The following is a 57,671-nucleotide window of genomic DNA, read 5'->3' on the forward strand; positions in this document are numbered from 1 at the left end:
GCCAAGTCGTTTCGCTGTCTCCACTTCAGACGCGGCGAATTCATCCCGCACCCAACGAAACAGCATGCCACCGTTATTCACAGGTCCACCAATGACCCAAAGATTCTCTGTGAGGGCATAACAGAAGGTTCGACCTTTGGGATCGGTAACCGGACGGTCCACGACAGTGCGAATGGCCCCGCTGGTTCCGATGGTTGCTGCGACAACACCAGGTTCAATGGCGTTCACGCCGAGATTGGATAAAACCCCATCACTTGCGCCAATAACAAAGGGCGTGGAGGGGGAGAGAGCCATTTTTTCAGCCGATTCGTGATTCATTCCTTCTAATATATGTGTTGTAGGTACAAGCTTCGAGAGATGGTCGGGTGTAATGCCTGCAACCTCAAGGGCCTCTGCGTCCCAGTCCAGTTGTTCCAGATTGAGCAAACCTGTGCAGGAAGCGATGGAATGGTCGACGACATATTGTCCGAATAGACGGAAGAACAGATATTCTTTAATCGAAATAAATTTGGCGGTACTCTCAAAAAGTTCAGGTTCATCGTGGCGCAGCCACATTAATTTGGTCAGCGGTGACATGGGATGGATCGGTGTACCTGTGCGCAGATAGATGCGATGGCCCAATCCATTCTCTTGCAGCTTGGCAGACCAAGCTGCACTTCGATTATCCGCCCAGGTGATGCAACGGGTTAAGGGTTTATTATCCTGTCCCATGGCAATGACACTATGCATAGCCGAGCTGCAGGATACAAACAGGATCTGCTCGGCAGCAACACCACTCTGATCCATGACTCCTCGTACAGAGCGGAGGGCCGCCTGTACAATCTCTTCAGGGTCCTGCTCGGCAACATCGGGTGCCGGGGTATACAAAGGGTATTCCTGCGTTGAGGTACTGACGACAGAGCCCTGCTCGGTAAATAATACGGATTTGGTACTGGTGGTACCAATATCGATCCCAATCATATAGTTGTTCATGTATTTAATCCTTCTTTCTTCAGAAAGCGATAAGATTTTAATTTCTTTCTACTATAGATACTCCATTTATACCACTGTACTCAGGAGCAAAATAAAGATCAGTCCCACTACAGATAATAGTGTTTCCATAACGGTCCACGTTTTCAATGTCTGGGAAACGCTCATATTAAAGAATTCTTTGATCATCCAGAATCCCGCATCGTTTACATGAGACAAGATGAGTGACCCCGCACCTGTGGCGAGTACAACCAGCTCAATATTGGCCCCTGGTGTGAGTGCAAGCACTGGAGCGACAATACCGGCGGCTGTTGTCATGGCTACGGTTGCTGAACCGGTAGCTACACGAATGAGACCAGCGACAAGCCAGGCAAACAGGATCACGTTGATGTTGGCATGGGTAGCGACTTCAGCAATCGCGTTACCCACACCACTATTGATCAATACCTGTTTGAAGGCACCGCCTCCACCAATAATGAGAATGATGGTCGCCGTAGGCGCCAGACATTCACTGGTGAAACGGGAAATATCGTGTTTGGTGAATCCACGTGCAAAGCCGAGTGAAAAGAGGGCAAATACAACTGAAATGAGCAAAGCAATGATCTCATGACCGATAAATTCACTGAAAACGGTGAAACCGCTCGTGGCATTTGGGTCAATGATGCTTGCTATGGAACCAATCAGCATCAAAATAACCGGCAGCAATATGGTAAACAGGGTAATACCAAACCCAGGCATGTTGCTGTTTGTTTTGGTTGCGAATTGTTCAGCCAGTTCTGCTGGCGGTTCGGTGTGTATTCTTTTTCCAATAAATTTACCAAACAAGGGACCTGCAATAATCGCTGTAGGAATACCAACAATAAGAGAGTACAAAATGGTTTTACCCAGATCCGCGCTGAAGGCTTCAATTGCTATCATTGGCGCTGGATGGGGTGGAACCAAACCGTGTACAGTCGACAGACCTGCCAAAATGGGAATACCAATCTGCAGCAAAGACATGTTGGTTTTACGTGCAACGGTGAAAATGATAGGGATCATCAAAATCACGCCAACTTCGAAGAAAACGGGAATACCCACGATAAATCCAACAATCATCATGGCCCAGTGCACACGTTTCACACCGAACCGATCGACCAATGTAGTTGCAATGCGCTCGGCACCGCCAGATTCGGCCATCATCTTACCAAGCATTGTACCGAGAGCAATAACAATTGCGATGGTTCCAAGTGTGCCGCCAAGTCCCCCGGTAATGGAAGAGATCACATCGGCAGGTTTCATGCCTGTAAGCAAACCGAGCATTAATGCGGACAACAGCAGGGTGATAAAGGGATTCCATTTATACTTGGAGATCAAAACGATCAGAAAAACGATCGCAATTAACGTCCAAACCAATAATGTTGCGTTGTGGGATAGTCCAAAAAGAGTGCTCATGATGTTGTGTGCTCCTTTATTTCTGATATAGAACGCTTACAAGTGAAATTAGCGTCATCAATTAAAGTTGTACCAGTACCGCAGAAGGTGTTGGCGAAAAATGTAGTTTTATCATGCCCAAATTTGAAACAAAATCGCATTTTGTATACTTGTCGACAAGTTAAGTCGCAATCATTCACGACGGATATGATTGCAAACGCCTTGCATCGATTAGGAATCAAAGCTTTCGTGCAGGGTTTTGCCAGAATCTTGGAAATACGTGCGGACTCCAGCCTGAATGAGCATCTTGTCACCTGATTCAAGTGCTTCAACGAGCAAACGGTGTTTCTCAATTACAGCGCTTACTTTCTGCTCACCTTGAACAAATACTCTGCGCGTTGTAAGCAGCATAACGGTCATCACAACATATCGAATACTCTTCCATAGATGTGAAATACGGGAATGCTGAGCAGCTTCAATGATGGTCTCGTGGAAAACGAGATCCTGATAGGCGAATTCGACGGCGTCCTGATGCCGTCCAGCAAGTTGCATTTTGTCGATCACGTTACGCAACTGGGTGATTAATGATTCTGGGACATCACCAGCAAGTCGTTGCTGCACAAAACTTTCAATCAGGAAACGGACATCATACAATTCTTCGACATCCTTGATTCGTAGTCCAATGACAACGACACCCATACGTTCAAGTCGAATAAGTCCTTCATTGGACAATGTTCGTAACGCTTCACGGACAGGTGAACGACTGCTGTCAAAATCAGCCGCAATTCGGTTTTCCGACAAAATCTCTCCAGGTCGTAGGGTACCGCTGATGATCCGCAGCCTTAATTCGCAGGCAATGGCTTCACCGCGGGAAGCCCCTTGGAGCCAGGAAGAAGGAAATAACATATGGCTAACTCTCCTATTAATAAGTAATCAGTTCAATCTGATCAAGCATAACTATTTTGCAGACTGGACATTCAGTTCCATCCATAGTCTGTAGCTACAAGCTAACGGCTAATGTTTTTTTCAAAGGACTACTTGTATACAAGATGTGATTTTTATCCTACACCTTTCTCAAAAGCTTGTAAACCTTAATTGAAGCGGATACAACGGGATTAGAATATGACGATATTAATAGCCTATAATCATTATCCACATGTGAATAACTTTAATCAGGCTGTAATGAAGGAGATAACGGGTATTGGAGGGTGTGGATAACTATAAATGCTGAAATAGGGTGATCTGATCAGGGTATGGGGATAACTTTTAGGACTCTCTTCGGGGCTTGGTCATGGTATTGAAGTGAACGGACTGTGGTCATTACTATGGGTAGGATGGAGAGCATATATAAAAGAGGGAGAAGCCTTGCGCCTTGCAGTTGACTTTTCCAGGTGGTCATGGTTAAATATATAAAGGTGTTTTCTGTGAAGATGAAAGTGATTCATCACATAAGTATTTCCTTGTGAGGAGGTGCAATACATTGAGACCTACATTCAAACCGAACGTTAGCAAACGTAAAAAAGTTCATGGTTTCCGGAAAAGAATGAGCACGAGCAACGGCCGTAAAATTTTGGCCGCACGTCGCCTTAAAGGCCGTAAAAACCTGAGTGCTTAATGCATTGAAGACCACCGAGGTGGTCTTTTTTTTCTTAATTAGCTCAAATCAGACTGGATGCTGCTACAGATCAGGTCTGAATGGTCTGCGAAAAAGTGCTGAACACACACGAATGTATGTTGAGTGAGTTTTCCATTTTTCGAAAACTTACCTTATATAATGATGAATCGTTGATAGGTTTAAATGGCCAATCAACATTCATCCCGGATGAATGCGAATCAGTTCAAGTAGCTGATTAACAATCATCCCAAATGAAGTTGTCGCCAAGGCGGTTTACCGTCATTCAAGAAAGCCTATACTAAATCAGTAATGAGGCCTCCGTCAATAACATTGGTGGAGAAGAGCAAGGAGAAGCGCCGTGTATAAAAGACTGCGTCTACGAAACCGGGCGGACTTTAGCCGTGTATACCGGTATGGGAAATCGTTTGCCAATCATCAATTCGTGGTGTATGGCTGTCGCCGTAAAGATACGGAACAATTTCGGGTCGGCGTATCATGCAGCAAGAAAATCGGAAACGCTGTCGTACGCAACCGGATGAGACGCATGATCAAGGAAATTGTTCGTCATCATGAGCATGAGATCGTCACGCAGATGGATCTGATTTTTATCGTCAGAAAAGGTGCACTGGACATGCCCTATAAGGAAATGGAAAAAAGCCTGCTACATGCGATGCGAAAGGGCTCTCTTTTGAAGTCGAGCAAGCGGTAAGCTTCGGTTTATTTGTCCTCCTAATTATGGTATGATTTTACGATGGAATGGAATGGTTAAGAGAGGGGTTATGAAGTGTCGCGATTGAAGACATCAAAGGGGAAGTGGATTCTCCTCATTGCAGTCATTGCAATGGTCACTGTACTCGCCGGATGTACTCCACAAGGAGCCGGGGTTACTACGGAAGATCTAAAGAATAGTGATTCTTTTTGGCAAGCCAATGTTGTGTACTGGTTCTCACTGGCGCTGGATACATTCGCCAACTGGTTCAAAGGTGAATATGGACTGGCCGTCCTCGTGATGGTGCTTATTGTACGGACATTGATTTTACCACTAACAATGAAACAAGTCCGTAGCTCCAAAGCTATGCAGGCGATTCAGCCGCAGCTGAAGGAGATTCAAGCCAAGTTTAAAGATACACCTGAGAAAGTTCAGCAAGAAACAATGAAGTTGTTCCAGGAGAACAAAGTTAATCCGATGGCCGGTTGTCTGCCACTTATCATTCAGATGCCGATTTACATCGCACTTTATAACTCAATTTACGGAAACTCCAGTCTGAGAACGCATGATTTCTTGTGGCTCCAGCTCGGATCACCCGATCACCTGTTTATTTTGCCAGTGCTGGCTGCCATCACAACATTCATTCAAACTTGGATGATGATGCGTATGAACCCTGCACAGCAAATTGGTCCGATGCAGTTTATGCTGTGGGTGTACCCGATTTTGATCTTCGTGATGTCTTATCAGTTCCCGTCAGCACTTCCGCTGTACTGGTTCTACAGTAACATCTACACGATCGTGCAAAACTATTTCCTTTACCGGAATAATGATAAAATCGTAGCTGAGGTCAACGTGAAGCAGAATAGCTCTTCCAAAAATGGAGCTAAACGCAAAAACGGTGGCAAAGCGACCGTCTCTGGGAAAGGGTCGAAAGGGGCCAAAAAATCGAAATGACCAAAGTCATTACGTCAGGAAAAACCGTTGAAGATGCTGTAAACCAAGGATTGACCGAGCTTGGCGTAAGTCGGGACAAGGTCGAGATACAAGTGTTAGAGCAGCCGTCAAAAGGATTCCTGGGTTTGTTCGGGGTGAGGGCGGCCAAAGTTGAAGTGAAATTATTGCCTGTACCGGAAGTTGTTCCACAGCCGATCAAGCCAGCTGCATACAAGTCTGAAGTAGATGCATTACTCGAGGATGTCGTAGCTAAAAATCCCTATGAAGAAGCGGCTGCTTTCTTGAAAGAGGTCGCAGCAGGTATGGGACTGGATGTTGAAGTGCATATCAAAAAACAGCGGGATGGACATATCTTCAATATTGCCGGCGAAGATCTGGGCATGATTATTGGCAGACGTGGACAGACGCTGGATGCGCTTCAGTATCTAACGAACATTGTAGCGAACCGATATTCGGAAAGCTTCGTTCGAATTGTGCTCGACGCGGAGAATTTCCGTCAACGTCGGCGGAAGACGCTGGAGGATCTGGCTGAACGGTTGGCTGGACAAGCAATCCGTACCGGTAAGGAAGTTGTACTGGAACCAATGCCTCCGCTCGAACGAAAAGTCATCCATGCAAAACTGCAAAATCACCCGCAGATTAAGACGTTAAGTAAGGGCGAGGAGCCTAATCGGCGTGTGGTTATTACGACGAAATAACACGAAATTAAAGACGCAATGGCTTCCTGCCCGGTGCAGAAGCCATTGCTTTTTTCGTACAGAAGCAATTTGATAAGGTGCGTAGAACAAGTAAAGAGTGGACTTAATACGATAAACAACATGTCATATGATATATCATTAGTAGATTTGAAAATGGATATGGCGTCCCCAGAGGGACGGCAATTTAAAATAGAGCAAGGAGAGATAACTATGATCAGTGATACGATCACAGCGATATCAACGGCTGTCGGAGAGGCGGGTATCGCCGTGATCCGGGTCAGCGGCCCGGAAGCAGTGTCGGAGACGGAAAAGATTTTTCGCAGCAAAACCCCTTTAACTCAGGCAGCATCTCACACGGTTCATTATGGTCATATCATAGATCCCGTTAATGGGGAAAAGATTGAGGAAGTATTGGTTACGGTCATGCGAGCACCACGCTCGTTCACAACAGAAGATGTGGTGGAGATCAGTGCACATGGCGGTGTAGTGTCTGTTAAACGGGTCATGGACCTGTTGTTGCAGCTTGATATTCGTCTGGCTGAACCCGGTGAGTTCACGAAGCGTGCTTTCCTCAATGGGCGGATTGACCTGTCTCAGGCGGAAGGTGTCATGGATCTTATTCGTTCCAAGTCGGACCGAGCTTTCTCGGTTGCACTGAAACAGGTTGAAGGCAAGCTGTCCTCCAAATTGCGTGATCTACGATATACATTGGTGGAAACACTGGCTCATATTGAAGTGAATATCGATTATCCCGAGCATGATGTGGAGTCGTTAACGTCTGATTTTATTAAGGAAAAGTCCAGTCAGGTTATGACTGAAATTGATAAATTGCTGACTACAGCAGAGCAAGGAAAGATCCTGCGAGAGGGTATCACGACGGCTATCGTTGGACGACCTAACGTAGGTAAATCCTCATTGATGAATACACTTGCGCAAGACAATCGGGCCATCGTCACGGATATTCCAGGAACAACTCGTGATGTGATCGAGGAGTTCATTACAATCAATAATATCCCACTGAAGTTGCTGGATACGGCAGGAATCCGGGAAACAATGGATGTTGTAGAGAAGATCGGGGTAGAACGCTCTCGTTCTGCAGTAAGTGAAGCCGATCTGATCTTGATGGTTGTGAATGCTGCGGAGCCACTTCATCCCGATGAGATTGAATTATTGGAACAAATCCGCGGTAGACAATCGATAATCATTATGAATAAAATGGACTTAACGCCACAGGTAGAACGTGACGTGCTGCTTCGTTACATTCCGGAAGAACGGCTTGTACCGATGTCGGTGAAAGATGATCTGGGTGTGGATCGACTGGAAGATGCCATCTCTACGCTATTCTTCAGTGGTAAACTGGAGTCAGCAGACCTGACCTATGTCAGCAATGTGCGTCATATTGCTTTGCTCAAAAAAGCGAAGCAGTCTCTGGTTGATGCCTATGAAGCAGCAGAGCAGTTCATTCCGATCGATATGATACAGATTGATGTTCGTTTGGCGTGGGAGCATTTGGGCGAGATTGTTGGAGATACAGCACATGATGCATTAATTGATCAGATTTTCTCCCAGTTCTGTCTAGGAAAGTAAAAATAATATACTGCCGATTGAGTTAAATCGTAGTGTATGATGGAGAGGTACAATCTCTGCCTGTTGTCAAAGGATAGAATGATATTGTAGCCATTACGTGTTGGTTTCATATAGATAGGGATGCAAGTTCCGATGAACGGTTAGAAGTAGTTTCATTATTGTAGAACATGATCCGTCTGCGTGAGTTACACCAAATGCAGCGGAATAAGGAGGTAAACGGGAATGGCTTTTGATGGCGGCAGTTATGATGTAATCGTCGTTGGTGCAGGGCATGCTGGTGTGGAATCCGCGCTGGCCGCAGCTCGTATGGGGTCCAAAACACTAATGATTACGATCAATCTGGATATGGTGGCCTTTATGCCTTGTAACCCATCTATTGGGGGACCGGCTAAAGGACATGTTGTCCGTGAGATTGATGCACTTGGTGGAGAAATGGGACGGAATATCGATAAAACCTTTATTCAGATGCGGATGCTTAACACGGGTAAAGGGCCTGCTGTTCACGCGCTTCGTGCTCAGGCAGATAAATTCTCCTACCAGCATAAAATGAAGGAAACAATGGAGAATGAACGTAATCTGACGATGCGTCAGGGTATGGTTGATTCACTGATCGTTGAAGATGGAAAATGTGTAGGCGTTGTGACTCAGACCGGAACAGAGTATCGGGCTAAAGCGGTCGTTCTGACAACAGGCACATATTTGCGCGGTAAAGTAATTATGGGCGAGCTGATGTATGAGAGTGGACCGAACAATCAACAACCATCTCTTAAATTGTCAGAGAATCTGCGTGAACTGGGCTTTGATCTGGTTCGTTTCAAAACGGGTACACCACCACGTGTGCATAAGGATACGATTGATTTTAGCAAAACCGAAATTCAGCCTGGTGATGACAAGCCGAAGTTCTTTTCCTATGAAACAGAATCTTCCGATAATGAGCAGTTGCCTTGCTGGTTGACGTATACATCTGTGGATACACATCAGATTATTAATGATAATCTGCATCGTGCTCCGATGTTCTCGGGGCTTATTGAAGGAACCGGACCACGTTATTGCCCTTCCATTGAAGATAAAATTGTTCGTTTCAGCGACAAGCCGAAACATCAGATATTCCTTGAGCCGGAAGGCAAGAACACATCCGAGTATTACGTACAGGGGTTGTCTACGAGTATGCCAGAAGACGTTCAACTGGCTATGCTGCGTTCCATTCCAGGTATGGAAAAAGTGGAAATGATGCGTAATGGTTATGCGATTGAATACGATGCGATGGTGCCTACACAATTGTGGCCATCACTGGAAACTAAACGTCTACCAGGTCTGTTTACGGCGGGTCAGATTAATGGTACCTCTGGCTATGAAGAAGCAGCAGGACAAGGTGTTATGGCTGGAATCAACGCTGCACTCAAAGTACAGGGGAAAGAGCCGGTAATACTGGATCGTTCCCAAGGTTATATTGGCGTGCTGATTGATGATCTGGTGACAAAGGGTACAAATGAACCGTATCGTCTGTTGACTTCACGCGCTGAGTATCGTCTGTTGCTTCGCCATGATAATGCAGATATGCGTTTGACGGAAATCGGACATGACATTGGCCTGATCCCTGAAGAGCGTTATGCGAAATTCCTAGATAAAAAGGCGAAAGTCGAGCAGGAAGTTGCACGTCTGAAAGTGGCTAAAGCTCGCCCGGTTGAAGTGAATGCCAAGCTGGAAGAGTACGGATCTACACCTATTCAGGATGGCAGTACGTTGCTTACCTTGCTGCGTCGCCCGGAGCTGGGGTATGAACAACTGATTGAACAGCTCTCACCATCTGAGGTAGAACTGACAGCAGATATGAAAGAACAAGTGGAAATACAAATTAAATATGCGGGTTATATTGAGAAACAATTGATCCACGTGGAACGTTTGCAAAAGATGGAGAAAAAGAAAATTCCGGACACTATCGTATATGATGAGATTCATGGTCTTGCTATGGAAGCCAAACAGAAGCTCGCTACGATTCGTCCAATCTCGATTGGTCAGGCTTCTCGTATTGCTGGAGTTACTCCTGCCGACATCTCCATTCTGCTGGTCTACCTGGAGCATTATAACCGTGTAACCGCAGCAAGGGGACAATAATGGACGATATTCAACAGCAACTGCAGCGGCGCCTAAAGAAACATGGATTAGAGCTGGGCGAACTCCAGTTGGAGCAATTCGAATTGTATTATCAGGAACTGGTATCCTGGAATGAAAAGATGAATCTGACTGGAATTACGGATCGGGAGCAAGTGTATACAAAACATTTCTATGATTCGGTATCGCTGGCTTTTTATACTGACATGACCAAAGTGAATAAGCTTGCTGACATTGGATCAGGAGCGGGTTTTCCGGGATTGCCACTGAAGATCTGTTTCCCGCATATTAAGCTTACGATCATTGATTCATTAAATAAACGTATTGGCTTTCTACAGCATGTGGTAGATATCCTTGGTCTGACTGATGTGGAATTAGTCCATGGACGTGCTGAAGAGATTGGACGCAAAGAAGGGTATCGTGACAGCTACGATCTTGTTACGGCGCGTGCAGTAGCCAAGCTGGCTGTGCTGAATGAATTCTGCCTTCCGTTTGTTCGTAAAAGTGGAATATTCGCTGCCATGAAGGGCGGAGACCCGCGTGAAGAAATGAAGGAAGCGGAGTTCAGCTTCAATCAGCTGAAAGGACGGGTTAAGGCCGTTCATCCTTTCCAGCTGCCGGTTGAAGAATCAGAGCGTCACATCATTCTGATTCAGAAATTTGATAAGACACCATATAAGTATCCGCGTAAACCAGGTACTCCAATGAAGACTCCGCTGATATAGTTGCGTGATGGTTTTGAAGTAAGTCAAAACAAAATAGAATTTTAGACATGGATGAAGAGGATGTTTCACGTGAAACATTCTCTTTTTTTTGTTTTCTAAAATGGAGGACTGGATCAACATTACAGATACTTCGTATTACATATCTTTTAAAGAACCTGTATTGATGAATTTTACGCACAGTAACTCATGAACAATTTCATTAATTGAATGTGTGCAAGTCGTCATATTTCCAATATTCACAAAGAAAAAGCAGGATAATTAGTAGAGTTTAAAGAATAGGTAAGCATAGGATTATGATAGAAAAGATGATAGAATAGAAGTATCCGATCCTGGGTCACAGCGATCATAGATTATATGTATAGATAGATGGATATGCGTTCGATGTTGCATGACAGAAAGCGTTATGAAAGGCAAAACTTATTCCAAGAACGATGCATGTGAAAGGTCGCTTATTGAATAAGAAGCACCTGCAAAGACTGTAGGAGCTATTACGAAACTAGGTGGTAATCTGCGGAATGAAAGAACAATTTTCGAAGTTGTTTGGTTTGGCGGAGCGCAATAACGGAGATGAGATCAAACAGATTCCGGTTAATGAAATTGTGAGCAGCCCATATCAACCCCGTACTATTTTTGATGATGATAAAATTGATGAGTTGTTGCAGACGATCAAAACACATGGTGTAATTCAGCCTATTGTCGTTCGCGTGCGAAATGGATCATATGAGATTATTGCCGGGGAACGTCGCTGGCGTGCAGTTCGAAAATTGGGTTTGGATACGATTCCGGCTATTGTGCGTGAATTCAACGACTCTCAGGCCGCATCCATTGCACTGATTGAGAACTTGCAGCGTGAAGGATTGACTTCCATTGAGGAAGCTGTCGCTTATCAGAAGCTGATCGACTTGCATCAATTGACACAGGAAAGTCTGGCACAACGACTCGGTAAAAGCCAGTCAACCATCGCGAACAAAATTCGGTTGTTACAGCTTCCGGACGGCATTAAGGCCGCATTGATGGAACGCAAAATTTCTGAACGGCATGCAAGGGCATTACTTTCTCTGGATACGGAAGAACTGCAGATGAAGTTGCTCGGTGAGATTATCGAAAAAGAATTGAATGTGAAACAGACAGAGGCACGTGTTGCCTTCTACAAGGAATCTTCCAAGATTAAAAAATCTAGACGTGTTTCCTTTACCAAGGATGTAAGGCTTGCACTTAATACAATTCGCCAATCCATTGATATGGTAACTGGCTCTGGTCTGGACATCAAAACAAAAGAAGCAGACCATGAGGATCATTATGAGATCGTTATCCATATTCCAAAACGCAAATAATTGAAGCTTATGGCGGCAATGGGCCGCTTTTTATGTCTATAAAGCAAGTTAGGTCTGACATGTTTAAAGAACGGTCGGTATATTGATGGAACGGTAGTTGTTGTTTGTGTGGACGATAGCCGCCTGCTTTTTGTTAACAATATCTCACAACCTACAGAAAAGACTCCTATTTTATTTGAGGTGAAGTAATTGTCTAAGATTATGGCCGTAGCAAATCAAAAGGGCGGTGTGGGGAAAACGACGACATCTGTTAACTTGGGTGCAGGACTGGCTTCACTCGGGAAAAGAGTATTGCTTGTCGATATTGACCCTCAGGGGAATACAACCAGCGGAGTCGGAATCAATAAAGCAGATGTGGCTAATTGTATATATGATGTCATTATTAATGAGGTTCCTCCTCAAGAAGCAATTTTGGAGACTCAGATTGAAGGCCTTCATATCATACCTGCAACGATTCAGCTTGCCGGAGCCGAGATCGAATTGGTGTCCACGATATCACGGGAAGTTCGCCTGAAAAAATCACTCGCCATGGTGAAAAAAAACTATGATTACATACTGATCGATTGTCCACCATCTCTTGGTATGTTAACGATCAATTCGTTGACTGCTTCCGATTCGGTGATCATTCCGATTCAGTGTGAGTATTATGCACTTGAAGGATTAAGTCAGTTGCTCAATACAGTTCGTCTGGTACAGAAACATCTGAATACATCCCTGCAGATTGAAGGGGTATTGCTGACGATGTTTGATGCGCGGACCAATCTGGGGATTCAGGTTATTGAAGAAGTGAAAAAGTATTTTCAACAAAAAGTATATCAAACGATTATTCCGCGTAACGTACGGCTTAGTGAAGCACCATCTCATGGTCAATCCATTATTACGTATGACCCTCGTTCAAGAGGGGCGGAAGTGTATTTAGAGCTCGCAAAGGAAGTGATTTCTTATGAGTAAGCGGCTTGGAAAAGGTCTTGATGCCCTCATTCCTTCGCTTTCAATTAATGACGATGATAAAGTCGTAGAAATCCCGATTAGTCAACTGCGGGCTAACCCCTATCAACCACGTAAAGTATTTGATGAGGGCGCAATACATGAACTGGCTGAGTCCATTCGTCAGCACGGTGTCATACAACCCATTATTGTTCGTCCTGTATTACGAGGTTATGAGATTATTGCCGGAGAACGACGGTTCAGAGCTTCGCAATATTGTGGTAATGCCACGGTACCGGCTGTAGTCCGCAACTTCAGTGATCAGCAGGTAATGGAGATTGCGTTGATCGAGAACCTGCAACGGGAGAATCTGAACGCTATGGAAGTTGCAGTTGCTTATCAGGGGTTAATGGATCAATTCGCGTTGACTCAGGAAGAGTTGTCTGTAAAAGTAGGTAAATCACGTTCTCACATTGCTAACTTCTTGCGTCTGTTATCTTTGCCCGAAGAAGTAAAAGACCATGTTTCACGTGGAACATTATCTATGGGACATGCACGTGCGATCGTAGGTGTTAAAGACGAGGTTATAGTGAAGCAACTTGCGAAACAGACCATTGATCAGCAATGGAGTGTACGTGAGTTGGAGGAAGCTGTTCAACAACTGGATCGCTCCAAAACAGGTGAGGCTAAAGCCAAATCGAAGTTAAAAAAGAAAGATCCATTCATTGATACATTGGAAGAATCTCTTCGTGAACGTTTCAAAACTACAGTGAAAATCAAGCACAATAAAGATAAAGGTAAAATTGAGCTCAACTACTACAGTCAACAGGATCTGGAACGGCTATTGGAATTGTTACAATAACAGTCGGCTCTATGATTCATTAACAACATGCGGGGCTTACTCATGTCATGACATATCGCCTCTGTACCATGGAGAAACGATATGTCATTCTTTGTTTATAGGGTTATATGTGCAATATGTGCAGGCGAATTATTAATTTATAGGACAGAGGTGGTTGTGAGGTGGAGGGAGTTATCTATCTAGATCATGCAGCAACATCTTGGCCCAAACCACCTGCTGTCGGTGATGCGATGTTGAGTGCATTGGAGATTGCCGGAGCCAATCCTGGCAGAGGAAGTCACCGTATGGCTGTTCAGGCAAGTCGTGTATTGTTCGAGGCGAGAAGATCAATATCCAATATCTTTGGAATCAAAAATGCGAATGATATTGCATTCGGATCAAATACGACAGAAGCACTGAATTTGGCGATTCAAGGCTCGCTCAGAGAGGGCGACCATGTGATTGCCACCATGGCTGAACATAACTCAGTCAGACGACCACTAGAGTATATGCGCAGACTCCGAAATGTGGAGATTGATTATGTACCTGTTGATGCTGCTGGAGCCATTGATCTGATGCAAATGGAACGTATGTTTCGCTCCAATACCAGATTGGTGGTATGTACACATAGTTCGAATCTGCTTGGCAGTATTCTTCCTATTGGAGAAATTTCGCTCCTATGTCGTAAACATCAGGCGATCTTATTGGTAGATGCAGCTCAGAGTGCTGGGGTTATGCCTGTGAATGTACAACAATTGGGCATTGATATGTTGGCTTTTCCAGGGCATAAGGGACTGCTTGGTCCTCAGGGTACAGGGGGCTTGTACATTGCTCCAGAGCTCGATATAGAGCCTTTACTTCATGGAGGAACAGGAAGTCAGTCAGAAGCTGTAGAGCAGCCAAAGGTGCGTCCTGATCGGTATGAAGCGGGGACGCCGAATACAGTCGGGATCGCAGGGCTGAATGCGGGTGTGAAACATGTACTTGAGATGACACCCGCGTTCATCTACAAACATGAGTGGGAACTGATCCAACTTATGATGGATGGGTTGTCATCCGTTAAGGGCATTCGAATGCTTGGTCCAGAGATTGGACAGCCACGCACCGGATTAGTATCTTTTACTGTGGATGGGTATGATTCAGCACAACTCGCCTTCCGTTTAGATCGGAATTATGGGATTGCGGTTCGCTCCGGTTTTCATTGCACACCGCTTGCACACGAATCTGCTGGTACAACCGCTACCGGAGCAGTAAGGGCCAGTGTGGGATACAATTCAACTAGAGAACATGTGGAAGCACTCGTTAAGGCAGTGTTTGAATTGACTGGGGCAGACTAGATTAGAGTTGAAATGATGAACTCATTTGATACAGGGTTGCTTGATTAAGCTTATGGATATCGGGTTGATTTATAATGAATGATAATATTACAGGACAGACGTTAATCTGATCAAAAATATAGAGGGGTAGTTGCAATTACATGGCTGAATTAAACGAGCTGATTCTGGAACAGCTGTTATGGATTATTGGCGGAATGGCATTACTTACGGTGATCTTGCTGATTGTGAGTATTGTTCAAGGGGCAAAGTTACGAAAGTTTAAACGTAAATATGAAGCCATGATGGCTGGCAGTGGAGTAGAGGACCTGGAATCATTGCTGATTAATCTGAAACTTCAGATGGACAGCATTGAGGATGAACACAAACTGCAAACGAATCAGCTGCAAGTTGTCATGCAAAAGCTGACCCGCATTCAAGGTAAAGTTGGTTTGAAAAGGTACAATGCATATGGAGAGCGTGGCAGTGATCTGAGCTTCTCAATGGCCATGATTAACGATAGCCAGGATGGCATGATCCTTACGGGGATATATAACCGTGACGGTTCTTACGTATATGCCAAACCTCTTAAAGGGGGAGAGTCCACGTATACTCTGTCCCCAGAGGAAAAGGAAGCTATTACTCTGGCACAGCAAGCAGAGTAGAACGTGTATGCCATTCCCGAATGGCCGAGTATAGACTGCTGGAAATAATCTCGGACATGCGCATAACAAGACTGAGCCGTGTGTTCTGTAGAACAAAGTATTCCATAAAGCCGCCGACGTTAACGATACCTGTCAGATGGATATCGCCGACCGGCGGTAATTCTTTATTTACCCCCGCACCCGGCTTGAGTGGACCATTCACAACTTGAATGCATCCCACACTGGATGATTGACCGAGACAGGCGTCAATGCCAATCACATAAGGGTTATGGTGTGTTTTCTGTATGTTGTGGAGTGTATCTTGCAGGTTCATCGCATGGACTGGTTCATCCAAGGTACCATATAGATGGAATAAAGGGCTGTCCCACTTGGAAAGGGCTGATCCGACCAGAGGACCAAGGCAGTCGCCTGTTGAGCGATCTGTGCCGATGCAGACAATCACTACATTTTGCAGAGAATGGGCTTTATAGAGATGGAACATTAAACGATGGGTAATGGCTGAGTGAATACCTGGATCGGTATGGGGGATTTTCAAACTGGTCATGTCTTGTGATGAAAAGGAACGCGAAGTAGGATTCATAGGATCTATCCTTTCCCTTGGAATAGTAGTAACAGTATATGGAAAGGTAGAGCGTTTTATACTTCACGAGGACAAGCTTTTTCTCTAGGGTTGGACGTATGGCGAAAGGAGCCGAACATGGACGAATGGATTAACGATTGGATGCTGATTGCGTTTGATTCAACCCAGCAGGCACTGCGTGCTGAAATGCTGCTGGAGTTTGCTGAGATAGAGATTGATTTGTTCCCTACACCAAAAGAAATTACAGCAGGGTGTGCGCTATGTATTCAGTTTCCAAAAGAGGATCTGGAGCGAGTGCAGAAGATCATTCGTAACGAGTTCGTAGAGATCCGAGGCCTCTATTTCAAAACAGAAGACAGCTATGATAACATACCGATGTAGAGGAGGGATGATGAATGTTGTCATTTCAGTTTGCTCAAGGGACTACAGCTAGCGGTCCGGTAGCCGCCGTGGATGAAGCCCTTCGTTGGACGGATAAAGTCTGGAACAAAATTGCAGATCCAGAAATGTGGCTTAACATTATGTTCAGCTCAATCCGGATCATCATTATTTTTATCATCACCCGTATTGTCATTAAGGTAGTCTATCGGATTATAGATCGTTCCATGGAACGCAAGCAGGAAGGCAAGATTCGCGTGAATCCGCGCAGGTTCGTAACCGTAGGGGAACTGTTGAAAAATGCGACCTCCATAACATGTAATTTTATTATGATTCTGCTACTGTTATCTGAGATCAATATCCAAGTTGGACCTCTACTCGCGAGTGCCGGTGTGCTCGGGCTTGCCATTGGTTTTGGTGCACAGGGTCTGGTCAAGGATGTTATTACCGGTTTCTTCATTATATTGGAGGACCAGTTCGCTGTGGGGGATGTTATTCAGACGGGAACCTACAAGGGAACGGTTGAAGTGATCGGACTTAGAACAACGAAACTGGTCAGCTGGCAAGGTGAAGTGCACATTATCCCAAACGGGGCGATTGCAAGTGTAACGAACTACTCCATGTCGAATTCGCTGGCTGTAGTGGATATTCCGATGAAGGCGGACTTAAGTCTCGATGAGTCGGTACATCTGGTGAAAAAGTCTTTGGTTGGGATTGAAGAGCGTGACCTAAATATTGTGAAGGTGCCGGATGTGCTCGGTATACAGTCGATGTCTACATCTGAGTATGTGGTGCGAATCGTGGCTGAATGTATGCCTAACTCTCGTGCTTCGGTGGAACGTCAGATTCAGGGTGATGTGAAAAAAACGCTGGAGTATCATGAGATGAGCAATCAAGCCGTATTGGAACAGGCAGTAGCTTTGGAGAAAGATGAGGGGGATGGCACAGGTGGAGCGTAAAAGTTTCCAGCTTGGGGATATTGTGCAGATGAAGAAGCAGCATCCCTGTGGTAGCAATGAGATGGAGATCATTCGTATGGGTATGGATATTCGGATTAAGTGTGTCGGATGTAAACACAGCGTGTTGATTCCAAGAGCGAAATTCGAGAAAAACATGAAGAAGGTACTGCGTTCAGCCGAAGATTCCACTGAATCCTGATCTTGCAATAATTCGGTATGCAGTATGCGTAATAACGTTTACATGCAGGCTCCGCAGGAGTGTTGCGTTCTGTAAATGATCATGCTATAATCAATATTGCTGCGGAAAGGTACCCAAGAGGCCCAAGGGGGCTGACTCGAAATCAGTTAGGCGTGTCACAGCGTGCGTGGGTTCGAATCCCACCCTTTCCGCCACTTCAATTGTAACTTACTCAATACACATTGAGTTTAATAAAAAGATCGATAAGAAGACTTTCCATTAGGAAAGTCTTTTTTGGTATAACGTTTTATTGAATATGTATTGAACATGTATCCATATCAGATGCATCATTAATGGCTCGAACGAAAAACAAAGAGCCCCGAAGGGCTCTTTATCCGGCGGTGCATTTGTTTGTTAGGAAACAATCGGTCGTAACAATCAGACATTTGGTGTACTGCACGTAGCAATACGCGTGCTTCAGACGAAGGGCCTTACTACACATAACCACTTGCTTCTTAAATTACGTGATGAATCTCCAACAGCGAATGATCGGCTTCGTTGTCCAACGGAACCACACCTCTCTCGTGCACCGCCTGATTGTATTATGTGCTTTATTCCGTTTTATATACATGGATCGTAAAAAAGTATTGCGATTAATGGACGCGGGCTTTGGTCAGCTTCTTCCACTTACGATTATGATTGCTTGTTTCGGGAAAAGCTTCACCTTTTTGCAGCGTTACCCGCTTAGGGTTCTGAATTTCCGTGACAAAGCTTTTTTCCCCAACTTCCGTATACTCTCCATCGTTTGGGGCTTTGTCTCCTGGTTCAAACTCGGTTTTTTCACCCATGATAAAACCTCCTCTGCAGATTATGTTACTTTGTTGCTTCTGTAGTGTGCTCCATAGCTGGGCTGATCATGTGCCAATATGTACAGGGAACGTTTGCTTGCACTTTGACTCGGTATTTGTTATATTAATATAGTTCGAGTTTGTGCTCGTTCCTTGCTCTCAACCTAGATTGAGGGCCAGAGTCCATAAGGAGGTGAAAATTATGCGCAAATATGAAGTGATGTACATTATTCGTCCTGACATTGAGCAAGAAGTTGTTCAAGCTACAGTCGATAAATTCCAAGGCATCATCTCCAACGGCGGTGGTGAAGTTACAGCTCACGACGTTATGGGTAAACGCCGTCTTGCGTATGAGATCAAGAAATTCCGTGATGGTTTTTATGTTCTGGTACATTTCACTGCTGAACCAGCAGTTGTAACTGAACTTGAGCGTCTCATGAAGATTTCTGACGAAGTAATTCGTTATCTCATTACCAACGACGTTAAGTCTGCTTAAGACAACTCGTGATTAACGCACCAATACGCTCTGAAGGAGGGGATTACATTGTTGAACCGTGTCATTCTGATCGGACGGTTAACCCGGGATCCTGAGTTGCGTTACACTCCAGCAGGAGTGGCAGTTACGCAATTTACTTTGGCAGTGGACAGACCGTTTACAAGCCAAGGGGGAGAAAAGGAAGCCGATTTCATTCCGGTCGTAACCTGGAGACAGCTTGCCGAGACCTGTGCGAACTACTTGCGCAAAGGACGCCTGGCTGCAGTCGAAGGACGCATTCAAGTACGGAACTACGAGAATAACGAAGGAAAACGTGTATACGTGACCGAAGTCATTGCCGATAATGTCCGTTTCTTGGAGTCAGCTAACCGTGATAATAGCGGTGGCGGCGGTGGGCAACCAATGCGTGAAGAGCCTTCTTATGGAGGCGGCGGACGCGCGAACAATAACAATAATTCGCGTAGCAACAATCAGGATCCTTTTTCCGATGACGGAAAACCGATTGATATATCGGATGATGATTTGCCATTTTAACATGAGCTGATACTCTTAGGAGATATGGGTTACATGATAGGAAAGGACTGAAAAGCATGGGCTTCAAGCAAAGAGAAGGCGGAGACAACGATAAAAGACCGGCACGTCGTGGCGGCCGTAATAAACGTCGTAAAGTGTGCTTCTTCACAGCTAACAAAATTACTCACATCGATTATAAAGATACGGACTTGCTTCGTAAATTTATCAGCGAACGTGGAAAAATTTTGCCACGCCGTGTAACAGGTACTAGCGCTAAATATCAACGCATGCTGACGATTGCAATCAAACGCTCCCGTCAAATCGCATTATTGCCATACACAACTGAGTAGTTTTTACTCAGCTTGCATACGAAGCAGTCGGCTTATAGCCGGCTGCTTTTTTGTATATATCAATAGAATTATTAGAAATAACAGATCCACTCTAACCAATGGAAGAATTCAATACTGTGGTGATAGAAGCATTCAAGGCTCAAATGAATTATAATAGAGTCTAATCTACTGAAAAGGTTCAGGCAGCAGGAATAGCTGTTTATTTCAGAATAAACACCAGGAGTGGATATGAATACATCAAAACGTAAAGGCAAACAGAGAAAAAAAAGTCTGAAAACCTGGATTATAGCTACTCTTTTACTTTCCATTATATATGTATGGTTACAGCAAAAAGATGATATAGATAATATGTGGCCTGGGACAACAATCCAAGAAGCTCTGCCAATCACCGGCCTACATCCTGTGGTAGCAGAGAATGAGAAATTATTGGTACGTAAGGCAGCGAGACGTGGAATAGAGATTGTTATCACCCACGGTTACCGAAGTTCCGAGGAGCAAGATGCACTATTCAACCAAGGACGCTCAAGCGCAGGCAATATCGTTACTAATGCACGTGGTGGTGAGTCATATCATAACTACGGATTAGCAATTGATTTTGCATTGAGGACGCCTGAGGGTGATGTGGTGTGGGATATGGAACGGGATGATAACGGCAATGGCAAGACAGACTGGATGGAAGTTGTGGATCTCGCCAAAGAGTTAGGTTTCACTTGGGGTGGAGATTGGGCAAACTTTCCGGACTATCCTCACTTGCAGATGGATTTTGGACTGAGTATTAATGAGTTAAAACGTGGTAAAAGACCCCCTGACTCTCAGTAAAAGGTGTTATATATACACTTAAATGAATAATTATTAGATAAGCTCTGCATTTTGCAGGGCTTTTTTCTTTCTTTTGTAAAATAAATGATAAAAGATGACAATTTGGTCTTTACATTAGCAAATAAATAAAACTATACTAGATTAACTAGATTTTTTACTTTGATCGCACATATTATTTCAATTGTAAGCATAACGGCTCCGGGTTCAATAAAATTCAGCTATAGATCGAGATATAATCATCACTCATATATGTAACATTTACCTCACGCAAAATTAAGAATGTCTACTTAAATCAAAGCATACACATACACTAAATGTAACTATTATGTTATGTATATGTTATATCGTCTAATTGCCTATGTTCACCTCACAGCTAAAAACAAGATAATACCTCTCAAAATCCTGCTATATGCCTTTATAGTATTACTAATATCCAAATCTGTAGTATAAAAAACATTTATACCAAAAATCTCAAAATAAGCATTGACGTTAGCTAAAATTACACGTATGATTACATTAATTATTTTGATATATAATTCCGCTAGGAATTATCAACATTAATTGACCAATGGTCTAAATATAAGTCTCTTAAACTTGTTTCTCCTAACAATTTGGTATTTTGTATAAGCTATTGTTCGTTATCTTCAAGAACTTGGAAATATACAGTGGATGCATTTCTCTACACACGAATACAATCTACGGAAATTATGGGGTTAGGGTGATTGATTTGAATACAGAGCTATTGGAAGTCAGAAATCTAACAACATCATTCAGAATTGAAGATGACTATTATGCAGCAGTGGATCACGTTAACCTTACGGTGAAGAAAAATGAAGTGTTGGCAATTGTAGGTGAATCCGGGTCAGGTAAAAGTGCTTTTGCATTCTCTCTTATGGGTTTGCATAACAAAGCAAAGATCGAAGGCCAGATTCTCTATAAAGGACAAGATATTGCCAACATCTCCCCAAGCAAGTTAAACAAGCTACGCGGCAAAGAAATGGGCATGATTTTTCAGGACCCATTGTCCGCACTAAATCCTCTAATGATTATTGGTGAACAGATTGAAGAGATTCTCACACTTCATCAGTCCAAGCTGTCTTCTAGAGAGAAGAGAGAAAAGGTCATTCACTTATTGAATCAGGTAGGGATTCCACGTCCCGAACAAATATACAAGCAGTATCCCCACGAACTATCTGGTGGTATGAGACAGAGAATTGTTATTGCCATTGCGATTGCCAACAAACCGGAACTACTCATAGCCGATGAACCAACGACGGCGCTTGACGTTACGATTCAACTACAGATTCTGGAGCTGATCCGTGATCTGAAGAATGAAATTAACGCAGGCATTATTCTGATTACACATGATCTGGGTGTCGTAGCTGAGATGGCTGATCGCGTTGCAGTTATGTATGCAGGCGAAATTGTTGAAATCGCAGATATCTTCACATTGATGAACGATGCGAAGCATCCATATACCCGCTCATTGTTGAACTCTATTCCCACCCTGTCTGAAGAAAGATCCAAATTACATGTCATCCAAGGCATCGTACCATCACTCAAAAATCTTCCTCGCAAAGGGTGCAGATTCAAAACCCGAATTCCATGGATTAGTGAATCGGCTCATGAAGAGAACCCACAGATGCATGAAATTGCACCAGGTCACTTTGTACGGTGTACCTGTTACCAGCACTTTCATTTCCCTGACCAAAGCTGAGGAGGAATAACATAATGGCATTACTCGAAGTAGAAGGGCTCAAGATACACTTTCCGATTCGCGGTGGATTGCTTAAACGGGAAATTGGCAGTGTAAAGGCTGTTGATGATGTTAGCTTCTCCATTGAAGAAGGACAGACCTATGGTCTGGTTGGCGAATCAGGTTCAGGTAAGACAACAACAGGCAGAGCCATTATTGGGCTAAACCATGTCACTGACGGAAAGATTCTGTTTAACGGCAAAAATCTGGCTACAGAGCGACGTAAGAACAGGCAACTCCAGCGGGATGTTCAAATGATTTTTCAAGACCCATATTCATCACTGAATCCAAAGAAGCGGGTTATCGATATTATCGCTGAGCCGTTTCGTAACTATGAGCGTCTGACAGCTACCGAGGAGAAAAGACAAGTAAGAGAATTACTTGAAAAGGTTGGCCTGAGTCCGGAATCAATCTACAAATATCCGCATGAATTCTCCGGCGGACAGCGTCAACGGATTGGCATTGCACGGGCTATTGCACTGAAGCCGAAACTAATTATCGCGGATGAACCTGTATCTGCACTCGATGTATCGGTACAAGCTCAGGTACTCAACTTCATGCAGGAAATTCAAAAAGAATTAAATCTGACCTATCTGTTCATCAGTCACGATCTGGGCATCATCCGTCATATGTGTGATCAGATTGGGATTATGTATAAAGGTCGATATGTGGAACAGGGCACAACAAATGATATTTTTGAGAATCCGCAACACATCTATACCAAACGTCTCATTGCAGCCATTCCGGATATGGACCCAACCAAACGAGAGGAAATGGTAGCCTTCCGTCAACAGGTCAAATCCGAGTATGAACATTCATACCGAAATTTCTTTGATGAGGAAGGGCTTGCATACTCGCTCAAATCCATTTCCGATACTCACCGAGTAGCTCTACCTCAGAAAGGTTGAAGGCCATATGTGGAAAACGATAGTACGCAGAATTATCATAATGATCCCTCAGATCTTTTTACTTAGTCTTTTGGTCTTTCTGATGGCCAAAGCCATGCCGGGCGATGCACTAACGGGATTGCTTGATCCAAGCGTTGATCCCAAAGCATTGGAAGCGCAGCGAGAGAGACTAGGATTGAATAATCCCTGGTACGTGCAATATTGGGACTGGATCAAAAACGCCATCCAAGGTGATTTTGGGCAATCCTTCCGTTTCAAAATGCCGGTTACCGACTTGATCGGTCAGCGTGTAGCAAATACATTCTGGCTCGCACTGGCGACACTTGTACTGACTTACCTGATCGCTATTCCACTGGGTATCATCAGTGGTCGTTACAACGATACCTGGTCTGATCGGTTGATCACGGGATACACTTACCTGGGGTTTGCCGCACCATTGTTCATCTTCGCACTGGTGATGGTATGGATCTTCGGATTCCACTTCGGCTGGTTCCCGACAGGAGGTAGCGTTGCGCCGGGTCTTACACCAGGCACATTCAGCTACGTAATGAGTAAGTTCTATCATCTATTATTGCCGGCATTATCCATGGCACTAATTACAACGGTATCTACGGTTCAATATTTACGTAGTGAAATCATTGATATCAAGCATAAGGAATTCGTTATTACTGCCAGAGCCAAAGGCGCCTCGGAATCCCGGATCTACAACAGGCATATCTTGAGGAACTCACTATTACCTATCGCCGCGTTCTTCGGATATGAGATTACAGGGCTTATCGGAGGTACGGTATTTATTGAAAGTATATTCAGTTATCCAGGTATGGGGCAGTTGTTCCTGAGTTCCATCTCATTGCGTGACTTCAGCGTTGTGACTGCACTCGTATTGTTGTATGGCGTAGCTTCCATTCTCGGGGCATTGCTGTCTGACATAATTCTAGGAATTGTAGATCCACGTATACGGATCAAGTAAGAACTTGAAGATTTCGGGGTGAAAACAAGATGAGCAAGGCCAACGAGGTAGTTGTAACTTCACAAAAGGTTGATAAAAGCCCCTCCAGCTTGAGTATTTTATGGAGGGAGCTTGTCAGAGATAAGGTGGCACTAATCTCGCTCATTTTCTTGGGCTTGGTCATGTTGCTGGTATATGGCACGTCTCTCATTCTGAATCAGGATGATATCGTACGCGTGGATCTGTTTGCCTTATATGAACCTCCATCCGCGAAATATTGGCTTGGAACGGACTATGGAGGTCGTGATGTATTTGGCCAACTGGTCATCGGTACACGTAACTCCCTGACCATTGGAATTATCGTAACGTTAATGACTGGCTTCATAGGTATCTTAATTGGCCTTTTATCCGGTTATTTCGGTGGAATGATAGACAACCTGTTTATGCGTGTTGTTGATTTCTTCATGATCCTTCCGATGTTGATGATTGTTATCGCGTTTGTTACGGCAGTACCGAAATACAATATCATCTCGTTCTCTCTAATCATGACGGCATTTCTCTGGATGGGTATCGCCAGGTTGATTCGCTCCAAAGCATTACAGGAACGGGAACTGGATTATGTAAAAGCTTCAAAAACATTGGGCTCATCTCATCTGAAGATTATGCTCTCACAGGTTCTTCCGAATCTGAGTTCCATTATCATCGTAACGATGACATTGAATCTCGCTGCCAACATTGGCCTCGAATCCGGGCTGTCTTTCCTAGGGTTTGGTTTTCCCGAAAGTACGCCTAGTCTTGGAACACTCGTAAGTTATGCACGTAATCCGCAAACCCTGGAGTCCAGATGGTGGATATGGCTACCCGCATCGGTACTGATTCTGGTATTGATGTTGAGTATAAATAATGTCGGTCAAGCCCTAAAGCGTGCGACTGATGCAAGACAAAGAAGAGGTTAAAAAAAGGGAGGAAAGGTTCATGAAAAAGGGATTATTTTCACGGGGACTATTTTTCACGATGATGTTGGTCTTTGTATTGGTGCTCGCAGCGTGCTCTGAGAAAGAAGCAGCTACTCCAGCTCCAGCTTCCAACACAGAAGAGGGAAAAACGGAGGAAAAACCTGCTAATGAAGAGGGCGTTTACTCCATTGAAGACTTCAACAATGTCAAAACGAATGAAGGTACTGCGATCGAGGGTGGATCGATTACATTCGGACTTGTATCGGATACTGCTTTTGAAGGTACACTGAACTATAACTTCTATTCCGGTAACCCGGATGTTCAGGTACTGCAATGGTTCGATGAGCCATTACTTACATGGGACAAAGACTATGTGTACACCAATGATGGTGCAGCAACATATGAGACATCTGAAGATGGCAAAACGTTCACACTGACCATTCGTGACAACGTAAACTGGCATGATGGCAAGCCGGTAACGGCTGAAGATCTGCAATTTGCTTATGAAGTTATTGGTAACAAAGCGTATGATGGTCCACGTTATGACTCCAACTTTACTAGCATAGTAGGTATGGAAGAATTCCATGCTGGAAAAGCAAAAACAATCTCTGGTATTAAAGTGCTGAGCGACAAACAAATCAGCATTACGTATAAAGAATCCACTCCGTCCCTGCTGACAGGTGGCGTATGGACGTATCCACTGGCTAAACATATCTTCGGCGATATGGATGTAGCAAAAATGTCTTCTTCCAAAGAAGTACGTGAAAAACCAATTGGTTTTGGTCCATTTAAAGTGGATGTAATCACTCCGGGTGAGTCTGTAACTTATGTTAAGAACGAAGACTACTGGCGTGGGGCTCCGAAACTGGACAAAGTGACTCTGAAAGTTATCAACCCGACAACGGTTGTTCAAGAACTGAAATCTGGCGGGGTAGACCTCGTGGATGCATTCCCGACAGATCAATACAAAGATAATGCTAACCTGTCCAACGTAGAATTCCTGGGCGCAATCGATCGTGCTTATACGTACATCGGTTTCAAACTGGGTACGTGGGATGAAGAGAACGGAAAAGTTGTAAGCAATGCCGAAGCAAAAATGGGCGACAAAAACTTGCGTAAAGCAATGTGGATGGCTGTAGATAACGATCAAGTAGGTAAACGTTTCTATAATGGCCTGCGTTGGAATGCAACAACCTTGATTCCACCATCTCACCCAGAATTCCATGATTCCAACAATCCGGGTGTAGCATATGATCCAGAAGCAGCGAAAGCATTGCTCGACGAAGCTGGTTACAAACTGGATGGTGAATTCCGTACGAATCCGGATGGAACACCACTCGAAATCAACTTTGTATCCATGACTGGTGGCGACACAGCTGAACCATTGGCTCGTTATTATGTTCAATCATGGGCAGCTATTGGTTTGAAAGTAAACCTGGAAATGGTTGAGTTCAACAGCTTCTATGACCGTGTAGGTAACACAGGTAAAGATGATCCGAAAATTGATGTGTATCAAGCAGCATGGGGCGTTGGTATTGACGTAGATCCATCTGGTCTGTATGGCCGCGATGCACTCTACAACTTCTCCAGATTCTCCAGCGAAGAGAATGACAAATTGCTGGCACAAGGTATCTCTGCTGAAGCATTTGATGTAGACAAGCGTAAAGAGATCTACAATCAATGGCAGCAATACATGGTAGATGAAGTTCCTGTATTCCCTACACTGTATCGTGCAGTTGTAGCACCCGTTAACAAACGTGTAATGAACTATGCGATTGGTGATGGAACAGGCGTTTACCTGAGCGACCTGCAAGTTAATGCAGACAAAGCAGTTGTAGCTCAGTAACACATTCTTAAATTAGCAGCTGTAAGGATTGGGGTCCTTTAAGAAGCCGGTTGCTAGATTATTAATGAAGAATTCTCCTGGGAAAATGAATAAAAAGTGTCTTTAAAAACATGGATTCTGTACACTCTGGCATGGGTGTATGGGGTTCATGTTTTTTTTGTAACCAAAAAATAAAAAAAATTTAACTTTTTTTCAAAAAAGTGCAGACAAAATGCCTCTTTACTTCGTCTATATAGGTAAGAGGTGATCATCTTATGAAAAAATGGTGGAAACGGGCAGGTATGCTGCTAGCTCTCTTGCTTATTATATATTTGGGTGTGAAACCGGACATGCTGGTAGGCAAACCGGGAATTAAAGCTGAATCTGCGGTACTAATGGATATGAACTCTGAACAGATCTTAATGGATTTTAACGGCTCCGAAGAGATTGCTCCGGCAGGCGTCAGTAAGTTGATGACAGAACTGTTAGTAATGGAGGCCGTGATCAATGGTGATATAGGCTGGAATGATCTTGTTAATGTGAGTCTGTATGCCAGCTCCGTGGGGGGCAGTCAACTGACCCTGAAACAAGGAGAGCAATTCACCGTTCAGGAGTTGTTCGAGATCATAGCTGTCTATTCAGCCAATGATGCAGCGGTTGCTCTGGCTGAACATATCAGTGGTACAGAGCAGAAGTTTGTGCAACAGATGAATCAGAAAGCAACTCAGATTGGGCTGTCTGAGGATACACAATTCACGAATTCAACGGGCCTCAGTGAAAAGCTGCTTGGTCCTAACCGTCCGATGGATATACAAGGGCAGACCTTAATGACGGCTATAGATGCATGCAAGCTTGCGCGATATCTGCTGAATAACCATCCCGAGATTTTAAGAATCTCCAGTCAAATGCAAGTATCAATGCACCAAAAAGGGATGTACATGAGTAACACGAACTGGATGTTGTCCTCTATTGGTGGACCGTATGCTTATGATGGGAATGACGGATTAAAGACCGGGTATGATGAAGATTCCGGATATCATTTTGTGGGGACAGCTGAACGTGATGGCAAAAGACTGATATCAGTTGTATTTGGAACAGATACTCGTGAAGGGCGTTTTGTGGAGACTCGGAAGTTATTCAACTATGGGTTTTCGGGCTCAAAATGAAAGGGTGAACAAGGACATCGTATAGGAGACTCTTCTCGCTGTTATATAGTGGTTAATCATGGTAAAATAACTTACGTATAATTCCATATTATTCTGTAATTCACTTTAAAGGGGGAAATCGTTTGAACGCGATTAGCAAAAAGGTATACGCTCTCACGCTTACCATGGCCATGTCCATTGCATTGATTCAACCAGCTGTACAGGCGGCAGAAGCCGTAAAACCTACAGCGGCAGTCTCGGAGGCTATTGCCTCCAAGGCGACACAAACACTACAGCAACTGGGATACATAGATGAAATCACAGAGTTAACAACTCCGATCACTCGTGCCGAAGCAGCGATCATTCTGCAACGTGTACTTAAAATGGATGCGCCTGCATCACTTACAGGTTTCGCAGATGTTTTGCCGGAAAATGAAGCTGCGCCTGCCATCTACGCTCTGAAGCAAGGCGGGCTCATTCAAGGGAAGGCAAAGGGCTTTGCCCCGGATGTGCCACTTACACGTGCACAAATGGCATCGTTGTTTACGCGTGCATTTGAACTGAAGGACAACGGAATTCAGGTAGTATACAGCGATGCCGATCAGATTCCAGTTGTGCATGCGAATGACGCTGCACGGGTTAAGCAACATTTTATTATCGAAGGTAGTGCATTTAATGCCAAACAATCGGTGACTCATGGCGAATTCGCAGATGCGCTGTATTTTGCGCTCGGACTCGATGTAAAGTCAGAGGGGCTTACACCTCTGGAAGACTTCTTCAAACAGCCTGCTCAGGCAGGGTTCCAGATGTCACCTGACGGTAAACATCTCGCTTACCTGGAGCCATGGAACAACCGTATGAATATCGTAGTTACCGCAAACGGCGAGGATAAGCCTGTACGCATTACGAGCGAAACAGAACGTAATATCGCAGCATTTGCATGGGCGACCAATGACAAGCTGCTCTATGTGCAAGATAAAGCAGGCGATGAGAACTATCATTTATATATTACGGATATTGATGGTAAAAATAGCAAGGATCTGACACCGTATCCTAACACAAGAGCCATCCTGGTAGATCCGCTTGAGAATATCCCGGATGAGATTCTGGTAGGCATGAACAAGCGTGATCCACGCATCTTCGATGTATACCGTATTAACATCAAGACAGGAGAGTCTGTGCTTGCGGCAGAGAATCCAGGCAATATTACGGGCTGGCTGACGGATCACGAAGGCAAAATTCGTGTGGCCGTATCCAGTGATGGTAATGTGTCATCGTTACTGTATCGGGAATCAGAGGATCAGCCGTTCGAGCCGCTACTGACAACGAAGCTGGGAGAGACTTTTGCTCCAGTCATGTTCACGTATGACAATAAAAACATCTATGCCGTATCTAATTTGGAGCGGGACAAAACAGCAATTGTAGAGTACAGTCCAAGCAGCAAGAAGGTAACCAAAACTATTTATGAAAATAAAGATGTGGATGTAAGCAGCTTCATCCCTTCCAAAGAAAAAGGAACTATTCTTGCTGCTGTGTATGAGACAGATAAAGTGAACTATGAATTCTTTGATCAAGAGTTCAAAACGTTAATGCAGGATATCAAAGCGAAAGTGCCGGGTAAGGAAGTTAGTCTCAGCAGCATAAGCGAGGAAGGCCAGGTACTGTTTGTAGCCTATAACGACAAAACGATGGGCACGTATTATTTCTACGATTCCAAAACAGGCAAACTCGATAAATTAGCTGATGCCGCACCTTGGATTGATGAGAGCCAAATGTCGGACATGAAGCCCATTACGTATAAGTCACGTGACGGGCTAACCCTTCATGGTTATCTGACACTGCCTCAAGGATCGGAGGCTTCCGACTTGCCACTGGTGGTTGTTCCACATGGTGGTCCTTGGGCACGCGATTCATGGGGCTTCAATCCTGAAATTCAATTCCTGGCAAGCCGTGGCTATGCCGTTCTACAGGTGAACTTCCGTGGCTCTACGGGGTACGGTAAGGAATTCCTGGATGCAGGTAATAAAGAGTGGGGTAAAGCCATGCAGAACGACCTCACAGACGGCGTGAATTGGCTAGTTGCAGAGGGAACGGTTGATGCGAAGCGCGTAGCGATCTATGGTGGATCTTACGGCGGATATGCGGCTCTGGCAGGATTGGCATTCACACCGGACGTCTATGCTGCAGGCATTAGCTATGTCGGACCTTCCAACATCTTCACCCTTCTTGATTCACTGCCACCTTACTGGGAATCGGAGCGCAGCATGTTCTATGAACGTGTAGGAGATCCCGAGCAGGACAAGGAACTGTTAACAGCCATTTCACCACTCTTCCACATCGATCAGATGAAGGCTCCATTATTCGTGGTTCAGGGCGCTAATGATCCACGTGTCAAACAAGCCGAGTCAGACCAGATCGTTGAAGCATTACGCAAGCGTGGAGTTGATGTACCGTATATGTTAAAGAATAATGAAGGTCATGGCTTCGCAAACGTGGAGAATCAGCTTGATCTGTACCGTGCGATTGAGAAATTTCTGAATCGTCACCTGATGCAGCAATAGTACGTTAGACATTGAAGACTGGCCCGCAGGTTCGACCGAATCTGTGGGCAACTTTATTTTATCGAATCAGAGGTAAATTGATCCATATAGCCATATTATTAAATTGACATATGGTTTTCTTTTGTTTTAAAATGACCAGTGAGTCATTATTATTCAACTCGGTTTAATATATATGTACCAAACCAACTGTACGATACTGAATTTACGATCTGATCGGGAGGTAACTTGTGATGCAAAAACAAATGAAATGGCCGCTAGTCCTGTTTGCCATAGGGGTATTTATGGCTGCGCTGGATAACGGGATCATCACCTCTTCACTGACCACCTTAAATGCATCATTTGGTGTGTCGCCAACATGGGGAGCATGGACGATTACGCTTTACACGCTTGGGCTTGCGGTGAGTGTACCTATTGCGGGCAAACTGTCGGACCGTTATGGTCGCAAGAAACTATTTTTGATTGAAGTGGCGTTGTTTGGGATCGGGTCCCTGCTTGTCGCGTTGAGCACATCGTTTACCTTTTTCCTGATTGCTCGTGTCATTCAAGCTTTGGGCGGTGGTGGGATTTTTATCATTGCCAGCTCATACGTATTAAGCAAGTTCCCGGCGGAGCGACAAGGTACAGCCTTGGGTCTGCTTGGAGGGATGAATGGTGTTGCCGCTATCTTGGGACCCAATGTCGGTGCTTTTATACTGGATCTGACTGGCAACTGGCATTGGTTATTCCTGATTAACGTGCCTATCGCCATTCTGCTATTCATAGCAGGTATTCGATTTATTCAGGAAGAGCAGGAACTGAATCGTGCAGCAGTGGACTGGAGCGGCATTGCTGTCCTAACGTTGGGTGTACTCAGTTTAATGTATAGCTTCAGCAATCTGGACGGTGTGAACATGCTTCAAAGCCTGGGATCACCGATGTTCTACGGTTTCTTCTTGGCAGGTGTAATCATTCTGGTGCTCTTTTACTTCATGGAAAAAAGGCTGGAAGGATCTGAACGTGAACCTGTTGTATCGACACAGCTTCTGGGCATTGCGTCCTTTCGCTGGACGCTGTTGATTGCCTTTTTCTCCGGAGCCATTCTGGCCTCGGTGATCTTTATTCCCGGATTTGTTGAGCAATATCTCGGCGTATCCAATACGGCTTCCGGGTACTGGTTTACTCCGCTTGCGCTGGCATCTGGCATCGGGGCAGGTGGAGGTGGATACCTCGTTGACCGCAAAGGGCCAATCTGGACGTTATCGGTTGCGGGGCTGCTATCTGCCATTGGATTCCTGCTATTCCCGCTATGGGTGGAGCATATCTGGCAATTTGTCATCGCGAGTACACTCGTAGGTATCGGTTTCGGCATGATGCTTGGTGCGCCAGTTAACGTACTTGTCACGGAACAGGCGGGGGAGAACAACAAAGGCATCGCGGTAGCGACCAGTTCGTTATTCCGCCAGATGGCGATGGCTATTGCACCTACGATTTTCGCTGGATTCCTGGCACGTTCTTTCATTAATCTGGGGTCCAACATTCAGGCAGGATTCGCTGACAAAGGAATTCAGGTGCCTCCGGAGATGCTGGAGCAATATGCATCGGGTGGAGCAGCAGGGAGTGATGTCTCCAGTCTGACAGAGGGCCTGTCCCAGATTCCTGATGAAGGCATCCGTGATGTGTTGCTCCAGGCAGTGCATCAAACGACAGGGCAGGGTTATAATGGCCTTTTCTGGTCTGCGGTGGTATTCAGTGTACTTACGCTGGTAGCTGCGCTTATAACGGGACGTCTGCGTCAAAAAGAGAAGAGTCAACATGTGGAAAGTATATCCACAAACTGATTCGATAACGTTAGAAATGAAGAGAACAGTGTACCTTTTGTAGCTAAAAAGGAGTCGCTGTTCTTTTCAATTTAACCGGATTGTAACTTTTCTTGCTCTCGCAATGATTACAATAGAACGAGCGTAAGCGGTGTCTTGATTCAAGAGAGAGAAAACTTCAGTGAACACCGAGTCACAAGACATCTCAGACGTTTAATTGGTATTATGGATTATCATTTCGATAGTGAAGAAGGAATCGATGGATGAAAAGCAGAACTAAGGATAAGAAGAAGAAAAGAAGAAAAGGCCTATATATAACGCTCGTTTCACTTGTTGTTTTGTTAATCGGAGGGTATTTGTTCCGTCAGCAACTGGCTGTAGCGGCATTTGATCTGTTTCTCGCCGGTTCAGTAGAAGATCAGTTATCCCGCTCTTATGTACCGCAGGAAGGCAACAACACGCCTGATCCGACGGTATACCGTAAGGAACCTTTCTCCGTATTACTGCTCGGTTCGGATAAACGCGCCTATGAGAAAACGCGTGGACGTTCCGATACCGTCATCTATGCTGTAGTACGTCCGAAGGAATCCCGTGTGCTGTTGGTATCCATTCCACGTGATACGTATGTGCAGATTGTAGGACGGGATGCCAACAAGGACGGCGAAGATGATTATGATAAGCTGGCGCATGCCTATGCTTTTGGTGGGGAGAATATGTCCATCAATACCGTGGAGAAATTTCTTGATGCTGATGTGGGTTATTATGCAACGATCAACTTCGACGGAATCAAAAAAGTGGTTGATGCGCTTGGTGGTGTAAAACTGCCAATTGATGAGGACATTGTGAACAAGAATCCGGATCATGTGCAATTCACGATTGAAGGCGGTAAGCCGATCTATGACGGGCAGGAAGCACTGTATTATGTAAGATACCGTGAGGATAGCGATTTTAATCGTACCAAGCGGCAGCAGATTTTCCTGAACGCGATGGCGAATGAGATGCTGAATTTGAATCAAATCGCCAAAATTCCAGAATTGATTCAGATCATGGGAGACAGCTTCCAGACGGATATGCGAGCTTCTTTCATTATTGATCTGGCTAAACAAGTGCTTACTCAGGAGAAACCACAGATTTCGAGCTTCACCATCCTGGGTGAGGGGATGAAAAAAGACGGTATCTATTATGGTCAGGCTGACGAGAAAGATGTCCAATATGCCAAAGAGCTGATTAACAACTGGATGGATCAATCGACCCCAGCCGGTGAAGTAATGATCCCTGACCGGCAAAAGATTGAATAACCAATTCCATACCAATGATGTGTTGTAGACCACAATCAGCAGTACGTTTATTCGCGGGCTGCTGTTTTTTTTCTTTGTATTGAGAACTATTATCCTTTTGGAACATCCTGCGTTCTGATCCGTATAATATAAGTTGAGTGAGATAAGTTGAACGAAGAAATTCACAAGGAGGATACTCAAGGGTATGAACATCGCATTTTTTTTGCTACCCAAACAAGAGGTTACGTGCGTGACGTCGGATTCTACGCTGCGGCAAACGTTGGAACGGATGGAATATCATCGTTTTACGGCGGTACCCATTTTGAATAAAGAGGGCAAATATATTGGTACGGTTACCGAAGGCGACTTACTGTGGTATATGAAGAATGCCGAGGGAAAGATTTCATTTGAAAACGCTTCAAAGTTCTTGCTCAAGGATGTTCCCCTTCGCTTGGATATTAAACCTGTATCCATTAACGCCAACATGGAGGACCTGATTAATCTGGCTAAAGTTCAGAACTTTGTTCCTGTGGTCGATGATATGGATCGGTTCATTGGTATTGTCAGACGGAGTCAGATTATTGAGTACTGCGAGGGCATTGTAGCCAAAGAATCGATCAAGGCTAAGTAAGGCTGTTACGAATTTAAACATTATTGTTTCATTAGGGATAATCACAGCCGTCCGGTATCATGTTAAACTTAAGAAGTCCTGAATCAGGGGCGCATTCGAAGTTTTTTACAAATATATAGTCGATAGGATGTACGGAGGACTCCGCATAAGTACCTGACATCAGTTTCGGAGAACTTCTCCGTTTTTTGGGGTAATTTTGCGGGCCCTCTTTTTATGCTATAATCGAGAATAAAGCTTTTTCGGGGGAGAGTGACTTTCGCCAATATGCCTAAAGAACTGGATGTAGCCAAACGCGCTAAAGTGATTGAATGGCTGAAAACCGAAGTGCTTGATCAGGTATCCCGATTATTCAAGGCGTTATGGGAAGGCAGTACAACTCGAATCGGGGACAGTCTTGCCAGTTTGATTATGAGTAGTTACATATTGGGCCGCAGGCTCGGTATTCCTTTCAAGGATCTGGATGCACTGCTAGTTGAGAAGTTGAAAAAGCATAAACAGGAAGGTCACCAGCTTGAAGACTGGTACCAGGATATTTCCGCGCTAGAAGATCATATGCGTAAGAGGTGAATTTGTTGAAATTTAGCTTTAAATCAGCTGTTTGGAGCGCAGTTTATCTGCTCTTGCTACTTTCGCTGTTAACTCCTTTATCGGTACTTGCCATATTTTTTATGATGATTCCGGGAGTTATTTTGTATGCTTCATTATCTTTAAAATCATTTATATGGCATCTCGTGCCCGTAGCTGTTATTTTGGTCGTATTCCACCCCATCTATCTGTTACTATTGCTCATCTTCACCCTGCCTGCGATCGTTATGGGTCACGCGTATAAAACACGTAAATCAGCCCTGTTCGCCCTGATGGCGGGAAGTGGCATGATGTTGGCAGAATACTTGTTGTTGCTCTTGGTCGGCAGTGTCATTTTCCAATTCGACCTGTCCAGTTATATTGAAGATGTGGTCAAATTGACCATTGAACCGTTAACCAATACATCGAATCAGATGATCAACGGTTTTGCATGGACACCTGAGATGACCGAGGATGTTGCCAAACAAACACAGCTTATGATTCCGTTTGCTCTCGTTGTCACATCGATGGTAATGGCCTTTATTACACACGCCATAGCTCGTCCAATTCTGAACGTGATGGGTGTGGTGGTATCGAAGCTTCCACCAGCGAGAGAATGGCGTATGCCGCGTGCATTGATCTGGTATTATTTCCTTGCTCTCTTGATCGAAGTGATCTCCAGACAAAGTGATGGAACATACTGGACCATGATTGCCATGAATCTGTCCCCGTTAATTAATCTGGGCTTCATGATTCAAGCGATCGGTTTCTTCTTCTTTCTCTCACATACAAAGAAATGGAATCCGGTTATACCATATTTCCTGGCGGCTGCTGTCTTCTTCATTGGTCCGCTTCGGATTATCGGAATTATCGATCTGGCGTTCCCGCTTCGTGAGGCAATATCGAAATCAAAACGATAGGGTGATGAGTCATGCCTAAATTTCTGAAGAAACGCTGGCACGGCTACTATACCGTATGGGCGTTCATACTGCTGCTGTTGCTCGTTATGTTCGTTACCATTTATAACTGGACGCTTGGTTTGATTAGTCTGATACTGGCTTCGGCGCTGGGAATCGTCATGATTAAGGCGGAGCTCGCGTTCCGCCGTGAGCTTAACGACTACATTAATGGCCTATCTATTCGGATCAAACGGATGGAGGGGGAAGCGGTCAGCATGCTTCCATTCGGAATTGTGCTGTACAGCGAAGATCGTACGGTAGAGTGGCATAACCGCTTTGTCGCGGAGATGTTCCAGGAGAAGACAATGGTGGGTAATCCGCTACTTAATATGTTTCCCAAACTTCCTCAGCCTAAAGAGAAGAAGGATGGGACGAAGGAACATTCATCCAAGGAGTTGCATGACGAATTCCAGTTGGATGATCGGCATTATGGAGTTATTCATAACCCGCAGGAGCGGTATGTATATGTATACGAGATTACGGAGCTAGCCATTCTTCGTGATAAATATGAAAATGAACGCCTTGCATTGGGAATTCTCGTTCTGGATAATCTGGACGAGGCTGCCCAAGGCATGGACGATCAACAGCGTACAGCGCTGATTGCCCGTGTGACTAGCGAGATTACGTCATGGGCCAAGCGGTACGAAGTGTACCTGCGCCGTCTGTCTTCTGATCGTTATCTGTTGATGCTGAATCATAAGTCTTTGCAGGAACTGGAGCAGAGCCGATTTGTCATTTTGGATGAAGTTCGGGAGATGACTGCTGACCTCAAAGTGCCAATGACACTCAGTGTTGGACTGGCGTTTGGATCGGATAGCATCAGTGAGATGGGAGAACTGGCACAGTCCAGTCTGGACATGGCACTTGGACGTGGTGGTGATCAGGCTGCCGTGAAGTCCGGACAACGCCTGTCTTTCTATGGCGGCAAGTCTAACGCAGTGGAGAAACGGACACGGGTAAGAGCCCGCGTTATTGCGCACGCGCTGCGTGATCTGATGCAGGAGAGCGACCGGGTGCTCATCATGGGGCACAAAATTCCGGATATGGACGCGATCGGCGCATCCATCGGAGTGTGGAAAGCGGCCAGTCTGTACAATGTGGAAGCACGAATTGTTCTGGATGGAATTAATCCATCGATTGAACGCATGATGGAGCAAGTGAACAAGGACGAGAAGTTGTCCAAAGCATTTGTATCACCGGAACAGGCAACCCAGATGATGACCGAGCACACGTTACTGGTGGTGGTGGATACTCATAAGGCCTCCATGACCATGGAGCCGAAACTGGTACAGTCTGCTACCCGTGTCGTCGTTGTGGATCACCATCGCCGGGGTGAAGAGTTCATCAATGACGCAGTGTTGATCTATCTGGAACCTTATGCGTCCTCTGCTGCCGAATTGGTAACCGAACTCTTGCAATACATTCATGATAAGGTACAATTCACTCCGCTAGAAGCTACGGCTCTACTTGCCGGGATTACGGTGGATACGAAGCATTTTGCACTGCACACGGGGTCCAGAACGTTCGAAGCGGCAGGTTTCCTGCGCCGTAGCGGTGCGGACACCATTATGATCCAGCGGTTGATGAAAGAGGATCTGTCAGAATATATTGCTAAGGCAGAAATCATAAAGCATGCTAAAATGGTATATGGAAACATTGCGCTGGCGGTCACCGACCCTGGCAGCAAGATTTCACAGATGATGATCGCCCAGGTGGCGGACACATTGCTGAATATGACTGACGTGGTCGCTTCATTTGTGATTAGTGAGCGTCCGGATGGACTGATTGGCATCAGCGCGAGATCGCTGGGGCGCATGAATGTTCAGGTTGTCATGGAACGACTGGGCGGTGGCGGACATTTGACGAATGCTGCCGTGCAGCTTGAAGGAACGCTTGGAGAGGCGGAAAAACGGCTGACGAACGTACTGGCTGAAATCGAAAAGGAAGAGGGGCTGTTCGAATGAAAGTCATTTTTATAAAAGATATGAAGGGTCAAGGCAAGAAAGGGCAAGTGAAAGAAGTATCTGAGGGTTACGCACAGAACTTCTTATTGCCACGGGGAATCGCACGTCTGGCAACGGACGGCAACATGAAGACACTGGACAACCAGAAGGCGGCTGAGGAAAGACTCAAACAGGAAGAGAAAGCGGAAGCGGAAGCACTTGCGAAGAAGCTAGAAGCAGAAGTGACTGAACTGAAAGCCAAGTCCGGCGAAGGCGGTCGTCTGTTTGGCGCCATTACTAGCAAACAGATCGCAGAAGCTTTGTCTAAAAAGGGTCTGAAAGTAGACAAACGTAAAATTGAGCTGGACGAGCCTATTCGTACACTCGGCGTAACACAAGTAACTGTCAAGGTTCACCCTGAAGTGAAGGCAACCTTGAAGGTACAGGTAACGGAAGAGTAAGATGGGCGGAGAAATGTTATTCGACCGGATTCCCCCGCAGAACCTGGAAGCCGAACAGGCCGTGCTGGGTGCAATCCTGTTGCAGGGCGAGGCCCTGATTACAGCGATGGAACGGGTGCAAACCGAGGATTTCTATGATAAACCCCATCAATTAATCTTTGAAGCGATGATCCAGCTTGGTGAGGGAAATCAACCAATTGACCTCGTGACACTGACTTCGCTTCTGAAGGATAAAGGTGAGTTGGAGGACATCGGGGGCGTTAGTTATCTGGCTAAGCTAGCCCATGGTGTACCTACAGCCGCGAACGTAGACTATTACGCTCAGATTATCGAAGAGAAATCGATGCTGCGTCGCCTGATTCGTACGGCAACACAGATCGTGAGCGAAGGATATACAGGCGGAGAAGATGTTGCAGCGATGCTCGGAGAAGCTGAACGTCGCATTCTGGAGATCTCCAACCGTCGCTCCAGTAGTGGTTTTATAGCCATACAGGACGTACTGATGGAAGTATTCGATCGTGTGGAAACACTTCATCAGAATAAGGGTACAACAACAGGTATTCCGTCCGGGTTTATCGATCTGGACAAGATGACTGCCGGATTCCAGCGCAGTGACTTGATCATTGTAGCGGCCCGTCCTTCCGTAGGTAAGACGGCCTTCGCCCTGAATATCGCTCAGAACGTAGCCATTCGGGCCCAGGAGACGGTAGCCATCTTCAGTCTGGAGATGTCAGCTGCCCAGCTGGTGCAACGTATGATCTGTGCGGAAGCCAACCTGGATGCCAGCGTAATGCGTATGGGTGACTTCAAGGGTGATGAAGACTGGCAGAAGCTGACGATGGGTATTGCAGCTTTGTCAGAAGCCAACATCTTCATAGATGATACGCCAGGGATTACCGTAGCGGATATTCGTGCCAAATGCCGTCGCCTGAAGAAAGAGAAAGGCCTCGGTATGATCCTAATTGACTATCTTCAACTGATTAGTGGTCGTGGTAAAGCAGGGGAGAACCGTCAACAAGAGGTATCCGAGATTTCACGTACACTGAAACAGATTGGCCGGGAACTGGAAGTTCCGGTTATTGCCTTGTCCCAGCTGAGCCGGGGTGTAGAGCAACGTCAGGACAAACGTCCGATGATGAGTGACTTGCGGGAATCGGGTTCGATCGAGCAAGATGCCGACATCGTAGCGTTCCTGTACCGGGATGACTACTATAACCAGGAGACCGAGAAGAAAAATATTATCGAGATCATTATCGCTAAACAGCGTAACGGACCGGTAGGTACGGTGGAACTGGTCTTCCTGAAAAACTTTAATAAATTCGTCAATTACGAGAGGGCGCACAATGACGCCTTCGCGATGTAACGGGCAGGTGCTGACGACTTCGATCAAGAAGCGAGAATCGTCTGTCCCGAAGATCAACCATTAGAGCAACTGAACGCAAACATGTGTTATAAATACCAGATATAGATTCACATTGAAATGGGTATCCTTGAACCGGTGATAGCAGTCAAGTAAGCTTGGACTGAAGTCTCCGGTTTTTTGTGTTGAAATAATGGGTAAATCCCGAACATTACGGTTGTACTATATCTAATTGTTCGCCATTTGATTTGACTTTGAAAAAGGGTACTGGTACACTAATACTGCTGCGTTAAAGCAGCGCAAACCTTCCCTTGAATGTAACGGAAGGACATTTTTACTGTCCGTTAGCACGCTTCTCAGTCGGTTTATTGCGTAACACGCCTGCCGGGATAGAGGACGGACAGACCAATACAAAGGTGCGCAAGGCACCCACGGAGGAATGTTAACTATGTCAACGGTAGTTGTAGTGGGAACGCAATGGGGAGACGAAGGAAAAGGTAAAATCACGGATTATTTGGCGGAGAGCGCTGATGTGGTGGCTCGTTATCAAGGTGGTAACAATGCGGGTCATACAATTCTGATTGATAACAAAAAATATAAACTGACGATGATTCCATCAGGGATTTTCTACACGGATAAAGCGTGTGTTATTGGTAACGGAATGGTTATCAACCCGAAGGCACTCATCGAAGAAATTAACTATATTCATGACAATGATTTTACAACGAAGAACCTGTCCATCAGTGAGCGCGCACATATCATCCTGCCATATCACATGGTACTGGATGCACTCGAAGAAGAGAGCAAAGGCCCGAACAAAATCGGTACGACTGGCAAAGGAATTGGCCCATGTTACATGGACAAATCAGCTCGTATTGGTATTCGGATGGTTGACCTGCTGGATGCTGAAGATTTCGAACTGAAACTGCGTCATCTGGTCAAAGAAAAGAACCGTGTCATCGAGCAAGTCTACGGCGGCCAGCCTGTTGATGTGGAAGAGATTCTGCAAGATTACCTGGGATATGCTGAAATTCTGCGTCCTTACGTACGTGATACATCCGTTGTTCTGAACGAATATATTGATGAGGACAAAAAAGTATTGTTTGAAGGCGCACAAGGCGTTATGTTGGACCTTGATCAAGGAACTTATCCTTTTGTTACATCATCCAATCCGTCCGCAGGTGGCGTATGTATCGGTTCTGGCGTAGGCCCGGCTCGTATTCAGCAAGTCATTGGGGTAGCGAAAGCTTACACAACCCGTGTAGGAGATGGCCCATTCCCTACGGAATTGCATGATGCAATCGGTGACCAAATCCGTGAGACTGGACATGAGTACGGTACGGTAACTGGACGTCCACGTCGTGTAGGTTGGTTCGATAGTGTTGTTGTTCGCCACGCGCGTCGTGTCAGTGGAATTACAGGTCTGTCCCTGAACTCTCTGGACGTAATGACAGGTCTGGAAACCGTAAAAATCTGCACAGGATACAAATTCCGCGGCGAGGTCATCACACACTATCCGGCAAGCCTCAAAATGCTGGCAGAATGTGAAGCGGTATACGAAGAGATGCCAGGCTGGAGCGAAGATATCACTGGAGCGAAGAAACTTGAAGACCTGCCAGTGAACACACAGAATTATGTAAAACGTGTTTCCGAACTGACAGGTATTCCAATTGCCATCTTCTCTGTTGGTCGTAACCGTGAGCAAACAAATCAAGTTCTTCCAATCTACGAGTAATCGAAGAAATAGAGAGATTGTTTCTTGAATTATAAAATAGAATCCGTTGCCGACTTAGGCATGTTAAGCCTCCAGTTGTTGCTTTTATAGCGATGACTGGAGGTTTTTTGTATGTTTATCGGATATAATCCCAAGATTTCCGTCAATACTGGTTAACAGTAGAGTCACAGACCCCAGCATGCGCATGCTAGACGGGTGGGATAATCGGAGGGAGAGAACGGAATGAAGTTGCTTGTGTGGTTTGTTAAAATCGTGCTAACCGTGTTGCTGGTCAGTTCACTGACACTGCTCACGACCGGATTAATTGTACAGTCATATGCGAAGTCGCTACTCGCGAGTTTCAATATTCAGTGGGAAGGTCAACCCATGGGGTTAACCGCCATGTTCCAAGGTGCTTTGGGCGGAAAAACCAGCGAGGGGAACAAACCAGGAAATGGGACAACAGATCAGCCGACAGGAGCGGACGAAGAGCAGGTTCCGGAAGATGCTGTTTCAGTTATGGGGAATGGAACGGAGAGCGGTCAATCTGGCGTAGATGCAGGCAATAATGCGTCCCAAGGGAGCGGCTCAGGCGAGGGCGCAGGTGTAGGCTCAGGTACAGATACGACTGGCGGATCAAATTCAGGCAAAAGTGCAGGCAATGGGACGGATACGGGCACGGGTAATGACTCAGGAACAGATCAGGGTAGTGGTTCGGCTTCAGGCAATGGAACCGGAGCGGCCAGCGGCGGTGCTTCTTCAGGCAATGATGCCATTGTTGTATCACCGGATGACATTACAGGAGCGAAGGACAAGCTGCCAGCAGAGGAGAAAGAAAAAATCTTCAGCCTGCTCATGAATAAGCTTCCACAGAAAGAAATGCAACAGATCTCAGGTGCCATGGAAGGTGGCCTAACGGAACAGGAATTACGTGAGATTGAACAGGTGATCTCGAAGTACCTGACCAGTGAAGAGTACGACAACCTAATGGAAGTACTGCAAACAGAATAGGATGATAGGCAGGCAGGGAAGACAGGCGTGCTCATAGACGTATCGCCTGATTCATAATGTAATGGACTTGTCGAGGATGATTGAATATAATTTATTTAAATAAATTCTGGAAATGCCTGTAGGAGGGAAAAGTGTATGAAATATAAAGGGAAAGAACACGACATATAAAAACGTTCAGGCAACAATGCAGAAACCTCCAGTCCAATTCGTGGACCTCCGTTCATAGGTGCATTCAAGAGATCCGATGGACTTGTATTTACGAATACACTAATTGGAGGTTGTATTGACCATGAACTTATATCATTCTAATTCAGAACCATCAGTAAAAGAGTTTGCCGAGGCGACGAAAGAGCGATACGAGCAAGGGTTGCAAGAGGCGGACCAGCCGTTTAGTGGCTGGGATTTTAGCTATGTAACAGGGAGTGGGCGACTTCAGAGCGGAATGTTGCCCTGGTCCTATGGAACGATGGCGCGCCGATTGTTGAATCAGACGGAACGAATGCTCGACATGGGGACCGGTGGAGGAGAAATGCTGTCCAGACTTCGCCCCCTTCCTCCATACACATGTGCGACTGAAGGTTATCTCCCCAATATACCGATTGCAGAGGAACGTTTGCAGCCGCTCGGTGTGAAGGTGTTTCCGGTGACTGATGATTCGCATCTTCCTTTCGCAGAAGGGGAATTTGATCTGATTCTTAATCGGCATGAGTCGTATAATGAGTGGGAAGTTAGGCGGATTCTATCGGTAGGGGGACTGTTTCTAACTCAACAGGTAGGTTGGTCAGATTGCAGGGAGATCAATGATCGGCTCGGCATTCCTATGCCAGCGGATTACGCTGGTTGGGAACTGGATCGTGCTGTTCTTCAGCTGGAGCAGTGTGGATTCCGTATTCTGGAGCAACGTGAAGCAACCCCTGCACAACGTTTCTATGATATAGGCGCACTGGTATATTATCTAAAGACCATCCCGTGGCAAGTACCTGATTTCAAAGTGGAACATTTCCGTGAGCCGTTAATGGATATTCATATGGAGATGGAGCACAATGGATTCTGGGAAGTACAGCAGAAGCGATTTGTAATTCTTGCAGTCAAAGAATAGAGACATAAAAGTTAGTTTCTATTGTGGCATGAGATGAAATCCAGTTTAAGATAAACCACAATCAGGTTGTTTACGTAATCCCTTATCAGAGTTGATCTGGTGAGGGATTTTATATGTATTTTTATGAAAAATAAAGCATATTTCACTGGGTCTTAGAACCTAGTCTTAATTTGCGAACAAAAGTACATAGTACAGCGGGTGTTGAGGCATAATGGGTGATGGAACAGCCATACTATCTTATGGATAATTCAGGGAAACCAAGCGGGGCGTGGCTTTGCGGTGCGACGTGTAGAGTTGAAATGAGTGTAAAACCTGTGTTAAAGTATACGGGTGTGATAAAAGGTTAAAATTTTGACACTTTTGAGAGCGCAGCTAAAGTCCGATTTTGCGGACAACCAATACAAGTATCAACGAGCATGGGACAGACACGATGGGTGATGTCTTGACAGAAATGCGAACTGAGAAGTGCTGAAAAGGAGAGAATCATGAAAGGTTTCAGAGGCATACGCCAACCGGGCAAAGACCGGGTACACGAACAATCCGGGGAACACCGGACGGCCGAAGACAAAAACAACATGAGCATGTCCACCTTCAGTGTGAATAAGAAACGCGTTCTGGCCTCGCGCAAATGGATCATTACAGCAGCATGTGGTGTATTCATCGCAGCATCGCTTGGGTTCGCAGGCAAACAATATGTTACTGCAAACACCGTACCGTACTATAAAGTAATGGTTAAAGGTAGCCAGATTGGTACCATTGCAGATGAGGCACAATTACAACAACTATTTACAGACAAAACTGAGGAATATCAACATAAATATCCGGATGCAGAGATGGTGCTGAACACAGATGGCATCACAACCGAAACGGTAAGAGCGTACAAACCTGAAGTGAACAGTGACGAGACGCTGGACAAACTGGGTGACATGCTGACAGCCTACGCCAAAGGTGTGGAGCTCAAGGTAGACGGTGAAGTCATTGGTATCGTGAAGGATCAGGCAACAGCTGATGCAATCCTGGAACAAGTGCAGAGCAAATACATATCGGCATCGGCTGTGCGAAGTTCGCTTAAGACGAAGTCGGTATCGGCTAACTCCTCGAAGAAAGAGGAGGGACCAAGCACAACCCTGAAGTCGGTAGGCATCAAGGAAGATGTAGCGACAGATGTGGTGAAGGCTGATCCAAATAAAATATGGGATGTGTCCGAGGCGGTTAAAGCTTTAACCGTTGGTAAAGACGCGCCTGTAACTTATGTGGTTCGTGAAGGAGATACAATCTCTTCGATCGCTGCCAAGTATGAAATTACACAAAGCGAGATTCGTAAGCATAATCCGGGCATCAAGGAAACGTCGCTTCAAATCGGAGACGAACTGACCTTGACCGTTCCGAAACCGGCGGTAACCGTTAAATCAGTTGAGCAGGTTGTTGAACAAATTGAGATCAAACCGCAAGTGGAAGTGCGCAAAAGTGACGAGTTGAAAGCAGGTACAACAAAAGTCGTGCGCCCAGGACAAAGCGGCTTGAAAAGCATGCAGTATCGTATAACCAAAGAAAATGGTGAAGTGGTTCAGGAAGAGTGGCTTGGTCAGGAAGTGATTAAAGCAGCTGTAACTGAAGTAGTCCTTAGCGGAACAAAAGTTGTTGGTGAGGGCACAGGTGAATTTGCTTGGCCGGTATCAAATGCAACGATGAGTAGCAGCTTTGGACAACGTTGGGGTCGCCAGCACAAAGGTGTCGATCTGGTAGGTAACCGCGATGTGAAAGCGTCTGATGAGGGTGTAATTACTTTTGCAGGACAGAAAAGCGGTTATGGTAATGTCATCATTATTAACCACCGTAACGGATACGAAACACTGTATGGACATTTGAACAGCATTGGCGTTAAGGTTGGACAAGTGGTTGAAAAAGGCGAGAGTATCGGCGTTATGGGCAACACGGGTCGTTCGACTGGAACACATCTGCATTTTGAGATTATTAAGAATGGAACGGTAGAAAATCCGTTAACGTATCTGAACTAATATAGAGCTTAAGTAGAGCAAGGTTGGCTATAATGCTGGCCTTGTTTTTTGCTGCTGTAAAAAATTTTCAGATGAAAGACCTTCCAAGCCCCTGATCGGGATGTGACGGTGCTTCAGGTATGTTAAACTAGAGAGTATAAACAACAAACTAGAGAAACAAATCAAGTAGGCTTGGTACAAGCTAAACATAGAAGAGAGATATAAACGCTAACGCGGATTAAGCAGGATATAGGGGTGAACTTAGCCGATGCAGGGGAAGATTTTGGTGGTGGACGATGAACAGCCCATCGCGGACATTCTGAAGTTTAATTTGGAAAAAGAGGGTTACGAGGTCATCTGTGCATTTGATGGCATTCGTGCGGTTGAATTGGCGTTATCCGAGAAACCGGACCTGATGCTGCTGGATCTGATGCTCCCGGGCAAGGACGGTATGGATGTCTGTCGCGAGGTGCGCGCTCATCTAGAGATGCCAATCATTATGCTTACCGCCAAAGATGGCGAGATCGACAAGGTGCTCGGACTAGAATTGGGTGCGGATGATTACGTGACGAAGCCATTCAGTACGCGTGAGTTGCTTGCACGGGTGAAGGCACAGATGCGCAGACGGCAAAAGCTTGCGATTACGGCAGAAGCGCACGAAGACGAAGAGAAGCAGGTCATGCGGCTATTTGATCTGGCGTTTGATATGGACATGTATACGGCTTATAAAGGCGGAGAACCGCTTGATCTGACCCACCGTGAATACGAACTTCTCTATTATATGGCGAAGCATTCCGGCAAGGTTATGACACGGGAACATCTGCTGCAAGCGGTATGGGGATATGAATATTTCGGTGATGTACGTACCGTGGATGTCACGATCCGTCGTCTGCGTGAGAAGATTGAGGAGAACCCAAGCAAACCGGAAACGATTCTGACACGCCGCGGGCTCGGTTATCTCGTGCGCAGTGCCAAAAGCGTGGGGATATAATGGGCCGATTCGCGCGATTCTCGTTCTTCCGAACGATTCAGGCGAAATTGATCATTATCTATGTACTGCTGATTCTGATTGCGATGCAATTGATCGGCGTTTATTTTGTGAGCGCGATGAAGAACTCACTAACGAGCAACTTTACGGAAGACTTGCAGGCGCGTGCGGAGATGCTATCGGTTCTCGTGGGGGAGACGATGGCGGGTGGAGAAGCAGAGGCTGGCGAGGACAAAACGGAAAATCTGCGTGTGCTGGTGAACAACCTGTTCAACATTAACGGTGCCGAGATTCAGGTGCTGGATGCCAGCGGCAAAGTACTGACGACTTCGCTAAGTTCACATTCGGACTATGTCGGGCGCAAAAATACCCAGACTGTCGTCAGTCGTGCGCTGCAAGGTATTCGGGACAACGAGGAATATATCGTGGACGAGGATAATGTTCGCAAAAAGGTCGTCGCCAAGCCGGTGCTGTCCGGCGGCAAGATCATTGGTGCGGTCTACATCGCGGCATCCATGAACGAGCTGTATTCCACGATGGAGGGAATCAACAAAATCTTTATCTCCGGCATTCTGATTGCCTTGGTCTTAACGGCGGTGCTTGGCGTGATCTTGTCCCACACGATTACACAGCCGATTAAGGAAGTGACTCGGAGAGCGACAGCGGTCGCAGAAGGTAACTTCGATCAGCAGACACCTGTATTTGGCACGGATGAGATTGGTCAGCTCAGTCGGGCTTTTAACTATATGACCAGCAGGCTTCGGGATGCACTTTCACTGAATGAAGAGGAGAAGGAGAAGTTGACCTCCATTCTGACCAATATGAGTGATGGCGTGGTGGCTACGGATGAGTACGGTAAAGTCATTCTCGTAAACCGTCGTGCCAGCAGCATTCTGGGTATGCATCCTGCTGATATTGAAGGAAGACACTTCGCTATATTACTCGGCATTGATCCGGAGGATGCGGAAGCCCTCGCGAGTGGTTTCACAGGTTCAACTTTGCTGCAGATTGCACCCGCAGGACAGGAAGAACCTGTGGTCATTCGGATGACGTTCACACCTGTTCATCGGCGTGAACGGGGGATCACGGGAACGATTGCCGTGCTTCAGGACGTTACCGAGCAGGAAGAACTTGAAGCATCCCGGCGTGAATTCGTAGCCAATGTATCCCATGAACTGCGTACACCACTGACTACAATTAAGAGTTACGCGGAAGCACTGGATGACGGCGCATTGGAAGATCCGCAGCTTGCCGGTCGTTTTGTTGGTGTTATTCAGAACGAGACGGAGCGAATGATACGACTGGTTACGGATCTGCTGCATTTATCGCGGCTGGATTCCAAAGAGGCTTTGCTACGTAAACAGCCAACCGATATCCTGGAAATGCTGGAGGAAGTGACGGATCGATTCTCGTTTCAGATGCATCAGAAGGATATTCAGCCTGTGCTGTCTGTAGAGAATGATATTCCGGCTGTTCCGCTGGATCGTGACCAGATTGATCAGGTGCTGGATAATGTCGTATCCAATGCGCTGAAATATACATTGGAAGGCGGCACCATTACGATTGCGGCTAGACGCAGTGATGAACACGCACTTGCCATCTCGGTATCGGATACCGGAATGGGTATCCCACAGCGCGATCTGGATCGCATTTTTGAGCGGTTTTATCGGGTGGACAAGGCTCGTTCCCGCAGTATGGGAGGCACAGGGCTAGGACTGTCCATTGCCCGGGAAATTGTGAAGGCACATGATGGAAGCATCTCTTTGGAGTCTGAAGTAGATGTGGGAACGACAGTAACGTTCACACTGCCGATGCGTGAGAAAGGGGGTGAGCACCGTGAAGGAACGGATTAAATCCTTGGTGCTTGCTGCCCTTGTTGTAGCCAGTCTGGTTCAGAGTTATTTTCTGATCTACCGTTTGCCCGGAGGCGGGGATTCCATTGTGACGTCAGAAACGAACTATGTGAAGACGGAAAATATGGGTCAGGAACGCAATATTGAAGAATTGATCTTCCCTGATCAGATGATTATTCATCTGGGTGAGGATAAACATACGGTGTTTTACCCTGGCAATACGTTCTATCAGTTAATCTATTCGCGGTTACAGGGGCGGGCGTTCGATGATTTTCAGCGCCGCAGTGTGCAATCGGTGAACTGGGATCAGATTCGCAAGGAGAACCCTGGGTTTGAACTATCGTTCAAAGAGGGTATCCCCGTAGCTTTGTTACAGCGGGTGATGAGGCTTGGGACGGATTCCTTGTTCCAAGGGGAGACTATTAACCGAATCTCGATCTATACGTCCAAAAATGAAACGAAGGCCCATGCGCTGTTCTTCAGCGCCAAGGGAGACGTGGTATACGAAGCAACGCAGGCGGACCTGACAGTACAAGACGTGCAACAGCATGTTGACTTCGGTACGAACTGGACGCCATATACGCTGATGGATGGCGGGTATTATATCCCGGCCGAAGCTCTGGAGACGATTGAGGCAGATGTGCCGACAGGGCAGTTCACGGTTGAGCAAATGCAGCGTAGTCTGTTTTTCGATCCAAGCATGACCCGGAATATCCGGGAAAAAGATGGATCGGAGATCTACACGGATAGTAAACGTAGTCTGCAGGTAAAACAGGAACAGCGTTGGATCAGTTACACCGATCCGGCGGCACCGCCTGCGGGACAGATTGATCCCGCGAAGGATGCGTTGTCTGCGGTTGATTTTGTGAATCAGCATGGTGGCTGGAAAGGCAGGTCACGCATGATGCTGGAGACCGCTGACAGCAAGACGCAGCTTGAATTCCAGCAGTATTATGGCAGCTATCCGATTATGGATTCCATGCAGTTCCGCTTTGGCACGATCAGCATGGAGATGCAGCAGGAGACGGTATCCAGTTATGAACGATCGCTGGAATACCTGAACGAAGGTGCAGAGACGAAGAAATCGGTCAAATTGCCTGGCGGAGACAAGCTGAAGGCTCTTATTAAAAAGGTAGCAGGTGAGAATCGCCAGGTGGTGGATGTCTACCCGGCATATCGTCCTTCTTCGATTGAGGACGGACTAAAGCTGATTCCGGTATGGGTAATCCGCTTTGGAAACGGGGAGGAAACCACCGTTTCTTGATGGGTTGTAGGGTAATGGAGTCATTTGATATCCGAGCGAGGTGTAAGGTCACACGATAACGGAGAGGGCAGAAAAAAGCTGGAGAAGCGAAGCCAAAAGCTTTCTGAAAGAAAGCTGCATCGAAAGCATACGCTTCGCCTTTATCGCCGGATTTCTCCCTTAGGAAAAGGGAATCAAGAAATCTGGGGATAACAGCGATCGGAAGGTTGTTCTGACCGCGGAGTGGGCCAGTGTGATATTAGTTGCTTTTATCAAATGGACGGAGGTGAATGTTTTGGATTGGGGACGGGCAAAAAATGTGTTGATCTATGCCTTTCTGCTGCTCAATCTGGTGCTGGGATACCAGATCTGGATGGATGCGCGAGAGACGGCCGGAGCCAATCTGGACTTCACCTCACTGGCAGATAATACACAGCAGGCGATGGAAGAGAAGGGCATTCAGGTGCTGGCTCCGATTCCAAATGAAACGCCAAAGCTGCCGAAGTTGTCCTATGAGTTCATTGAAGAGGACAAGGCTGGCGTGGATATGGAACTGGAACAGCCTGTAGATAGCAAGTTAATCTTCTCTCAAAGTGAGCTGGAAGATGCATTAGAGCGTGAGATTCCACAGATCGGGACATACCGGCTGGATCAGCTGATGGCCGAGGATGGGGCTTTTGTGCTTCACCCACTGGTCGATGGCAAATGGCCGCTCTTCAATGTGAGTCTGGAGCTATTCTACAGCGACCAGAAAATAACGGGTTACCGTCAAACTCCAGTGCGGATTACAACCGCAGAGGAGAGCGATCAGCAGGTGCTTCCGGCGTCGAAGGCGCTGGGAACGCTGATCGAGAACTTTTTGCCAAATGATGCAATTGTTAAAGATATTCAGCTGGGCTATTACGGCCAGTTGTTCAATTCAGATATACAGGTAGCGATGCCGGCATGGCGGTTCGTGCTGGAAAGTGGCGAAGTGTTGTACGTGCAGGGCATCAGTGGGGATGTATTCAGTCCCAAGACAGACAAACCAGGGGAGTAATGCGTTATGGGGATATATTTTACCGTGTTATCCAGCGGTTCGACAGGTAATGCCACAGTCATACAACATGGGGGTACCTCTCTCATGATTGATGCGGGTCTTAGTGCGAAGCGATTGGATGCACTGTTTCAGGAAAGGGAGATTTCTGGGGCAGAATTGGACGGGATTCTGGTTACACATGAACATTCCGATCACATTAAAGGACTAGGCGCGATGTCTCGGAAATATAATTTACCAATCTACGCGAATCTGAATACGTGGGCGGCACTGGAGAAGTCGGTTGGGGCGATTCCAGAGGAAAACCGGAGGGTATTTGAGACGGGTGAAAAGCATGATTTTGGGTCACTGCGCGTGGAATCCTTCGGGATCTCGCATGATGCGGCTGAGCCGGTAGGCTACACATTCGATGATGGTACGGAGAAGCTGTCTGTTGCAACGGATCTTGGGTACATGAGCGACAAGGTTCGTGAAGCGATTTCCGATTCTGACGTGCTGGTGCTGGAGGCGAATCATGATGTCGAATTACTGCGTATGGGACGTTATCCATGGAACACCAAGCGCCGGATTTTGAGCGACATTGGGCATTTGTCGAACGAAGCGGCAGGGGCAGCGCTTAGTGAACTGATGAACGGACGCATCAAGCGCACGTATTTGGCACATCTTAGCCGAGATCATAATATGATGGACTTGGCAAAAATGTCGGTGCGCGACGCGATGGAGAGCCGTGGATGTTTTTATCGGGATCATGAGTTCAAACTCTGTGATACGTATTACGATCGTCCTACGCCATGGGATAGGGTGGGTGAGCCATAAAGCTGTCCAGTTCGGCGGCTTTGCGCTCAACTTCCTCGCGGGTTAGGATGCCTTTATCAATAAGTAGTTCAATGATGGTGCTGAGTGCAAGGGTATTGCGATAGTGTTCTTCCTTGAGATCGGCCAGCTTGGCCGCCATATGAACTTCATCCATGGCTGTAAGTGTACGTGTGCGATCCATATATATCCTCCTCTATTAAGCTTCGAATTGTCTTTTACTATTATTGTAGTCAGGCTTGATGGAAAACATTCCTCTTTTTGCCGCTAACATTTGTGTGATGAGACGTGTATGCTGAACCTGTGACTATGCAGGGGTGAAAAAGTTCTTCAAATTTGCCAAAATGGCGCTTAGCGGACCGGATTTTGTGGTGATAGATACTATGGACCTTTATTGTTAAGCGCGTTATAGCGGAAATTTGCTTTAATTTTCGTAAATATGCAACTTTTTGTGATTTGACGTGTTTAGTATATGAGGAGCATTGTGATTTTGGCTGTTTTGCGTGTGAAATGGCATGTCATAGAATGCGAGAGCATGATTGATAGAGTCACTGACAGAATGGCGTGTCCGTTCTGTTGTACATAGACGCTGTATCTTGATTTGATGCCGGGATGCGGCGATATGCAAGACCATTTTTTAAAATTGCAAAAAAGCATGGGAAACCGTTGGAGTCTTCACGTAACGAAGACGACAGAAGAAACCTGAAGAAACAGAGTGTTCGCCTTTAGGAACAAATTTTTACCTTGGAAGAGGGGATCAAAAAAATTTGTGAGTAACAGCGATCGGAAGGTTCGTCTGTTGGCGGAGTGGTGTATGTGAGAACTCCATCGTTGATCCATGCGACAACTTAGGCGGCAGTCAGGGTCTTGATGCGTGACAACGAAGGGGAGAGGATCACGATGGGATTGTTTGGAGACGATTTTTATTCAACCAAAGTATCAAGACGCGCCGAACCTGAACAGAAAGGCAAACTTCAGATCATCCGCCCTGGAGGCAGAGCACGTGGACGTGACCGCTGGAGCAATCCGCGCAGATCGCGTACGGGAATCAGTTCCACAGTGAAGGTAGCTGTGATTAGCTCAGTGATCAGCTCCATCGTGACCGTCATGCTGTTTAGCTTCATCACACAGCCTGCTTCGTTACCGCTGGCTAATGCTACAGGTAATGGTGGTGGAGGCGGTGCACAGACAGCGCAGGCAGCTGATCCATACGACCGGATTATCCAGGCAGCAGCCCATGTTCGTCCTTCCGTGGTGAGCATTGTGAACCATAAAACGGGTAGCAGTCTATCGATGGAAGATTCGGCGCTGGGCTCAGGGGTCATTTTCAAGAAGGAAGATGGCAAGGCATATATTATGACCAACCACCACGTTGTGGAGGGTGCGAGTGATCTGGAGATTGTGACCGTAGATGGGGAGACACATAAGGCAAAGCTGGTCGGTAAAGACCGTGTAAGTGACATTGCTGTACTATCTGCAGAAGATAAAGGGCTGGGAGCAGTCGCGGAGATTGGCGATTCCAGCAAACTTCAGCGCGGTCAAACGGTGCTGGCGATTGGGAACCCGCTTGGTCTGGGCGGCACGCTGACATCCGGAATTGTCAGTTACACGGATCGTATTCTACCTGTATCGATTAATCAGGACGGAGTGTACGACTGGGAGCAAAACGTGATCCAGACGGATGCGGCGATTAATGAAGGTAATAGCGGCGGTGCTTTGGTCGATCTGAACGGCAAAGTGGTCGGCATCAACACGATGAAGATCTCGGATACGGGCGTTGAAGGTCTTGGCTTCGCGATTCCGATGAACGAAGTGATGAAAACGGTAGATTCCCTGCTACTGAACGGCAAAGTATCTCGTCCATACCTGGGCGTGTACACGGTCGATCTGAGCAACCCTTATGCACCACTGGATGACGAGCAGCGTAAAGATCTGAAGCTGCCATCTCACGTGGACAGCGGCGTGGTTGTGTTGGAAGCATCCGGTCCGGCATCCGAAGCAGGTATGAAGCTGAATGATGTTATTACGGAGTTTGACGGGCAAAAAATTACCTCCACGCTGGATCTGCGGAAATATCTGTACGATGAGAAGAAGATTGGGGACACGATTGAAGTGACCTTCTACCGGGATGGCAAAGCTGAGAAAGTATCGGTGAAGTTGACGGATAAACCGGAGTAGGGAAGATCAACGAGCGAGCCCATACTGTTGCGTGGATTGAAATAGGGAATGCTAGAAGAGTGATCAGATCAACTGACCACTCTTTTTTAGTTGTTATGGGTGAATGTGCTCGTTCGACAGTAAATGAGTAGATCAACCATTTTTATATTCTCATGATCAGTTAGACCCGGAGCCAAAGGAGCAGATACATAAGACTAGGGCTGTGGTAAACTGTTGTCAATATGTTGGAGACGGTCGCTGATGCAATAACATTTGTTTGTCGATCTGATTTTATTTCAGAATGGAAGGGGTATTTTTGATGAAACATTTGAAGAAAAAGATGCTTGGGGGAACGAGCTTGGCGCTGTCCCTGTTTATGCTGTCGGCCTGTGGATCTGAGGTAGCTACGACAGGAGCATCTGTAGATACAAGTGCTCTGCAAGAGAAGATTGCAGGGCTTGAGAAGAAACTGGTGGAGCAAGGAGCCAAGAGCGTTGAGCAGGAGCAAAAGATCGCAGCACTTGAGACCAAGTTGAATGAGTTGAGTACAAGTGTGATTGCGGTAGGTGAGGCTGGTGGTCAAACGCCTGTAACATCGGGAAACAACGGATCGGCCGGGAAAGGCGACGGGGTGCTGATTACCTTTGCCCAGTATGAGAAGCTTGAGGTTGGCATGTCGGTAGGAGATGTCATTGAGATCCTCGGCGGCGAAGGTGAAGCGCTGAGTGAAGCGGAGAATATGGTGGTGTACAACTATAAAGGCACAGCCGGCAATGGTGCCAATGCGGTTATTGCTTTTCAAGGCGGGAAGCTGTTGACGAAGGCGCAGTCGGGATTGAAGTGATATTAGTATTGGACATGAAGAGTCTGAATCTTTGGAGTAAAGCGTATTACAGGGTTAGGGGAAGTTAAATGGGGGCCAATCAGAAAATTCTGGTTGGTCTTTTTGTTGTTTTTATAAAGTTTGTGAGTGGCGGAAAAGTTATTAGAAGTAGATTTTTTGAATTAATAACTTGACATTCGCAGTTAGTTGTAACTATAATAATTACATTATAGAAGTTGTAACTGTATTAGTTACATATAACGATTTGAAGGGGGATTCAGTCGAAGCAATTGTATAACCAGACTATAGGATGGTTTAAAAAATCAACGGAATTGGCTGCTAGATGCATTGATATGGATGAATGGCAGCGACATAAAGAGAGGGAGATCAATTAAATGTTTATTAAAAAATCATCAATGGGCGTTATGCTCGTTCTATGTTTCATGTTAATTCTGAGTGCTTGTGCGGGTACAGCAAGTAAAACCGAAAATGCGGAAGACTCTTCATCCAATGCTGCTAGTGCTGGAAATACAAAGAGCGAGGAAACAAACACACCAGCGGTGGAGCTGAAAGTGACTACCTATAATCCTGGGGAAAACAGCATTTTTGGCGTTTCATCAAACCTGATTGAAGGTCCAACTGAAGTCGTGCTTGTTGATGCGCAGTTCCAAAAGAATGATGCCGAGCAATTGGTCAAAATGATTAAAGATACGGGTAAAAAACTGACCACCGTATATATCAGCCACAAGGACCCGGACTACTACTTCGGTCTATCGGTAATCCGTGAGGCGTTCCCTGATGCAAATATCGTTGCGACTCCAGCAACGGTGGAAGGAATCAAGGAAACAATTCAAGTGAAGAATGAATATTGGAATCCGATTTTGAAAGAAAATGCACCAACTGCTCAGATTGTTCCGAACGTCCTTGACGGTGCTCAATTGACTGTAGATGGAGAAGCCGTAGAGATTATCGGTTTAGATGGTTCCGATCCGTCCCATACATTCCTGTGGATTCCTTCCATTAAAACTGTTTTGGGTGGCGTTCCTGTCTACGAAAATTCGCACGTTTGGATTGCAGATAACCAAACGCCAGAGAGCCGTGACTACTGGCGCCAATTGCTAGACCAAATTATTGCATTGAATCCAGAGCGAGTGATTCCAGGTCATTACCTGGGTACCAGTGCCGGGGATATATCAAGTGTTACATTCACTCGTGATTATATTGCTAAATTTGAAGCAGAGGCAGAGAAAGCCAAAGATTCAAAAGAACTGATTGCAGCCATGGAAAAAGCATATCCGGACTTTACGAATACAGGCGATCTGGAGACGAGCGCTCAGGTAATTAAAGGCGAAATTTCTTGGCCTTAAGTATAACGATGGAATTCTAGAAACGGTATAAGTAAAGGGCGAACATCCTTATCCTGTTAAGTGGGAAGGATGTTTTTGCTGTCATTAGGCGTGTAGGGGTTTCTTTTCGGCGGCAGGTGTGATAGAACTGAGAAGTGGCTATCCTGTAATGGGATACGCGGTTGTGAATCGGGAACATAGCTGGTTACAGAAAGGATGCTTAACGGATGTACGTTGTATGCAAAGAACACGTGGACATTGCCATCGACATGTTTGTCGATGAGTATGAGGACGCTCCAGATATCGTTGATCTGAAGGAGACGGAATTTGCCGACTGGGACCCGCCTGCGAAATGCGCCGAGTGCGAACAGCACGCGGAATTCCTCGTCGTTTAGCGTACTGTAGGACTTAGATGGCCGGAGGCGTGACTTAAGGTGGCGCTTCGGGCTGACTTTCCATCCGGTATGAACATCACAGCAAGAAGCCAAGGAGAGCGTGATGAGCGCTCTTTTTGTCTTTGTGTGGGGAATTGGTGTGGTTAGTAGGTAGCGTGGAACTGGGGCGAGGTTCGTAGGGGCTGACGGGGGAGTAGGCGAGAGTAAGAGAAGATTAAGGTAGGTAGATGCCGAGTTCCGAGTTGGGAGTGAGCTAGGTCGTAGTAAATTTGCAAGTTGTAGGTAATAGAAATGGAAGCCGCTGAGGCATGGGGGAAAGTGCCGTTGGGTAACAGCGATGTGGGTAGTGACGTGGGTGTAGACTGGCCGAGTAGCTCTAACGAACTCGAGACGCCTTATATGAGGCAAACACCGCCTGGTTGAAATCTAACGAATCGTAGACACGTTATGTTGCTGAAATGGCCTCGAAAGTGGTGGGGAGTGCTCGTTTGATGCGAAGTAGCGTGTTTCAGATTCGTTAGATTTTAAAAGAGCCGAAATGGGGCTGATTAAGGTGTGTGGAGTTCGTTAGAATTTGGAGAAATGTGTAGTATAGGTATAATACAGTTGGAACGAACGATGCGATGCGATGAAGCATCTTACTTATAGAATATCTCGCAAGACAATTTAGGAGGAATGAATTTCATGTTTATTCAGATTATTGGCGTAGGCAAATTGAAGGAAAAATATCTGACGCTGGGCATTCAGGAATATGCCAAGCGGCTCGCCCCGTACATCAAGTTTCAGATGATCGAGGTCGCAGACGAAAAGGCGCCCGATACCCTGAGCGAAGCTGAGGTTCGGGCGGTAAAAGAGCGGGAGGGCGAACGCATCCTCGCGCATGTGAAGAGCGAGGCGCATGTTGTCGCGCTCGCGTTGGATGGCCAGCTCTGGAGTTCCGAGGAGCTGGCATTGGAGATCGACAAGCTCGGCACGTATGGGACGAGCCATGTCGTGTTTGTCATCGGAGGAAGCCATGGGCTTTCCGATGAGGTATTGCGCCGTGCGAAGCAGCGCTTGAGCTTCGGGCGCATGACCCTGCCGCATCAGCTTATGCGGCTGGTGTTGGTGGAGCAGATTTATCGC

The 57,671-nt window shown here is 46.0% G+C and carries 54 protein-coding genes and 1 tRNA gene (2 of these 55 cut by a window edge); 49 read left to right on the top strand and 6 right to left on the bottom strand.

The genetic code is table 11. The annotated features are described in order from the left end of the window. The 3 genes from gntK to MHI01_RS18715 form a co-directional block, all read right to left on the bottom strand. On the bottom strand, window positions 1-972 hold the 5' portion of the coding sequence (gene gntK / locus MHI01_RS18705) for a gluconokinase (protein ID WP_338707442.1). 576 nt of this gene lie to the left of the window's left edge; the window shows 972 of its 1,548 coding nt (coding positions 1-972); the start codon lies at window positions 970-972; its stop codon lies beyond the left edge, outside the window. A 66-nt stretch (window positions 973-1,038) separates the two neighbouring features. Continuing rightward, window positions 1,039-2,400: a GntT/GntP/DsdX family permease gene (locus tag MHI01_RS18710; protein WP_036671886.1), complete on the bottom strand. Its 1,362-nt coding sequence runs from the start codon at window positions 2,398-2,400 to the stop codon at window positions 1,039-1,041. Window positions 2,401-2,610: 210 nt separating this feature from the next. Continuing rightward, entirely contained in the window at window positions 2,611-3,285 is a 675-nt protein-coding gene (locus MHI01_RS18715; protein ID WP_017691412.1) for a GntR family transcriptional regulator, read from the bottom strand. A gap of 574 nt (window positions 3,286-3,859) precedes the next feature. On the opposite strand from MHI01_RS18715, the gene rpmH reads away from it, so the two are divergent. From rpmH to MHI01_RS18775, 12 genes are all read left to right on the top strand, one after another. Further along, window positions 3,860-3,994: a 50S ribosomal protein L34 gene (gene rpmH / locus MHI01_RS18720; RefSeq protein WP_017691413.1), complete on the top strand. Its 135-nt coding sequence runs from the start codon at window positions 3,860-3,862 to the stop codon at window positions 3,992-3,994. 358 nt (window positions 3,995-4,352) lie between these two features. Next, window positions 4,353-4,703: a ribonuclease P protein component gene (gene rnpA, locus MHI01_RS18725; RefSeq protein WP_036611981.1), complete on the top strand. Its 351-nt coding sequence runs from the start codon at window positions 4,353-4,355 to the stop codon at window positions 4,701-4,703. 75 nt (window positions 4,704-4,778) lie between these two features. Next, window positions 4,779-5,657 carry a YidC/Oxa1 family membrane protein insertase gene (locus tag MHI01_RS18730; protein WP_076252192.1) on the top strand — a complete coding sequence of 293 codons (879 nt, stop codon included), beginning with the start codon at window positions 4,779-4,781 and terminating at the stop codon, window positions 5,655-5,657. Next, on the top strand, window positions 5,654-6,355 hold the full coding sequence (gene jag, locus MHI01_RS18735; RefSeq protein ID WP_340983804.1) for an RNA-binding cell elongation regulator Jag/EloR: 702 nt from the start codon (window positions 5,654-5,656) through the stop codon (window positions 6,353-6,355). The genes MHI01_RS18730 and jag overlap by 4 nt, the downstream gene beginning before the upstream one ends. 210 nt (window positions 6,356-6,565) lie before the next feature. Then, entirely contained in the window at window positions 6,566-7,942 is a 1,377-nt protein-coding gene (mnmE, locus tag MHI01_RS18740) for a tRNA uridine-5-carboxymethylaminomethyl(34) synthesis GTPase MnmE (protein ID WP_036671881.1), read from the top strand. A gap of 222 nt (window positions 7,943-8,164) precedes the next feature. Beyond that, window positions 8,165-10,057: a tRNA uridine-5-carboxymethylaminomethyl(34) synthesis enzyme MnmG gene (gene mnmG, locus MHI01_RS18745; protein ID WP_340983805.1), complete on the top strand. Its 1,893-nt coding sequence runs from the start codon at window positions 8,165-8,167 to the stop codon at window positions 10,055-10,057. Beyond that, window positions 10,057-10,779 carry a 16S rRNA (guanine(527)-N(7))-methyltransferase RsmG gene (rsmG, locus tag MHI01_RS18750; protein ID WP_036611970.1) on the top strand — a complete coding sequence of 241 codons (723 nt, stop codon included), beginning with the start codon at window positions 10,057-10,059 and terminating at the stop codon, window positions 10,777-10,779. The genes mnmG and rsmG overlap by 1 nt, the downstream gene beginning before the upstream one ends. 515 nt (window positions 10,780-11,294) lie before the next feature. Continuing rightward, the gene (noc, locus tag MHI01_RS18755; protein ID WP_036611968.1) at window positions 11,295-12,113 is read left to right on the top strand and encodes a nucleoid occlusion protein; all 819 of its coding nucleotides are present in this window, start codon (window positions 11,295-11,297) and stop codon (window positions 12,111-12,113) included. Between the two features lie 189 nt (window positions 12,114-12,302). Next, a complete protein-coding gene (locus MHI01_RS18760; protein ID WP_036611966.1) occupies window positions 12,303-13,064 on the top strand; it encodes a ParA family protein in 762 nt (253 codons plus the stop codon). Beyond that, a complete protein-coding gene (locus MHI01_RS18765) occupies window positions 13,057-13,902 on the top strand; it encodes a ParB/RepB/Spo0J family partition protein (RefSeq protein WP_036611964.1) in 846 nt (281 codons plus the stop codon). Before MHI01_RS18760 ends, MHI01_RS18765 begins: the two co-directional genes overlap by 8 nt. A gap of 161 nt (window positions 13,903-14,063) precedes the next feature. Further along, window positions 14,064-15,218 (top strand): aminotransferase class V-fold PLP-dependent enzyme, encoded by a 1,155-nt coding sequence (locus MHI01_RS18770; RefSeq protein WP_315372589.1) that lies wholly within the window; start codon window positions 14,064-14,066, stop codon window positions 15,216-15,218. A gap of 140 nt (window positions 15,219-15,358) precedes the next feature. Next, window positions 15,359-15,859: a DUF4446 family protein gene (locus tag MHI01_RS18775; RefSeq protein ID WP_340983807.1), complete on the top strand. Its 501-nt coding sequence runs from the start codon at window positions 15,359-15,361 to the stop codon at window positions 15,857-15,859. Here MHI01_RS18775 and yyaC read toward each other — a convergent pair. Continuing rightward, window positions 15,834-16,439 (bottom strand): spore protease YyaC, encoded by a 606-nt coding sequence (gene yyaC, locus MHI01_RS18780; protein ID WP_036611957.1) that lies wholly within the window; start codon window positions 16,437-16,439, stop codon window positions 15,834-15,836. The two genes, MHI01_RS18775 and yyaC, sit on opposite strands and share 26 nt — an antisense overlap. A gap of 117 nt (window positions 16,440-16,556) precedes the next feature. Here yyaC and MHI01_RS18785 point away from each other — a divergent pair, with 117 nt between their 5' ends. The 4 genes from MHI01_RS18785 (at window position 16,557) to MHI01_RS18800 (ending at window position 18,169) form a co-directional block, all read left to right on the top strand. Then, window positions 16,557-16,820 (top strand): DUF3343 domain-containing protein, encoded by a 264-nt coding sequence (locus MHI01_RS18785; RefSeq protein WP_017691427.1) that lies wholly within the window; start codon window positions 16,557-16,559, stop codon window positions 16,818-16,820. A 14-nt stretch (window positions 16,821-16,834) separates the two neighbouring features. Beyond that, a complete protein-coding gene (locus MHI01_RS18790; protein ID WP_127547526.1) occupies window positions 16,835-17,776 on the top strand; it encodes a mechanosensitive ion channel family protein in 942 nt (313 codons plus the stop codon). Then, window positions 17,766-17,975 (top strand): DUF951 domain-containing protein, encoded by a 210-nt coding sequence (locus MHI01_RS18795; protein ID WP_036611950.1) that lies wholly within the window; start codon window positions 17,766-17,768, stop codon window positions 17,973-17,975. The genes MHI01_RS18790 and MHI01_RS18795 overlap by 11 nt, the downstream gene beginning before the upstream one ends. 103 nt (window positions 17,976-18,078) lie before the next feature. Continuing rightward, window positions 18,079-18,169 (top strand) — tRNA-Ser (locus MHI01_RS18800). Window positions 18,170-18,607: 438 nt separating this feature from the next. On the opposite strand, the gene MHI01_RS18805 is transcribed toward MHI01_RS18800, so the two are convergent. Further along, a complete protein-coding gene (locus tag MHI01_RS18805; RefSeq protein ID WP_036671877.1) occupies window positions 18,608-18,802 on the bottom strand; it encodes a YjzC family protein in 195 nt (64 codons plus the stop codon). Between the two features lie 202 nt (window positions 18,803-19,004). Between MHI01_RS18805 and rpsF the strand changes: the two genes are divergently transcribed. From rpsF to MHI01_RS18945, 28 genes are all read left to right on the top strand, one after another. Further along, window positions 19,005-19,298 (top strand): 30S ribosomal protein S6, encoded by a 294-nt coding sequence (gene rpsF, locus MHI01_RS18810; RefSeq protein WP_036611944.1) that lies wholly within the window; start codon window positions 19,005-19,007, stop codon window positions 19,296-19,298. 48 nt (window positions 19,299-19,346) lie between these two features. Next, window positions 19,347-19,832: a single-stranded DNA-binding protein gene (gene ssb / locus MHI01_RS18815; protein ID WP_017691432.1), complete on the top strand. Its 486-nt coding sequence runs from the start codon at window positions 19,347-19,349 to the stop codon at window positions 19,830-19,832. A 56-nt stretch (window positions 19,833-19,888) separates the two neighbouring features. Then, window positions 19,889-20,161 carry a 30S ribosomal protein S18 gene (gene rpsR / locus MHI01_RS18820; protein ID WP_017691433.1) on the top strand — a complete coding sequence of 91 codons (273 nt, stop codon included), beginning with the start codon at window positions 19,889-19,891 and terminating at the stop codon, window positions 20,159-20,161. 228 nt (window positions 20,162-20,389) lie between these two features. Then, a complete protein-coding gene (locus MHI01_RS18825) occupies window positions 20,390-20,980 on the top strand; it encodes a M15 family metallopeptidase (RefSeq protein ID WP_315372980.1) in 591 nt (196 codons plus the stop codon). A 727-nt stretch (window positions 20,981-21,707) separates the two neighbouring features. Beyond that, window positions 21,708-22,697 carry an ABC transporter ATP-binding protein gene (locus tag MHI01_RS18830; protein WP_340983808.1) on the top strand — a complete coding sequence of 330 codons (990 nt, stop codon included), beginning with the start codon at window positions 21,708-21,710 and terminating at the stop codon, window positions 22,695-22,697. 14 nt (window positions 22,698-22,711) lie between these two features. Then, window positions 22,712-23,644 (top strand): ABC transporter ATP-binding protein, encoded by a 933-nt coding sequence (locus tag MHI01_RS18835; RefSeq protein ID WP_047841027.1) that lies wholly within the window; start codon window positions 22,712-22,714, stop codon window positions 23,642-23,644. Between the two features lie 7 nt (window positions 23,645-23,651). Beyond that, complete coding sequence (opp4B, locus tag MHI01_RS18840; protein ID WP_036611942.1) at window positions 23,652-24,614, top strand: oligopeptide ABC transporter permease; 963 nt, start codon at window positions 23,652-23,654, stop codon at window positions 24,612-24,614. A gap of 29 nt (window positions 24,615-24,643) precedes the next feature. Further along, the gene (locus MHI01_RS18845; protein WP_036611941.1) at window positions 24,644-25,549 is read left to right on the top strand and encodes an ABC transporter permease; all 906 of its coding nucleotides are present in this window, start codon (window positions 24,644-24,646) and stop codon (window positions 25,547-25,549) included. A gap of 19 nt (window positions 25,550-25,568) precedes the next feature. Continuing rightward, window positions 25,569-27,395 (top strand): oligopeptide ABC transporter substrate-binding protein, encoded by a 1,827-nt coding sequence (locus MHI01_RS18850; RefSeq protein WP_340983809.1) that lies wholly within the window; start codon window positions 25,569-25,571, stop codon window positions 27,393-27,395. Window positions 27,396-27,649: 254 nt separating this feature from the next. After that, window positions 27,650-28,540 (top strand): D-alanyl-D-alanine carboxypeptidase family protein, encoded by an 891-nt coding sequence (locus MHI01_RS18855; RefSeq protein ID WP_100526833.1) that lies wholly within the window; start codon window positions 27,650-27,652, stop codon window positions 28,538-28,540. Window positions 28,541-28,662: 122 nt separating this feature from the next. After that, window positions 28,663-31,080 (top strand): S9 family peptidase, encoded by a 2,418-nt coding sequence (locus tag MHI01_RS18860; protein WP_340983811.1) that lies wholly within the window; start codon window positions 28,663-28,665, stop codon window positions 31,078-31,080. 230 nt (window positions 31,081-31,310) lie between these two features. After that, window positions 31,311-32,897 carry an MFS transporter gene (locus tag MHI01_RS18865; RefSeq protein WP_101313488.1) on the top strand — a complete coding sequence of 529 codons (1,587 nt, stop codon included), beginning with the start codon at window positions 31,311-31,313 and terminating at the stop codon, window positions 32,895-32,897. 242 nt (window positions 32,898-33,139) lie between these two features. Continuing rightward, window positions 33,140-34,174 (top strand): LCP family protein, encoded by a 1,035-nt coding sequence (locus MHI01_RS18870; protein ID WP_036671869.1) that lies wholly within the window; start codon window positions 33,140-33,142, stop codon window positions 34,172-34,174. 184 nt (window positions 34,175-34,358) lie between these two features. Further along, entirely contained in the window at window positions 34,359-34,784 is a 426-nt protein-coding gene (locus MHI01_RS18875; protein WP_017691444.1) for a CBS domain-containing protein, read from the top strand. A gap of 264 nt (window positions 34,785-35,048) precedes the next feature. After that, on the top strand, window positions 35,049-35,351 hold the full coding sequence (locus MHI01_RS18880; protein WP_017691445.1) for a MazG-like family protein: 303 nt from the start codon (window positions 35,049-35,051) through the stop codon (window positions 35,349-35,351). Further along, window positions 35,348-36,268: a DUF2232 domain-containing protein gene (locus MHI01_RS18885; protein WP_243391271.1), complete on the top strand. Its 921-nt coding sequence runs from the start codon at window positions 35,348-35,350 to the stop codon at window positions 36,266-36,268. The genes MHI01_RS18880 and MHI01_RS18885 overlap by 4 nt, the downstream gene beginning before the upstream one ends. Before the next feature lie 11 nt (window positions 36,269-36,279). After that, window positions 36,280-38,271 (top strand): DHH family phosphoesterase, encoded by a 1,992-nt coding sequence (locus tag MHI01_RS18890; RefSeq protein WP_076216655.1) that lies wholly within the window; start codon window positions 36,280-36,282, stop codon window positions 38,269-38,271. Then, the gene (gene rplI, locus MHI01_RS18895; protein WP_036611925.1) at window positions 38,268-38,711 is read left to right on the top strand and encodes a 50S ribosomal protein L9; all 444 of its coding nucleotides are present in this window, start codon (window positions 38,268-38,270) and stop codon (window positions 38,709-38,711) included. The genes MHI01_RS18890 and rplI overlap by 4 nt, the downstream gene beginning before the upstream one ends. Window position 38,712: 1 nt before the next feature. Next, the gene (gene dnaB, locus MHI01_RS18900) at window positions 38,713-40,074 is read left to right on the top strand and encodes a replicative DNA helicase (protein WP_036611922.1); all 1,362 of its coding nucleotides are present in this window, start codon (window positions 38,713-38,715) and stop codon (window positions 40,072-40,074) included. A 445-nt stretch (window positions 40,075-40,519) separates the two neighbouring features. Beyond that, entirely contained in the window at window positions 40,520-41,806 is a 1,287-nt protein-coding gene (locus MHI01_RS18905; protein ID WP_036671866.1) for an adenylosuccinate synthase, read from the top strand. A gap of 222 nt (window positions 41,807-42,028) precedes the next feature. Next, the gene (locus tag MHI01_RS18910; RefSeq protein ID WP_340983812.1) at window positions 42,029-42,796 is read left to right on the top strand and encodes a hypothetical protein; all 768 of its coding nucleotides are present in this window, start codon (window positions 42,029-42,031) and stop codon (window positions 42,794-42,796) included. 289 nt (window positions 42,797-43,085) lie between these two features. Beyond that, entirely contained in the window at window positions 43,086-43,895 is an 810-nt protein-coding gene (locus MHI01_RS18915; protein ID WP_340983813.1) for a methyltransferase domain-containing protein, read from the top strand. A 485-nt stretch (window positions 43,896-44,380) separates the two neighbouring features. Then, window positions 44,381-45,913 carry a peptidoglycan DD-metalloendopeptidase family protein gene (locus MHI01_RS18920; protein WP_340983814.1) on the top strand — a complete coding sequence of 511 codons (1,533 nt, stop codon included), beginning with the start codon at window positions 44,381-44,383 and terminating at the stop codon, window positions 45,911-45,913. A 247-nt stretch (window positions 45,914-46,160) separates the two neighbouring features. Further along, window positions 46,161-46,883 (top strand): response regulator YycF, encoded by a 723-nt coding sequence (yycF, locus tag MHI01_RS18925; protein WP_017691453.1) that lies wholly within the window; start codon window positions 46,161-46,163, stop codon window positions 46,881-46,883. Then, window positions 46,883-48,733 (top strand): cell wall metabolism sensor histidine kinase WalK, encoded by a 1,851-nt coding sequence (walK, locus tag MHI01_RS18930; protein WP_036671863.1) that lies wholly within the window; start codon window positions 46,883-46,885, stop codon window positions 48,731-48,733. Before yycF ends, walK begins: the two co-directional genes overlap by 1 nt. Continuing rightward, window positions 48,717-49,997: a YycH family regulatory protein gene (locus tag MHI01_RS18935; RefSeq protein ID WP_047841017.1), complete on the top strand. Its 1,281-nt coding sequence runs from the start codon at window positions 48,717-48,719 to the stop codon at window positions 49,995-49,997. The genes walK and MHI01_RS18935 overlap by 17 nt, the downstream gene beginning before the upstream one ends. Before the next feature lie 274 nt (window positions 49,998-50,271). Then, entirely contained in the window at window positions 50,272-51,015 is a 744-nt protein-coding gene (yycI, locus tag MHI01_RS18940; protein ID WP_036612041.1) for a two-component system regulatory protein YycI, read from the top strand. 6 nt (window positions 51,016-51,021) lie between these two features. Beyond that, window positions 51,022-51,828, top strand: a complete 807-nt coding sequence (locus MHI01_RS18945; protein ID WP_036611902.1) for an MBL fold metallo-hydrolase — start codon at window positions 51,022-51,024, stop codon at window positions 51,826-51,828. Here MHI01_RS18945 and MHI01_RS18950 read toward each other — a convergent pair. Beyond that, on the bottom strand, window positions 51,797-52,009 hold the full coding sequence (locus MHI01_RS18950; protein WP_036611899.1) for a hypothetical protein: 213 nt from the start codon (window positions 52,007-52,009) through the stop codon (window positions 51,797-51,799). The two genes, MHI01_RS18945 and MHI01_RS18950, sit on opposite strands and share 32 nt — an antisense overlap. Window positions 52,010-52,725: 716 nt before the next feature. Here MHI01_RS18950 and MHI01_RS18955 point away from each other — a divergent pair. From MHI01_RS18955 to rlmH, 5 genes are all read left to right on the top strand, one after another. Then, window positions 52,726-54,003, top strand: a complete 1,278-nt coding sequence (locus MHI01_RS18955) for a S1C family serine protease (RefSeq protein WP_036611896.1) — start codon at window positions 52,726-52,728, stop codon at window positions 54,001-54,003. Between the two features lie 298 nt (window positions 54,004-54,301). After that, window positions 54,302-54,826 carry a hypothetical protein gene (locus MHI01_RS18960; protein ID WP_053061397.1) on the top strand — a complete coding sequence of 175 codons (525 nt, stop codon included), beginning with the start codon at window positions 54,302-54,304 and terminating at the stop codon, window positions 54,824-54,826. Between the two features lie 374 nt (window positions 54,827-55,200). Further along, window positions 55,201-56,172 (top strand): MBL fold metallo-hydrolase, encoded by a 972-nt coding sequence (locus tag MHI01_RS18965; RefSeq protein WP_340983815.1) that lies wholly within the window; start codon window positions 55,201-55,203, stop codon window positions 56,170-56,172. A gap of 206 nt (window positions 56,173-56,378) precedes the next feature. After that, a complete protein-coding gene (locus tag MHI01_RS18970; RefSeq protein WP_017691462.1) occupies window positions 56,379-56,546 on the top strand; it encodes a CxxH/CxxC protein in 168 nt (55 codons plus the stop codon). Between the two features lie 684 nt (window positions 56,547-57,230). Beyond that, window positions 57,231-57,671: the 5' portion of a 23S rRNA (pseudouridine(1915)-N(3))-methyltransferase RlmH gene (gene rlmH, locus MHI01_RS18975; RefSeq protein ID WP_017691463.1), read on the top strand. The gene runs 39 nt beyond the window's last position; only the first 441 of its 480 coding nucleotides appear in the window; its start codon is at window positions 57,231-57,233; the stop codon falls past the right edge of the window.

The sequence above is a fragment of the Paenibacillus sp. FSL M7-0656 genome (assembly GCF_038003225.1).
Lineage (GTDB): Bacteria > Bacillota > Bacilli > Paenibacillales > Paenibacillaceae > Paenibacillus > Paenibacillus amylolyticus.

Bases quoted from the DNA above. Each gene is read 5' to 3' on its own strand.
- MHI01_RS18710 (WP_036671886.1), bottom strand. From the start codon at position 2,400: ATGAGCACTCTTTTTGGACTATCCCACAACGCAACATTATTGGTTTGG.
- MHI01_RS18715 (WP_017691412.1), bottom strand. From the start codon at position 3,285: ATGTTATTTCCTTCTTCCTGGCTCCAAGGGGCTTCCCGCGGTGAAGCC.
- jag (WP_340983804.1), top strand. From the start codon at position 5,654: ATGACCAAAGTCATTACGTCAGGAAAAACCGTTGAAGATGCTGTAAAC.
- mnmE (WP_036671881.1), top strand. From the start codon at position 6,566: ATGATCAGTGATACGATCACAGCGATATCAACGGCTGTCGGAGAGGCG.
- mnmG (WP_340983805.1), top strand. From the start codon at position 8,165: ATGGCTTTTGATGGCGGCAGTTATGATGTAATCGTCGTTGGTGCAGGG.
- rsmG (WP_036611970.1), top strand. From the start codon at position 10,057: ATGGACGATATTCAACAGCAACTGCAGCGGCGCCTAAAGAAACATGGA.
- noc (WP_036611968.1), top strand. From the start codon at position 11,295: ATGAAAGAACAATTTTCGAAGTTGTTTGGTTTGGCGGAGCGCAATAAC.
- MHI01_RS18765 (WP_036611964.1), top strand. From the start codon at position 13,057: ATGAGTAAGCGGCTTGGAAAAGGTCTTGATGCCCTCATTCCTTCGCTT.
- MHI01_RS18775 (WP_340983807.1), top strand. From the start codon at position 15,359: ATGGCTGAATTAAACGAGCTGATTCTGGAACAGCTGTTATGGATTATT.
- yyaC (WP_036611957.1), bottom strand. From the start codon at position 16,439: ATGAATCCTACTTCGCGTTCCTTTTCATCACAAGACATGACCAGTTTG.
- MHI01_RS18785 (WP_017691427.1), top strand. From the start codon at position 16,557: ATGGACGAATGGATTAACGATTGGATGCTGATTGCGTTTGATTCAACC.
- MHI01_RS18790 (WP_127547526.1), top strand. From the start codon at position 16,835: ATGTTGTCATTTCAGTTTGCTCAAGGGACTACAGCTAGCGGTCCGGTA.
- MHI01_RS18805 (WP_036671877.1), bottom strand. From the start codon at position 18,802: ATGGGTGAAAAAACCGAGTTTGAACCAGGAGACAAAGCCCCAAACGAT.
- rpsF (WP_036611944.1), top strand. From the start codon at position 19,005: ATGCGCAAATATGAAGTGATGTACATTATTCGTCCTGACATTGAGCAA.
- rpsR (WP_017691433.1), top strand. From the start codon at position 19,889: ATGGGCTTCAAGCAAAGAGAAGGCGGAGACAACGATAAAAGACCGGCA.
- MHI01_RS18825 (WP_315372980.1), top strand. From the start codon at position 20,390: ATGAATACATCAAAACGTAAAGGCAAACAGAGAAAAAAAAGTCTGAAA.
- MHI01_RS18835 (WP_047841027.1), top strand. From the start codon at position 22,712: ATGGCATTACTCGAAGTAGAAGGGCTCAAGATACACTTTCCGATTCGC.
- opp4B (WP_036611942.1), top strand. From the start codon at position 23,652: ATGTGGAAAACGATAGTACGCAGAATTATCATAATGATCCCTCAGATC.
- MHI01_RS18845 (WP_036611941.1), top strand. From the start codon at position 24,644: ATGAGCAAGGCCAACGAGGTAGTTGTAACTTCACAAAAGGTTGATAAA.
- MHI01_RS18850 (WP_340983809.1), top strand. From the start codon at position 25,569: ATGAAAAAGGGATTATTTTCACGGGGACTATTTTTCACGATGATGTTG.
- MHI01_RS18855 (WP_100526833.1), top strand. From the start codon at position 27,650: ATGAAAAAATGGTGGAAACGGGCAGGTATGCTGCTAGCTCTCTTGCTT.
- MHI01_RS18865 (WP_101313488.1), top strand. From the start codon at position 31,311: ATGCAAAAACAAATGAAATGGCCGCTAGTCCTGTTTGCCATAGGGGTA.
- MHI01_RS18870 (WP_036671869.1), top strand. From the start codon at position 33,140: ATGAAAAGCAGAACTAAGGATAAGAAGAAGAAAAGAAGAAAAGGCCTA.
- MHI01_RS18875 (WP_017691444.1), top strand. From the start codon at position 34,359: ATGAACATCGCATTTTTTTTGCTACCCAAACAAGAGGTTACGTGCGTG.
- MHI01_RS18880 (WP_017691445.1), top strand. From the start codon at position 35,049: ATGCCTAAAGAACTGGATGTAGCCAAACGCGCTAAAGTGATTGAATGG.
- MHI01_RS18890 (WP_076216655.1), top strand. From the start codon at position 36,280: ATGCCTAAATTTCTGAAGAAACGCTGGCACGGCTACTATACCGTATGG.
- rplI (WP_036611925.1), top strand. From the start codon at position 38,268: ATGAAAGTCATTTTTATAAAAGATATGAAGGGTCAAGGCAAGAAAGGG.
- dnaB (WP_036611922.1), top strand. From the start codon at position 38,713: ATGGGCGGAGAAATGTTATTCGACCGGATTCCCCCGCAGAACCTGGAA.
- MHI01_RS18905 (WP_036671866.1), top strand. From the start codon at position 40,520: ATGTCAACGGTAGTTGTAGTGGGAACGCAATGGGGAGACGAAGGAAAA.
- MHI01_RS18910 (WP_340983812.1), top strand. From the start codon at position 42,029: ATGAAGTTGCTTGTGTGGTTTGTTAAAATCGTGCTAACCGTGTTGCTG.
- MHI01_RS18915 (WP_340983813.1), top strand. From the start codon at position 43,086: ATGAACTTATATCATTCTAATTCAGAACCATCAGTAAAAGAGTTTGCC.
- MHI01_RS18920 (WP_340983814.1), top strand. From the start codon at position 44,381: ATGAAAGGTTTCAGAGGCATACGCCAACCGGGCAAAGACCGGGTACAC.
- yycF (WP_017691453.1), top strand. From the start codon at position 46,161: ATGCAGGGGAAGATTTTGGTGGTGGACGATGAACAGCCCATCGCGGAC.
- walK (WP_036671863.1), top strand. From the start codon at position 46,883: ATGGGCCGATTCGCGCGATTCTCGTTCTTCCGAACGATTCAGGCGAAA.
- MHI01_RS18945 (WP_036611902.1), top strand. From the start codon at position 51,022: ATGGGGATATATTTTACCGTGTTATCCAGCGGTTCGACAGGTAATGCC.
- MHI01_RS18950 (WP_036611899.1), bottom strand. From the start codon at position 52,009: ATGGATCGCACACGTACACTTACAGCCATGGATGAAGTTCATATGGCG.
- MHI01_RS18955 (WP_036611896.1), top strand. From the start codon at position 52,726: ATGGGATTGTTTGGAGACGATTTTTATTCAACCAAAGTATCAAGACGC.
- MHI01_RS18960 (WP_053061397.1), top strand. From the start codon at position 54,302: ATGAAACATTTGAAGAAAAAGATGCTTGGGGGAACGAGCTTGGCGCTG.
- MHI01_RS18965 (WP_340983815.1), top strand. From the start codon at position 55,201: ATGTTTATTAAAAAATCATCAATGGGCGTTATGCTCGTTCTATGTTTC.
- MHI01_RS18970 (WP_017691462.1), top strand. From the start codon at position 56,379: ATGTACGTTGTATGCAAAGAACACGTGGACATTGCCATCGACATGTTT.